General features: G+C 61.4%; 51 protein-coding genes (1 of these 51 running past the window's edge). 44 read left to right on the forward strand and 7 right to left on the reverse strand.

All coding sequences use genetic code 11. The annotated features are described in order from the left end of the window. Window positions 1–1638, forward strand: a 1638-nt coding sequence (locus VF285_RS02560; protein WP_346951050.1) for a YhdP family protein, incomplete at its 5' end; no start/stop codon positions are given. Between the two features lie 94 nt (window positions 1639–1732). Here the strand turns inward: VF285_RS02560 and gdhA are convergent. From gdhA to trxA, 3 genes are all read right to left on the reverse strand, one after another. Next, window positions 1733–3073 (reverse strand): NADP-specific glutamate dehydrogenase, encoded by a 1341-nt coding sequence (gdhA, locus tag VF285_RS02565; protein WP_346951051.1) that lies wholly within the window; start codon window positions 3071–3073, stop codon window positions 1733–1735. Between the two features lie 13 nt (window positions 3074–3086). Next, window positions 3087–4343 carry a transcription termination factor Rho gene (rho, locus tag VF285_RS02570; RefSeq protein ID WP_346951052.1) on the reverse strand — a complete coding sequence of 419 codons (1257 nt, stop codon included), beginning with the start codon at window positions 4341–4343 and terminating at the stop codon, window positions 3087–3089. 90 nt (window positions 4344–4433) lie between these two features. Further along, window positions 4434–4760, reverse strand: a complete 327-nt coding sequence (gene trxA, locus VF285_RS02575) for a thioredoxin TrxA (protein ID WP_346951053.1) — start codon at window positions 4758–4760, stop codon at window positions 4434–4436. Between the two features lie 217 nt (window positions 4761–4977). Between trxA and VF285_RS02580 the strand changes: the two genes are divergently transcribed. From VF285_RS02580 to VF285_RS02640, 13 genes are all read left to right on the forward strand, one after another. Further along, window positions 4978–6864 (forward strand): DNA topoisomerase IV subunit B, encoded by a 1887-nt coding sequence (locus VF285_RS02580; protein WP_414648056.1) that lies wholly within the window; start codon window positions 4978–4980, stop codon window positions 6862–6864. A 9-nt stretch (window positions 6865–6873) separates the two neighbouring features. Next, a complete protein-coding gene (parC, locus tag VF285_RS02585) occupies window positions 6874–9198 on the forward strand; it encodes a DNA topoisomerase IV subunit A (protein WP_346951055.1) in 2325 nt (774 codons plus the stop codon). Window positions 9199–9229: 31 nt separating this feature from the next. Next, window positions 9230–10270: a CDP-6-deoxy-delta-3,4-glucoseen reductase gene (locus tag VF285_RS02590; RefSeq protein ID WP_346951056.1), complete on the forward strand. Its 1041-nt coding sequence runs from the start codon at window positions 9230–9232 to the stop codon at window positions 10268–10270. 2 nt (window positions 10271–10272) lie between these two features. Continuing rightward, a complete protein-coding gene (locus VF285_RS02595; RefSeq protein WP_346951057.1) occupies window positions 10273–11523 on the forward strand; it encodes a D-amino acid dehydrogenase in 1251 nt (416 codons plus the stop codon). A 6-nt stretch (window positions 11524–11529) separates the two neighbouring features. Further along, window positions 11530–12918: an extracellular solute-binding protein gene (locus VF285_RS02600; protein ID WP_346951058.1), complete on the forward strand. Its 1389-nt coding sequence runs from the start codon at window positions 11530–11532 to the stop codon at window positions 12916–12918. A 103-nt stretch (window positions 12919–13021) separates the two neighbouring features. Then, window positions 13022–13948, forward strand: coding sequence for a TcpQ domain-containing protein (locus VF285_RS02605; RefSeq protein WP_346951059.1), 927 nt, complete (start codon window positions 13022–13024; stop codon window positions 13946–13948). After that, the gene (locus tag VF285_RS02610) at window positions 13945–15594 is read left to right on the forward strand and encodes a hypothetical protein (RefSeq protein ID WP_346951060.1); all 1650 of its coding nucleotides are present in this window, start codon (window positions 13945–13947) and stop codon (window positions 15592–15594) included. Before VF285_RS02605 ends, VF285_RS02610 begins: the two co-directional genes overlap by 4 nt. A 3-nt stretch (window positions 15595–15597) precedes the next feature. Continuing rightward, window positions 15598–16869 (forward strand): hypothetical protein, encoded by a 1272-nt coding sequence (locus tag VF285_RS02615; protein WP_346951061.1) that lies wholly within the window; start codon window positions 15598–15600, stop codon window positions 16867–16869. Then, window positions 16856–17344 (forward strand): hypothetical protein, encoded by a 489-nt coding sequence (locus VF285_RS02620; protein WP_346951062.1) that lies wholly within the window; start codon window positions 16856–16858, stop codon window positions 17342–17344. The genes VF285_RS02615 and VF285_RS02620 overlap by 14 nt, the downstream gene beginning before the upstream one ends. Then, window positions 17341–19032 (forward strand): ATPase, T2SS/T4P/T4SS family, encoded by a 1692-nt coding sequence (locus tag VF285_RS02625; RefSeq protein ID WP_346951063.1) that lies wholly within the window; start codon window positions 17341–17343, stop codon window positions 19030–19032. Before VF285_RS02620 ends, VF285_RS02625 begins: the two co-directional genes overlap by 4 nt. Further along, entirely contained in the window at window positions 19029–20144 is a 1116-nt protein-coding gene (locus VF285_RS02630; RefSeq protein ID WP_346951064.1) for a hypothetical protein, read from the forward strand. Before VF285_RS02625 ends, VF285_RS02630 begins: the two co-directional genes overlap by 4 nt. Window positions 20145–20186: 42 nt before the next feature. Next, window positions 20187–20759 (forward strand): type 4 pilus major pilin, encoded by a 573-nt coding sequence (locus VF285_RS02635; protein ID WP_346951065.1) that lies wholly within the window; start codon window positions 20187–20189, stop codon window positions 20757–20759. Between the two features lie 49 nt (window positions 20760–20808). After that, window positions 20809–21828, forward strand: a complete 1020-nt coding sequence (locus VF285_RS02640; protein ID WP_346951066.1) for a hypothetical protein — start codon at window positions 20809–20811, stop codon at window positions 21826–21828. A 76-nt stretch (window positions 21829–21904) separates the two neighbouring features. Here the strand turns inward: VF285_RS02640 and VF285_RS02645 are convergent, their stop codons facing one another. Next, entirely contained in the window at window positions 21905–23152 is a 1248-nt protein-coding gene (locus tag VF285_RS02645; protein ID WP_346951067.1) for a urate hydroxylase PuuD, read from the reverse strand. An 88-nt stretch (window positions 23153–23240) separates the two neighbouring features. Next, window positions 23241–23594 carry a hydroxyisourate hydrolase gene (gene uraH / locus VF285_RS02650; protein ID WP_346951068.1) on the reverse strand — a complete coding sequence of 118 codons (354 nt, stop codon included), beginning with the start codon at window positions 23592–23594 and terminating at the stop codon, window positions 23241–23243. 204 nt (window positions 23595–23798) lie between these two features. Here uraH and VF285_RS02655 point away from each other — a divergent pair, with 204 nt between their 5' ends. The 7 genes from VF285_RS02655 to yghU all read left to right on the forward strand — a co-directional run bounded on the left by VF285_RS02655 (window position 23799) and on the right by yghU (window position 30361). Next, window positions 23799–24557 carry a GntR family transcriptional regulator gene (locus VF285_RS02655; RefSeq protein ID WP_346951069.1) on the forward strand — a complete coding sequence of 253 codons (759 nt, stop codon included), beginning with the start codon at window positions 23799–23801 and terminating at the stop codon, window positions 24555–24557. Window positions 24558–24579: 22 nt separating this feature from the next. Continuing rightward, window positions 24580–25509, forward strand: coding sequence for an allantoinase PuuE (gene puuE, locus VF285_RS02660; protein WP_346951070.1), 930 nt, complete (start codon window positions 24580–24582; stop codon window positions 25507–25509). Between the two features lie 68 nt (window positions 25510–25577). Continuing rightward, a complete protein-coding gene (alc, locus tag VF285_RS02665; protein WP_346951071.1) occupies window positions 25578–26618 on the forward strand; it encodes an allantoicase in 1041 nt (346 codons plus the stop codon). A gap of 86 nt (window positions 26619–26704) precedes the next feature. Next, window positions 26705–27961 carry a M20/M25/M40 family metallo-hydrolase gene (locus VF285_RS02670; protein ID WP_346951072.1) on the forward strand — a complete coding sequence of 419 codons (1257 nt, stop codon included), beginning with the start codon at window positions 26705–26707 and terminating at the stop codon, window positions 27959–27961. A gap of 95 nt (window positions 27962–28056) precedes the next feature. After that, window positions 28057–29181: an alkene reductase gene (locus VF285_RS02675; protein ID WP_346951073.1), complete on the forward strand. Its 1125-nt coding sequence runs from the start codon at window positions 28057–28059 to the stop codon at window positions 29179–29181. 34 nt (window positions 29182–29215) lie between these two features. After that, window positions 29216–29437, forward strand: a complete 222-nt coding sequence (locus tag VF285_RS02680) for a SlyX family protein (RefSeq protein ID WP_346951074.1) — start codon at window positions 29216–29218, stop codon at window positions 29435–29437. A 57-nt stretch (window positions 29438–29494) separates the two neighbouring features. Then, the gene (yghU, locus tag VF285_RS02685) at window positions 29495–30361 is read left to right on the forward strand and encodes a glutathione-dependent disulfide-bond oxidoreductase (RefSeq protein WP_346951075.1); all 867 of its coding nucleotides are present in this window, start codon (window positions 29495–29497) and stop codon (window positions 30359–30361) included. A gap of 53 nt (window positions 30362–30414) precedes the next feature. On the opposite strand, the gene VF285_RS02690 is transcribed toward yghU, so the two are convergent. Next, complete coding sequence (locus tag VF285_RS02690; protein ID WP_414648051.1) at window positions 30415–31638, reverse strand: MFS transporter; 1224 nt, start codon at window positions 31636–31638, stop codon at window positions 30415–30417. Window positions 31639–31714: 76 nt separating this feature from the next. Between VF285_RS02690 and VF285_RS02695 the strand changes: the two genes are divergently transcribed. The 4 genes from VF285_RS02695 to VF285_RS02710 all read left to right on the forward strand — a co-directional run bounded on the left by VF285_RS02695 (window position 31715) and on the right by VF285_RS02710 (window position 34995). Beyond that, window positions 31715–32617 carry a carbohydrate kinase family protein gene (locus VF285_RS02695; RefSeq protein WP_346951076.1) on the forward strand — a complete coding sequence of 301 codons (903 nt, stop codon included), beginning with the start codon at window positions 31715–31717 and terminating at the stop codon, window positions 32615–32617. Between the two features lie 116 nt (window positions 32618–32733). Continuing rightward, a complete protein-coding gene (locus tag VF285_RS02700; protein ID WP_346951077.1) occupies window positions 32734–33675 on the forward strand; it encodes a sulfurtransferase in 942 nt (313 codons plus the stop codon). A gap of 1 nt (window position 33676) precedes the next feature. Further along, the gene (locus VF285_RS02705) at window positions 33677–34819 is read left to right on the forward strand and encodes a YeeE/YedE family protein (RefSeq protein WP_346951078.1); all 1143 of its coding nucleotides are present in this window, start codon (window positions 33677–33679) and stop codon (window positions 34817–34819) included. 11 nt (window positions 34820–34830) lie between these two features. Continuing rightward, window positions 34831–34995, forward strand: a complete 165-nt coding sequence (locus tag VF285_RS02710; protein WP_346951079.1) for a hypothetical protein — start codon at window positions 34831–34833, stop codon at window positions 34993–34995. Window positions 34996–35065: 70 nt separating this feature from the next. Here VF285_RS02710 and VF285_RS02715 read toward each other — a convergent pair whose 3' ends face one another. Continuing rightward, window positions 35066–37897 (reverse strand): valine--tRNA ligase, encoded by a 2832-nt coding sequence (locus VF285_RS02715; protein WP_346951080.1) that lies wholly within the window; start codon window positions 37895–37897, stop codon window positions 35066–35068. A gap of 215 nt (window positions 37898–38112) precedes the next feature. Between VF285_RS02715 and ndk the strand changes: the two genes are divergently transcribed. The 19 genes from ndk to rpoD all read left to right on the forward strand — a co-directional run. Next, window positions 38113–38538 carry a nucleoside-diphosphate kinase gene (gene ndk, locus VF285_RS02720; RefSeq protein ID WP_346951162.1) on the forward strand — a complete coding sequence of 142 codons (426 nt, stop codon included), beginning with the start codon at window positions 38113–38115 and terminating at the stop codon, window positions 38536–38538. A gap of 62 nt (window positions 38539–38600) precedes the next feature. After that, entirely contained in the window at window positions 38601–39809 is a 1209-nt protein-coding gene (gene rlmN / locus VF285_RS02725; RefSeq protein ID WP_346951081.1) for a 23S rRNA (adenine(2503)-C(2))-methyltransferase RlmN, read from the forward strand. Next, the gene (locus VF285_RS02730; RefSeq protein WP_346951082.1) at window positions 39806–40306 is read left to right on the forward strand and encodes a helix-turn-helix transcriptional regulator; all 501 of its coding nucleotides are present in this window, start codon (window positions 39806–39808) and stop codon (window positions 40304–40306) included. The genes rlmN and VF285_RS02730 overlap by 4 nt, the downstream gene beginning before the upstream one ends. Further along, window positions 40303–41628, forward strand: a complete 1326-nt coding sequence (gene ispG / locus VF285_RS02735; protein WP_346951083.1) for a flavodoxin-dependent (E)-4-hydroxy-3-methylbut-2-enyl-diphosphate synthase — start codon at window positions 40303–40305, stop codon at window positions 41626–41628. Before VF285_RS02730 ends, ispG begins: the two co-directional genes overlap by 4 nt. A 5-nt stretch (window positions 41629–41633) precedes the next feature. Continuing rightward, window positions 41634–42917 (forward strand): histidine--tRNA ligase, encoded by a 1284-nt coding sequence (gene hisS, locus VF285_RS02740; protein ID WP_346951084.1) that lies wholly within the window; start codon window positions 41634–41636, stop codon window positions 42915–42917. Between the two features lie 7 nt (window positions 42918–42924). Beyond that, window positions 42925–43560 (forward strand): tetratricopeptide repeat protein, encoded by a 636-nt coding sequence (locus tag VF285_RS02745; RefSeq protein WP_346951085.1) that lies wholly within the window; start codon window positions 42925–42927, stop codon window positions 43558–43560. A 6-nt stretch (window positions 43561–43566) separates the two neighbouring features. Next, window positions 43567–44721 carry an outer membrane protein assembly factor BamB gene (gene bamB / locus VF285_RS02750; RefSeq protein ID WP_346951086.1) on the forward strand — a complete coding sequence of 385 codons (1155 nt, stop codon included), beginning with the start codon at window positions 43567–43569 and terminating at the stop codon, window positions 44719–44721. Continuing rightward, window positions 44714–46087 (forward strand): ribosome biogenesis GTPase Der, encoded by a 1374-nt coding sequence (gene der, locus VF285_RS02755; protein WP_346951087.1) that lies wholly within the window; start codon window positions 44714–44716, stop codon window positions 46085–46087. Before bamB ends, der begins: the two co-directional genes overlap by 8 nt. Beyond that, entirely contained in the window at window positions 46084–47160 is a 1077-nt protein-coding gene (gene hisC, locus VF285_RS02760; protein WP_346951088.1) for a histidinol-phosphate transaminase, read from the forward strand. Before der ends, hisC begins: the two co-directional genes overlap by 4 nt. 84 nt (window positions 47161–47244) lie before the next feature. Next, complete coding sequence (gene hfq / locus VF285_RS02765) at window positions 47245–47484, forward strand: RNA chaperone Hfq (RefSeq protein WP_346951089.1); 240 nt, start codon at window positions 47245–47247, stop codon at window positions 47482–47484. A gap of 160 nt (window positions 47485–47644) precedes the next feature. Beyond that, complete coding sequence (gene hflX, locus VF285_RS02770; protein WP_346951090.1) at window positions 47645–48748, forward strand: GTPase HflX; 1104 nt, start codon at window positions 47645–47647, stop codon at window positions 48746–48748. Then, a complete protein-coding gene (hflK, locus tag VF285_RS02775; protein WP_346951091.1) occupies window positions 48717–50033 on the forward strand; it encodes an FtsH protease activity modulator HflK in 1317 nt (438 codons plus the stop codon). Before hflX ends, hflK begins: the two co-directional genes overlap by 32 nt. 10 nt (window positions 50034–50043) lie before the next feature. Continuing rightward, window positions 50044–50943 carry a protease modulator HflC gene (gene hflC / locus VF285_RS02780; RefSeq protein ID WP_346951092.1) on the forward strand — a complete coding sequence of 300 codons (900 nt, stop codon included), beginning with the start codon at window positions 50044–50046 and terminating at the stop codon, window positions 50941–50943. A 63-nt stretch (window positions 50944–51006) separates the two neighbouring features. Then, entirely contained in the window at window positions 51007–52176 is a 1170-nt protein-coding gene (locus VF285_RS02785) for an ATP phosphoribosyltransferase regulatory subunit (protein ID WP_346951093.1), read from the forward strand. 84 nt (window positions 52177–52260) lie between these two features. Continuing rightward, entirely contained in the window at window positions 52261–53556 is a 1296-nt protein-coding gene (locus tag VF285_RS02790) for an adenylosuccinate synthase (RefSeq protein ID WP_346951094.1), read from the forward strand. 71 nt (window positions 53557–53627) lie between these two features. After that, window positions 53628–54191, forward strand: a complete 564-nt coding sequence (locus tag VF285_RS02795; RefSeq protein WP_346951095.1) for a phosphoribosyltransferase — start codon at window positions 53628–53630, stop codon at window positions 54189–54191. 179 nt (window positions 54192–54370) lie between these two features. After that, window positions 54371–54583 carry a 30S ribosomal protein S21 gene (gene rpsU, locus VF285_RS02800; protein WP_298015764.1) on the forward strand — a complete coding sequence of 71 codons (213 nt, stop codon included), beginning with the start codon at window positions 54371–54373 and terminating at the stop codon, window positions 54581–54583. Then, window positions 54584–56479, forward strand: a complete 1896-nt coding sequence (gene dnaG, locus VF285_RS02805; protein ID WP_346951096.1) for a DNA primase — start codon at window positions 54584–54586, stop codon at window positions 56477–56479. 101 nt (window positions 56480–56580) lie between these two features. Continuing rightward, window positions 56581–57671: the 5' end (the start) of an RNA polymerase sigma factor RpoD gene (gene rpoD, locus VF285_RS02810; RefSeq protein WP_346951097.1), read on the forward strand. The gene runs 1168 nt beyond the window's last position; the window shows 1091 of its 2259 coding nt (coding positions 1–1091); it begins with the start codon at window positions 56581–56583; its stop codon lies off the right edge, out of view.

Raw genomic sequence — 57671 nt, forward strand, 5'->3', positions numbered from 1 at the left:
GGCCTGGTGCTCAAGGGCAAGGCGACGGCCGTGGCGCTGGGGCGCCTGGTCGATGTGCCCGGCATGAAGCGCGTCACTGGAAGCCTTGCGTATCAGGCGCAGTTGACCCGTCAGAAGCAGGGTTATCTCTTTGCGTTGGAGTCGGACACGCGTGGGTTGGCACTGGATTTTCCGGCGCCGCTATCCAAGCCTGCTGACCAGGAGCGTACCTTGAAGATTCAGTGGACGGATGCCGATCCCAAGGACGATGCCCTGCAGATTCTCTACGGCGGCGACATGCGAGTCGAGCTGCGCCACACCCGCGCACAGCTCAATGGGCCATATTTTCAGCAGGCTGCCATAGGGATCGGCCAGGCGGCTTCTGTGGCGCCAGGTCTGCAGGTGGACATCGTCTACCCGCTGTTTGATCTTGATGTCTGGAACCGTCTGGTCGATGAGTTTTCGATTGTGCGTCGCACCAAGGAATACAAGGCGGGGAAGATCCGACGCACGCTGTGGCCCGATTTGCGTTCGTTTTCGGTACAGGCTGATCAACTGAGGTTGCTGGGCACTCGCCTGGATCAGGCCGTGTTGCGCGTCGTGCGCTCGTCCGACGATGCCTGGTCCATGAATGTCCGCTCGCGTCAGACGACTGGCACCGTGAAGTGGCAGGAACTCGACGGCCGGGTACAAGGGAAGATGTCGGCCCGCTTTGCGCATTTGAGCCTGGGTGACGACCCTCGCGACAACAACGCACTCCTGCCGGATGCCCAGGTCGACGAAGAGGCTTCGTTTGATGATGATCTCGAAATTCCTGCCATCGTGCTGCAAGCCGACCGCTTCGACCTGTATGGTCACTCCATGGGTGCGCTGTCACTTGAAGGCGAGCGTGACGGCATACGGCACATCTGGACTCTGAAGCGCCTGAGTATTGCGCACGGCAAGACGCAGCTGCAAGGCACGGGGACCTGGCGGCTGCGAGGCCTGGATCGCGGATTGAGCCTGAACGCTCACGTGCAGACGGACGATCTGGGTGCCTGGATGGACCAGGCGGGCTGGAAGAACATGCTGGTCGGTGGTGCCGGTAGTCTGAAGGGTGATTTCACTTGGCGCAATTTGCCGTGGACCCACAATAAAGAAGACTTGCAAGGGGCCTTGCAGATTTCTCTGGATAAGGGGCGGTTCCCCAGATTGGGCACTCATACGGCAAAACTGCTGGAATTCCTGTCGCTGCAGTCGATTGCACGCCTGACCAAGCTGGATTCGGGTCTCTCCGGCCTGTTGCATGAAGGGGTGCCTTTCGATCAGTTGCGAGGGTCGATCACGCTGAATCATGGTGAGGCACAAGTGCGTGATTACAAGCTCATTGGCTCTATTGGCACCATCTTGCTCGATGGGAGTACCAACATACTCAATGAAACACTGAACCTGCAGGCCGTCGTCGTGCCGAATCTGGATGTGAGCGGCGCTGCCATTGCGGCAGGCATTGCCATCAATCCCCTGGTGGGGCTGGGGGCGTTCGTCACGCAATGGCTGCTCAAGACACCGCTGGCAAAGGCCATGACTGCGCACTATGACATCACAGGCACTTGGGATGATCCTAAGGTGAAGGACATCCCGCTGGTGACGTCCACCGTGCCTTCGACGGTCGAACACTGAGCCCACCGGCGGGGGGGGCTGTCGGGTGCGCCGGAATGACAAGAGGCTCCCCAGCAGGGGAGCCTCTTGTGAACGCTGGCGAGGGTCGTCAGGTTTAATAGACGCCTTGCGCAAGCATGGCGTCAGCCACCTTGGCGAAGCCAGCGATGTTGGCCCCGTTAAGGTAGTTGACCTGGCTGTTTTCTGTGCCGTGCGTTACGCAGCTTTCGTGGATGTCGCGCATGATGTCGTGCAGCTTGGCATCGACTTGTTCACGCGTCCAGAAGACGCGTTGCGAACCCTGGGCCATTTCGAGACCAGAGACCGCCACGCCGCCCGCGTTGCTGGCTTTGCCAGGCGCGTAGAGCACACCCGCGTCAATGAAGGCACTGGCGGCCTCGATGGTGCTGGGCATGTTGGCGCCTTCGGCTACACAACGCACGCCGTTGGCAATCAACGCCTTGGCATCGTCGATTTCGAGTTCGTTTTGTGTGGCGCAAGGAAGCGCAACGTCCACGGGGACGTGCCAGGGACGCTTGCCGTCCTCGTAGGTCAGTTTGAGCTGTTGGGCGTAGTCTTGCACGGTACCGCGCTGCTCGTTTTTGATGCGCATGAGCGTCGCCAGCTTTTCGGGTGTGAAGCCTTCAGGATCGACAGCGCAGCCGTGTGAGTCGGACACCGTGATGACCTTGGCGCCCAGCTGTATGCATTTTTCGATGGTGTACTGTGCGACGTTGCCTGATCCGGAAACCGACACGGTGTAGCCTTCCAACGACTGATTCGCGTGACGCAACATCTCTTGGGCAAAATACACCAGCCCGTAGCCAGTGGCCTCGGGGCGGATCAGGCTGCCGCCAAAGGACGGGCCTTTGCCCGTAAAACCACAAGCGCTTTGGTTCGAGAGCTTCTTGAGCATGCCGGCCATGAAGCCGACTTCGCGTCCGCCCACGCCGATGTCGCCTGCCGGAACGTCGGTGTCCGGGCCCAGGTGGCGGTAGAGTTCGATCATCAGCGCCTGGCAAAAGCGCATGATTTCAGCGTCGGACTTGCCTTTGGGGTCGAAGTCCGATCCCCCCTTGGCGCCGCCCATGGGCAGCGTGGTGAGTGCATTCTTGAAGGTCTGTTCGAAACCCAGGAATTTCAGAATCGACAGGTTCACCGATGGGTGAAAGCGCATGCCGCCCTTGTAGGGGCCGATCGCGGAGTTGTACTGCACGCGAAAGCCGCGATTGACACGGATCTGGCCGGCATCGTCCAGCCACGCGATGCGAAACTGCAACGCGCGCTCGGGTTCGACCAGGCGTTCAAGCAATGCCTGGCTCGCGTAGCGCGGATTTTTCTGAATGAAGGGCCACAGGCTGTGCATGACCTCGCTCACCGCCTGCATGAATTCAGGCTGGTGCGGGTCTCGGGCCTTCACCTGGGAGAGGAACTGATCAACAGAAGTTAGACTCATCAAAGGTGCTCGCTTATTTTTTCATCATGTCAAAAAATTCGGCGTTGTTTTTGGTGGCCCGGATTTTGTCCAGGATGAATTCCATGGCTTCGACTTCATCCATATCGTGGATGAATTTGCGCAACACCCAGACCTTCTGTAGAAGTTCTGGCTTGATCAGGAGCTCCTCGCGACGCGTGCCGGATTTGTTCAGATTGATGGCCGGGTAAATACGTTTCTCGGCCAACCGCCGTTCCAGGTGCACTTCAGAATTGCCCGTGCCCTTGAATTCTTCGTAAATGACTTCGTCCATGCGACTGCCGGTTTCGATCAGGGCAGTGCCGATGATGGTGAGCGAGCCGCCTTCTTCGAGGTTGCGTGCCGCACCAAAGAATCGCTTGGGGCGTTGCAGCGCGTTGGCGTCCACCCCGCCTGTAAGCACCTTGCCGGAAGCTGGCACGACCGTGTTGTAGGCGCGCGCCAGGCGAGTGATCGAGTCCAGCAAGATCACCACGTCCTTTTTGAGTTCGACCAGGCGTTTGGCTTTTTCGATCACCATTTCGGCGACCTGGACGTGGCGGGTGGCTGGTTCGTCGAACGTGGAGGCCACCACTTCGCCACGCACTGTGCGTTGCATTTCCGTTACTTCTTCGGGGCGTTCGTCCACGAGCATCACGATCATGACCGCTTCGGGATAATTGGTCGTGATGGCGTGGGCGATGTGCTGCAGGATCACCGTTTTGCCGGATTTTGGGCTGGCCACGATGAGGGCTCGCTGGCCTTTGCCAATGGGCGCAAAGATGTCCATGATGCGCCCGGTGATGTTCTCTTTGCCCTTCAGGTCGCGCTCCAGCACCATGGGCTCGTCGGGATGCAGCGGCGTCAGGTTCTCGAACATGATGCGGTGCTTCATCGCCTCGGGCTGCACGCCGTTGACGGTGTCGACCTTCACGAGTGCAAAGTAGCGCTCGCCGTCTTTGGGTGTGCGGACTTCGCCTTCGATCGAATCGCCCGTATGCAGGTTGAATCGCCGAATCTGCGAGGGCGAGATGTAGATGTCGTCGGTGCTGGCCAGATAGGACGTTTCGGGCGAGCGCAAGAAGCCGAAGCCGTCGGGCAGGACCTCCAACACCCCGTCGCCGAAGATCTGTTCACCTTGCTTGGCGCGCCGCTTCATGATGGCAAACATCAGTTCTTGCTTGCGCAGTCGATTGGCGTTTTCGATTTCGAGTTCGCCAGCCATGTCCAGCAGCTGCGATACGTGCAGTGCTTTGAGTTCGTTCAGGTGCATGGGAGAGGGTATGAGAAGATCGTAGGATCGTTGGCGAGCCCGGAATCGGGCCCGCGCGTGTGGAGTCGGAAGGAAATGAAAGAAAGAAGGTCAGACGGCTTCGTCGAGGAAAGCCTGCAGCTGCGTGCGCGACAAGGCACCCACCTTGGTGGTGTCGATCTTGCCGTTTTTGAACAGCATCAGCGTAGGAATGCCGCGAATGCCGTACTTGGCGGCTGTTTCTGGGTTTTCGTCAACATTGAGCTTGGCCACGGTGACACGGCCCTGAAATTTGCCGGCGGCTTCTTCGAGAAGCGGGGCGATCATCTTGCATGGGCCGCACCATTCGGCCCAGTAGTCAACCAGCACAGGCAGGTTGGATTGGAGCACGTCGGTCTCAAAGGACGCATCGCTCACGTGCTTGATGGAGTCACTCATAGTGGGTAGGCACAAGTGCAAAGAAAGGGAAGGCTTGGGCCGATGTGATTACCGCTGCTGGGCAAATCTGGCCGGATGTCGGTAAGCATACCATTAACTTCGTAAAATAGTCGTCTTTTTGAACCTCGAAATGGATGGAACTGTGGCTAGTGCTTCCTATGACGAATCGTCGATCCGCGTCCTGAAGGGGCTGGAGCCGGTGCGCCAACGCCCGGGCATGTACACCCGTACGGACAATCCGCTGCACATCGTCCAGGAAGTCATCGACAATGCTGCTGACGAGGCGCTGGCGGGCTTTGGAACCCGCATTGCCGTCGTTCTGCATGCCGATGGCAGCGTGTCGGTTGAGGACGACGGCCGCGGCATTCCCGTGGGGGATCATCCTGAAGAACATGCGCCCGTCGTCGAGCTGGTGTTCACCCGCTTGCACGCGGGCGGCAAGTTCAACAAGGGCGATGGCGGGGCCTATGCATTTTCCGGCGGGTTGCATGGCGTGGGCGTGTCCGTCACCAACGCACTGTCTACTCGCCTGGAAGTCACCGTGTGGCGCGATGGCGGCGAGTATCGCGTGGTCTTTGCCAATGGCGGTGTGATCGAACCCCTGGCACGCGTGGGCAGCGTGGGGAAACGCCGCACCGGAACCCGGGTGCGGGTCTGGCCCGACGCGCATTATTTTGATCACGCCGCCATCCCCCTGGCCGATCTGGAACACGCGTTGCGCAGCAAAGCGGTGCTGCTGCCCGGTACCCGAGTCACGCTGGAGCTGGAAAAGACTGCGCAGACGCGTGAATGGCACTATGCAGCCGGGTTGCGCGGCTACCTGGCAGAAGAACTGGGCGATACGCCCCTTCTGGTTCCGATCTTCGAAGGGCAGCAATATGCGACCGCCGATGATGAGCATTTTGCGGCGGGTGAGGGCGCGCAGTGGGTGCTGGCCTGGACGACCGAAGGGCCCACGGTGCGCGAATCCTACGTCAATCTCATCGCCACGACAGCCGGTGGGACACACGAATCGGGCCTGCGCGAAGGCATGTTCAATGCCGTCAAATCGTTTGCAGAGCTGCACAACCTGTTGCCCAAAGGCATACGCCTCTTGCCGGACGACGTGTTCGCGCGGGCGAGCTTCGTGCTCTCGGCCAAGGTGTTGGATCCTCAGTTCCAGGGGCAGATCAAAGAGCGGCTCAATAGCCGTGACGCTGTGCGTCTGGTCGGCGGGTTCTTGCGTAATGCGCTTGAATTGTGGCTGCACGCCAATGTGGAATATGGCAAGCTGCTGGCCGAACTGGCCATTGGCCAGGCCCAGGCGCGTAGCCGCGCTGCCCGCAAGGTCGAAAAGCGCAAGGGTTCCGGGGTCGCGGTGCTACCGGGCAAGCTCACCGACTGCGAATCGTCCGACGCAACGCGCACGGAAGTCTTTCTGGTCGAAGGCGATTCGGCTGGAGGCTCCGCCAAGATGGGGCGCGACAAGGAATTCCAGGCGATTCTCCCTTTGCGAGGCAAGATCCTGAATGCCTGGGAGGTTGAGCGTGACCGGCTGTTTGCCAATCAGGAGATTCACGATATTTCCGTGGCCATTGGCGTAGACCCGCACGCCCCTGGAGAGTCCGCGGATCTCAGCGGCCTGCGCTATGGGCGGATCTGCATTCTGTCGGATGCCGACGTGGATGGCGCCCATATCCAGGTGTTGTTGCTGACCCTGTTTCTGCGCCATTTTCCCCGGCTGATCGAAGAAGGCCATGTCTACATTGCACGCCCGCCTCTTTTTCGCGTGGACGTCCCGGCTGCTGGCAAGCGCCCGGCGCGCAAACTCTATTGCCTCGATCAGGCCGAGCTCGATGCGGTGCAGGAAAAGCTGCGAGGCGAAGGGCTGCGTGAAGGTGTCTGGCGCATCAGCCGCTTCAAGGGCCTGGGCGAAATGAATGCGGAACAGTTGTGGGATACGACCCTGAACCCTGATACGCGTCGCCTGGCGCAGGTGCGCCATGGTGGAGAGGGCAAGCAGGCGTCAGCCACCATGTTCGACCTGCTCATGGCGCGGGGCGAAGCCGCCCAGCGCCGTACCTGGCTCGAAGAGAAAGGCAATCTGGCCGATCTGGATGTCTGAGGAACAAGCATGGATGATTTGATTTCTGCCGCACCGCCGGCGAGTGACGATGAGGGGCTGGTGCTGGCGCATTATGCGGAGCAGGCCTATCTGGACTACGCCGTCTCGGTGGTGCGAGGGCGTGCGTTGCCCGAAGTGTCGGACGGCCAGAAGCCGGTGCAGCGCCGTATTTTGTATGCCATGGATGCCATGGGCCTGGGGCCGACTTCGCGTCCGGTGAAGTCGGCGCGAGTGGTGGGGGATGTGCTGGGCAAATACCACCCTCACGGCGATCAGGCGGCGTATGACGCCATGGTCCGCATGGCGCAAGACTTTGCGCTGCGCTATCCCTTGGTCGATGGCCAGGGTAACTTCGGTTCTCGGGACGGCGACAATGCGGCCGCCATGCGCTATACCGAGGCGCGGCTGACGCCGTTTTCGCGCCTGTTGCTCGATGAGCTGGACGAGGGTACGGTAGATTTCATCGCCAACTACGATGGCAGCCAGCAAGAGCCCGTGTGCCTGCCCGCGCGGCTCCCCATCATGCTGCTCAACGGTGCCTCTGGCATCGCCGTGGGGATGGCCACCGAAATTCCCTCGCACAATTTGCGCGAGATTGCGGGGGCGTGCGTCGCTTTGTTGCGCAAACCCGCGCTGACCGATGAAGAGCTGTACGCACAAGTCCCTGGGCCGGATTTCCCGGGCGGGGGCCAGATCATTTCTTCGGTCGAAGACATCGCCCAGATTTATTCCACAGGGCGCGGCACGCTCAAGGCGCGCGCACGCTGGCATTTCGAGGATCTTGCCCGGGGTCAGTGGCAGTGGGTCGTAACAGAGCTGCCGCCTGGCGCTTCGTCGCAAAAGATCCTGGAAGCCATCGAGGAGCTGACCAACCCCAAGCCGCGTGCGGGCAAGAAGTCCCTGACGGCCGAGCAGCAGCAGACCCGTGCGCTGGTGCTGAACATGCTGGATTCGGTGCGGGATGAATCGGGCAAGCAGGCCGCCGTGCGGCTGGTCTTCGAGCCCAAGACCAGCCGCGTGGACCGTGATGAATTCGTCAATCTGCTGCTGGTACGTACCGGTTTGGAAGGCAACGTACCCGTGAACCTGGTGTGCATCGATACCGATGGCCGCCCAGGACAGCGCAGCCTGAGGCAAGTGCTGGAATCGTGGCTTGCGTTTCGCTCACAGACCATCCTGCGGCGCACGCGCCATCGCCTGGACAAGGTCTCGGATCGCATCCATATCCTGGAAGGACGCAGCATCGTCTACTTGAACGTCGACGAGGTGATTCGTACGATTCGCGAGGCGGAGGAGCCGCGCGCCGCGCTCATGGAACACTTTCATCTCAGTGAGCGCCAGGCCGATGACATCCTCGAAATGCGTTTGCGGCAATTGGCACGGCTCGAGGGTATCCGGATTGAGCAAGAGCTCGAACAGAAGCGCGGCGAGCAGGCCGAACTGCAGAATCTGCTCGACAATCCCAGCGCCTTCCGGCGTCTGATGATTCGCGAAATCGAGGCTGACGCCAAGCAGTATGGCGATGATCGTCGCACCCTGATCCAGAGTGCCGACCGCGCCGTGATGGAAGTGCAGGTGGTCGATGAGCCGGTGACGATCGTGGTCTCGCAAAAAGGCTGGTTGCGGGCGCGCCAGGGACATGGGCACGATCCCGCACAGTTCAGTTTCAAGGCGGGTGACAGCCTGTACGGCACGCTGGAGTGCCGTACGACCCAGGACGTCACGGCAATTTCCAGCACGGGCCGTACCTACTGTGTGCCCGTGGCCAATATCCCCTCGGCGCGGGGTGACGGGCAACCGCTCTCGGCCATGGTGGATCTCGAGCCGGGCAGTCGGGTGGCGCATGTGCTGGCGGGGGATGCAGATGATCGGTTGCTGCTGGGCGCCGCTTCCGGGTATGGCTTCGTGGCGCAATTGGGCGACCTTGCCACACGACAGCGGGCCGGCAAACAGTTCATCACCTTGAGCAAGGGGGATACTTTGCTCAGGCCGCTCGTGCTGCGACCCGATGACGTGGGGGTGGCATTGCTGACTCAGCATGGCAAGTTCCTGGTGGTGGGGCTTGCCGAGCTCAAGACCTTGTCCAGTGGGGGGCGCGGCACCATTTTGATAGGGCTGGATGCCGCCGATCGTCTGGCGCAGTGGGCCGCGGTCGGCCCCACCGGGGTGGTATTGCGCGGGGTTTACCGTGCGCGTGATACTGAACTGACCCTCGATCCTCAAGAATTGGCGGAGTACTGCGGTCACCGGGCGCGCAAGGGCAAGCTGCTCAACACGCGCATCAAGCAGCCCAGCCTCTGGTCAGGTCCCGAATCTGGCGGTGATCAGGCCTAAAATGCAGCCATAAGCAATCATGGGACGGGATATGAGTTTCAAGGTGTCGGTGCAGCCGGGGGGGCAGGAGTTCCCGGTTGCGCAAGGCCAGACGGTGCTGGATGCCGCGCTGGCGGCCGGGTTGGTGTTGCCCTACAGCTGCCGCAACGGCACCTGCTCCACCTGCCGTGGGCGTGTGGTGTCGGGAGATTACGACGCCGGCCCGGCGCCTGCCCGCATTCTGGATGGTGCCGACCTGGCACAGGGCTACACCTTGCTGTGTCAGGCGCGCCCGTCGTCCGATCTGGTGATCGAGGCGAACGAGGTTCGTCTGGCCAGTGACGTCGTCGTGCGCAAGATGCCGGTGCGGGTTCAGGGACTGGATCTGCTCGCGCCTGACGTCATGCGCGTCACATTGCAGCTGCCGTCGGCCGAGGCCTTTCATTTTTCACCCGGGCAGTATCTTGAGTTTCTGCTCAAGGATGGCCGGCGGCGCAGCTATTCCCTGGCGTGTGCGACGGCCGTCGATCATCGGGTCGAGATTCACGTCCGTCATATGGTGGGCGGGGCTTTCACGGGCCGCATTTTTGGCGAGGGTGAAACACCGCTCAAGGTACGCGACATCCTGCGTATCGAAGGGCCGCTGGGTTCCTTCTTTTTGCGCGAAGAAGATCCGCGTCCCATCGTGCTGCTGGCAAGCGGTACGGGCTTTGCGCCCATCAAGGCCATAGTCGAGGGCATGCTGGCGCGCGGTGACAGCCGGCCTGCCGTACTGTATTGGGGTGGGCGCAGGCCTTCCGATTTGTACCAGTCCGCGCTGGCGGAGAGCTGGTGCCAGACGCTGCCTGGCTTCCGCTTCGTTCCGGTGGTGTCCGATGCAGCGCCTGAAGATCATTGGGCCGGGCGCACCGGATGGGTGCACCACGCCGTAATCCAGGATCTGCCTGACCTGTCCGGGCATCAGGTATACGCTTGCGGCGCGCCTGCAATGGTCGAGGCGGCACGCCGTGACTTCGTGCAACGCTGCGGCCTGGCGAGGGATGCTTTTTTTGCCGATGCGTTTACTTCAGAGGCCGACAAAGTCGGGGGCTGATCATGAAGGTTGCGGTTCTGGGTGCTGGTGTCGTGGGGGTCTCCAGTGCATGGTGGCTGGCCCAGGCGGGGCATGAAGTCGTGGTGGTGGAGCGACGCGCCCAGCCCGCGCTGGAGACCAGTCGGGCCAACGGGGGGCACATCTCGGTCTGCCATTCTGAACCTTGGGCGAGCCCGCAGACGCTGCATACGCTGCTGCACTGGCTGGGTCGCGCCGACGCGCCCTTGCAGCTGTCGCTGCGGCTGAGCCCGCATCAATGGGTGTGGTGCCTGCGCTTCCTGGCGCAGTGCCGCTCTGCACGCTTTTCGACCAATCTCAGAGCCATGGTCAATCTGTCGCGCTACAGTCGCGAGACCCTGCAGGCCATGCGGACGCAACTGGGGCTTTCCTACGACCAGTCCACCCGCGGCATTCTGGTGTTCTATCGCACGGCCAAGGCCCTGGAACAGGCGCGTGTCAGCGCAGCCCTCATGCGCGAGCTGGGGGTCGATCGGCGTCTCGTCGACAGAGACGAGGTCGTGCGGCTGGAACCGGCCCTGGCCTCGGCGCAAGGAATTCTGGGGGGCGATTACTCGGAAGCCGATGAAACGGGTGACGTGCACCTGTACACCCAGGCCCTGGCCGAGCGTGCCCAGGCTGCAGGTGTCACTTTTTGTTTCAACACCCGGGTCAACCGCCTGGTACCGGTCAATGGCCGCGTGTCCGTGGCCGAGCTGGTAGAGCCCGACGGGTTTTTCCGGCCCTTGCATGCCGACGCCTATGTGCTGGCATTGGGCAGCTTCACTCCCATGCTGACCCGGCCCCTGGGAGTTTCGTGCCCGGTCTATCCGGCAAAGGGCTATTCGGCCACCTTCGAGCTGCACGATCCTGCCGCAGCGCCGAACGTCGGCCTGGTGGACCACGAGGCCCGAATCGTGGCGGCGCGGATGGGCAATCGCTTGCGCGTGGCGGGCACCGTTGAGATCGGCAGCTATGCGCGCGCCCTGAATACAGCCCGTTGCAATCAGCTGGTGGAGCACGCGCGCAATTTGTTTCCAAGTGCCCTGGATTTTGCTAATGTTCAGTTTTGGTCCGGCCTGCGGCCTGCCACGCCTTCAAGCGTGCCGCTCATTGGCCGCACACGGCTTCGCAACCTGTATCTGAATACAGGTCATGGGGGCTTGGGTTGGACCATGGGGGCTGGTTCGGGGCGGGCGTTGGCCGACCTCGTATCTGGCCAAACGCCTGAAGTCGATTTTCCTTTTTTGGATTGATTGAAGATGAAGCATCCATTCGGCCCCGGAGCCTTGCGCCCGGGGTTTCGTGCTATCTGGACATTGGCTGCGGTTGCCGTGTCCGTACCGGCGCTGGCCGCGACTGAAGTACCCGTGTGGTATTCCATGTCGGGCCATAATGCCGAGGCGTTCCAGGCATTGGTCAAAAGCTACAACCAGAGCCAGTCGGGTGTTCAGGTCACCCTGAAGGCCTTTGCCACGCCGCAGGCGCTGGACCAGGCCTTGACGGCCGCCGCCGCCACGAAGACGCTTCCCGCGCTGGCACAGATGGGCGACAACCACAGCCTGGATGACATCGCCGGGCGCCCCTACGTGCAGCCGTTCTACACGCTGGAAAAGCTGCCCGCCCTGAAGAACGTGCGCTGGTTCCTGTCGTCCGACAACGCCTTCGTGCGGGACCCCAAGGGCCAGCTCATGGCGTTTCCGTCCATGCTGCGCATTCCGGTGATGTACTACAACGAAGATGCCTTCAAGAAGGCCAAGCTGAACCCGCCGGTCCCGCAGCGCACCTGGATGGAGCTGCAAGCCCAACTGGTCACGCTGGCCAACAATGGCTCACGCAGCTGCCCGCTGACTTCCAATCTGCCGGTGTCCATCAACCTTGAAAACCTGGCAGCCGTCAACAACCAGCTCTACGCCAGCGCCGACAACGGTCTGAAGGCCAAGGGGCTGCCCAGCTTTTCATTTGACTCTACCTACGTGCGGCACCTGTCGCTGATGGTGACCTGGGTGCGTTCGGAAATCATGGTGCGCCCGGATGCGGGTGTGCGTTCCATCCAACGCTTTGGCCAAGGCGAATGTGCCGTGCTGATGTCCAGCTCGGACCACATTGGCGAGTTCAGCGGGCAACGCAACTTGCATTACGCCGTCACCGGTCTGCCGTACTACCCCGACGTGACCCGGTCGCCCGGTAACCCATTCGTCAGCGGCTCGGCTCTGTGGGTCATGAAGAGCAGCAAACCAGTCACTGACGCTGCCGCGTCTTTCCTGGGTTGGATGGCGCAACCCAAGCAGGCAGCCAGCTGGTACCAGCAAACGGGCTATCTGCCGCTCACGCAGGCTGCTTTCGAGCAGACGCCTGCCAGCTACTACAACAACCTGGGGCAGTGGCGCAACCTGGTGGCCGTATATGCCATGCGCGGCGCGGTCACTTCGCAGGGCTTCCGTATCCGCAATTACCCGGCGATCCATGCCCGCTTCGAGCAGATCATTGACAACGCGCTCGACGGCAAGCAGTCTGCCGTGACGGCCTTGAACACGGCGGCCTTCGAGGGCAATCAGCTGGCGCATCAAGGTGCTCCTGAGGCTGCTTCACACAAGAGCACCCGACCGGTGCACCACAGGGCCAAGGCCAGCACTTCGCACAGAAAGTAGACACTTTTCTCCGTTCGTAGTTTCCGATCTGGCGCGCCCGCCGCGGGCCCGTCACCATAGGCACCTGTCCGATTCGGTCAGGTGCTTTTTTTTCGGGGGCGGCATGGTGAAGATTCTGGGTGGAGCACTGCTGGTGGCGATGCTCGCAGGGTGTGCAACACCGGCCGATCAGGCTTGGCGGCGCCTGCTCGCAGGCCTGTCTTCATCAGATTCACCTGCGCAATTTCATTTTGATTGGCAGATCTCGGGGGACCCTTCGCTCGCCCCGCTGCAGGTCTTCGACGATGGTCGTCAGACGTGGCTGCAGTATCCGTCGGATCAGCCGGTTCCCGCGGTATTTGGGCGTACGGCGTCGGGTGACCGCCTTCTGCAGCCACGTCGCGAAGGGGATTTTCTGGTGGTCCCGGAAGTGCCTGAGCGCCTGATTCTGAGAGGCGGGCACTTGCAGGCCGAAGTCTGGCACAAACGTAAAGATCTGCTGGCGTCGGACTCGATGGATTCACCCGGGGGCGCAGTGGAGCCGTCGGTGGTTGTGTCGCCGGAATCACCTGCGGGGGTGTTTGCAATTGACAAGCCCACTGTGAGGCCAACTGCCACTGGACCTGCTCCGCTTCCCCTGCAGGCCGCCGCCCCTGTCGTACCGCCGGCTCCCGTGCCCATTCCACCACCGTCCCCCGTGCCTTCTGTTGTTCCTGCGACTCCGGCTGGAAAGCCCATGTTGGTCCCTGCGGCTACGGCGCCTTATGAGGCGACGCCCGCGGACGGCAACATCCGCCGCACCTTGGGGCGGTGGGCCAAGCGTTCAGGGTGGACGTTTGAAGCCCAGCACTGGGCGGTGGATGTGGACATCCCCTTGGCCGGGTCGGCAGAGTTTGGTCCTGAGTTCATCCCCGCCGTGCGGGATCTTTTGGCAGCCACCGAGCTCGGTGATCGGCCGCTGCAGCCGTGCTTTTATGCCAATCGTGTCTTGCGCGTCGTCCCGTTTGCGCAGCGTTGCGATCGTACGCAGATGGCGGGGGCGGCGTCATGAGGCCTCAGCCCCGCAACTGTCCTGCTGCGTGGCCCGCGCAGGGCTGCCTTTCTGCGCCACGGTGTGCTGCGGGTGTGCTGGGCCTGGCGCTCGTGTTGTCCGGATGTGCGCTGTCTGATCGCTTGCGTGAGGCGACACAGCGGTTTCAGGCCGCCGATCAATCGGTGAGCCGTGAGCATGACACGTTCTCCCAGAGTCTTACCGACATCGAACAGCGCCGCGCCGCGCAGCGGGTCGACAAGCCCTGGATTGCTGGCAGGCCGCAGCCTTTGGCACGCGAATTGACGCTGCCTGCGGCATTGCGGGCCGACGTACAGACAACACTGCTGTTTGTCGACGGGACCGACGATTTGCGGCAAATTGCCCGGCGCCTGACGGCAGTCACGGGGATCCCCGTGCGCGTGCGTCCTGACGCGCTGCTTCCAGAATCCCATTTTCTGCCGCGTCTGACAGGACAATCGACTCAAGGGCTTGCGCCGACACAGGCACCCGCGCAGGCGTTTGCATTGGCTTCCGGGCCAGCCCCCCTGGCTCAGATTCTCGACCGCCTCTCCGCTCATTTGGGCGTGCGCTGGCGTTATGGCACTGATGGAATCGAGTTTTTCCGCACGGATACCCGCGTCTTCAATGTCCACGCGCTTACGTTGGACGCTCGTGCGCAAGCGTCCTTGGGCTTGGGGCGCAATCAGGCTGAAGGAGGATTCGTCAGCGCGTCCAGCACACGCTTGACGGGCAGTGACCAGGATGTGATGAAGACCATCCGGGCGCGCATCGAGCCCTTTCTATCGCGATCGGGGGTCCTGGTTGCCGAATCCGGAGCCAGTTCCTCGGTTGTGGTCACGGACACGCCCGAGGTCCTGTCACGCATTGCGCGCTACCTGGAGCAGGAGAACCGGGCACTGACACGGCGTGTTCGTCTGCTCTTTGAAGAATTGACGGTCGCCCTCAGTGAACAGGCGCAGGCAAGTCTGGACTGGAATCTAGTGTTTTCGGGGGCACGCCTGGCCGCCGGCTTCGCCTTGCCGGGGGTGACGTCCGGCCCGGTCGGTCAACTGGCAGTCGGTATCACGAAGGGGCCAATGAGCGGCAGCGAGGCCGTCGTTCGTGCGCTGGGCGAATCCGTGCAACTCGTGCGCCGCAGCAGCGTACCCATGCTCAGTCTCAACAGGCGTCCGGTCACCCATGCAGTGCGCACCACGTTTTCGTACATTGATCGGGTAGAGACGACTCCCCTCACTGGGGCTAACGGCTTGGCTGTTCCCGCCGTGTCGGTCAATCAGAAAGAGGAGACGGTGGGCTCCTTGTTGACCCTGGTGCCCGATGCCCAGGAAGATGGCCAGATTCTGCTGTCGCTGGCTTATGACAATACCGTTGCCCAGCCTTTGAAGACGGTGACCTTTGGCGACAAATCCAACCCCTTGCAGCTGCAGCAGCTGACCGTCGAGGGAAATGGCACCGTGCAGCAATTGGCGTTGCAGCCTGGTCAACCACTGGTCGTGTCCGGGTTTGAGCGTCGTCAGGCTGAATCCTCCGAGCGTAGGCTGGGGCCCGGGCTCCCCGCCATTCTGGGCGGTGGCAACCGGCTCAACGACCAGCGCCTGGCCACTGTGCTGATCATCACCGCACAGGTTGAAGAGGGTCCTTGAATCATGCAGCCGTCGCGTGTCGTTCAGGTGGATCAGGTCGCTCTCGTCTTTGGGATGGAGTGGGTGCCGTTGCTGGGTGAGACCACTCGCGTGTCATCGCTCGCCCGGCGAAGCGGTGCAAGTCATCGCACTGTGTCGGGTGAACCCCCCGCCGCCTTGGGCATGGCACAAGGTATTTCGCGTCGCAAAGCGTGCTGGTCTGCCGCTGCTCTGATGGCGCATGGTCACCCGACAGGGACCTTGGCATGGCTATTCGTGCTGGATGCCGATTCATGGCATGTGCTTGCGTGTCACGAGGGAGTTGCGCTGGTCCGAGCAGATCGCAGTTATCCGGATCGGGAGCTTGCGTATCGTGCAGTCGAGGCTTTGCGGGTGAGCTACCCCCATCTCGAATTTCTTGATGCAACCCTGCGGGACGGTGCCACTGAAGATCGTGACGTTTTGCGGATGTTGGCTCGCGAGTCCAAGTCTGTGCCCGCGTTGCATCCGGTGCGCAGGTTGTTCGGCATGGGGGTCTGGGTGCTGGTGCTGACGCTGGTGATCATGTTCGCAGCAGGGCGTTTCTGGTGGGTGCGCCCCGTGGCTCAGGATGCGGAGCAGGTGGCTCGGGTGTCTTGGGAACGCGCGCTGGCCGATGCCGTCGTACGCCGTCCTATCCATGGCACTGAAGGGACGCGTGATCTGTTGGCCGTTCTTTATCGTCAGCCGTTCCAACTCGCGGGCTGGCGTTTGCAGACATTGCGGTGTGAGCCCAAGGGTGTCGAGCGTCCTTGGCAGTGTCATGGCGAGTATCGGAGGGTACTTCCCCACGCGGACAACCGAGGCCTCATGCAGGCTGCGCCCGCCGATTGGCGTTTGGATTTTCCCTCGCTGGATCGTGCGTTGGTGCGTTGGTCTTTGAGCCTGGCTTCGTCGCTGCCGGACCTGGGCGCCTTACCCTCCAGCCAGGTTCTGGAACGAGATTGGGCGAGCGCGTTGCAGGACATTCTTCCCGCGTTCTCGAAGTTGCAGCTTGAACCCGCACGAGCACTCAGCGTTACGGTTCCGCGTGATGCTCAAGGCAGGGACCTCCCCCGGCCGGAGAGTTTGCAGGTGCCTGTCACGAGGGTGTTGCGTGTTCAGGCGCCTCTGCAGTCCATTTCGTTGCTGGTGCCGTTGGCCCGGCCGGTGTCCTGGCAGAAAGCTGTGTTGACAGTGGCCCCTGCAGCCCGCGCGGGTCTGCGAACGGGGCGTTTGATTCTGCATCTGGAAGGGGTCGTCTATGAGAATGCGTAGAAGACAGGTTGGCCATCTGCAGGTTTCGGTGCGCCTGGGGCGGTTCTGGAGCGGTGTAGGCGCATGGGTTTTCTGCGCAGCTGCGGTGGCTGCTGATCCGGTTGTGGGGGACTGGGAGTCTCTGTCCGTCCGGGAACTGATGCAGCAGGATTTGAACAGAGCCCTGAGCGATGCCCGCTCGGGTGGCGCCGCCCTTGCGCGAGGGGGGCCTCCAGTGTCCGGTGCGGCTTCCCACGCAGTGCTTGCACCGCGATTGGTGGCGCTTTACGGTGTTGGGCGTGCCTTGATGGCCGAGGTTCAGGTGGGTCGCGAGTCTTACCTGTACGTCAAAGGCCAGGTTCATCCTGCAGGGTATGCGGGTGATTCCGGTGTCTACCAGCTGCGGGGGATGAACGGCGCCTGCGTCCAGCTCGAGCGAGGTGAGGACAGGCATTCGTTGTGCTTGCGCATGCTGTTGGGGGAAGCCCGTCCATGAAGCCGACTGTATCCTGGACGCTGGCGGAACCCTCGGCGCCTTTCAATGTCGCGCGAGTAGGCGCCCTCGATGATGCCGCACAGATTGCGGCGTTGCGCCCAGCCGTGACGCGCGTGTTGGTTCAGACCTTCGGAGTTCGGAGTCTCGCAGACAGAATCTGTCCGGTGGAACGCGAGGACGGGACAGTGACCTTGTTTGCACGCGCAGAGTACGTCGCCGGTGACCAGGCCGACGCGCTGTTGCGCCGGGTCCGCGCTTTGGGTCGGATCCCTTCGGAACCCGACCGCTACGTGTTGCCGCCTGCCTTGTTGCTCGCGCTTTCCCGGAGCGTTGACGGGAGTCTGTCTCTTGGTCCGGCGGCACCTGCAGCGGTCAGGACTCCGACTGCACTGGCAGGTGTTTTTCAAGACTTGGTCGAATGGGGCTTTCGGCATGGTGCGACCGACCTGCACCTGAACGTGGACCGGGCCGCGGCACAGTCTGACGTCCGATATTCCGTGGCGGGGCGCTACGTGGCACCAGAGCGTTTTCGTCACATGCCGACCGATCTGATGATGGAAGTTCTGGCGGTGGCCTGGATGGATATTCAGGGTGGAAACGGAGCAGTCTTCGATCCTCTCATTGAGCAGCAAGGGAGCCTCGTGCGCCGGGTCGACGGCCGCGATCTGGTCTTGCGGTGGGCGTCGTTGGCGTCCGATTGCGGCCCGAGTGTGTGCTTGCGGTTGCTCGAGCGTCATGCGCCGTTCAGGGCGGTGTCCCTTCAGGAACTCGGCTATCGCCCGGCGCAGATTGCACAGTTTGATCGCGTCATGTGCGCCGAGGGAGGCGCCGTGGTTCTAGCGGGGACGGTCGGCTCGGGGAAGTCCACCACGCTGGCCGCCTTGATCCGGCGCCTGCCTGATTACCGCAAGGTCATTACGCTGGAAGAGCCGGTTGAATATCGAATCTCGGGTGCCATTCAGAACACGATAGAGCGAGACCTGGGACGAGGCGCTCATGATCGCTATGCCACCAAATTGCGGACCGTCAAAAGGTCGGCGATGTCAGATGTCCTGCTGGGCGAAATCCGCGATGCGGAAAGCGGGTTGGCGTTCATGGATCTGGTGGGGTCTGGAGTCAACGTCTACACCACGGTACATGCCCCATCTGCGCGTGCCATCGCTGATCGTCTCGCTTCCAAGTTCATTGGAGTACCTCGTGACTTTCTGGATACGGTCGGGGTACTCAAGCTGCTGGTGTATCAGGTCCTTCTGCCGCGCCTCTGCCCAGAATGTGCTCTCCCCGCGACGGTAGAGGAACTCGCTCGTCAAGGCGGGGGCGAACTTACGTACTGGCAGTCCTGGCGCACATGGATGAGAGATTATTGGTCGGGGGATGTGTCGACCGTGTGTGTGCGTAATCCTGAAGGCTGTCGAAGTTGCGTTCAGCCGCAATTGCCCGAGCTTGCAGGCTACCGTGGCCGTGTGGTGGCGGCTGAATTGCTCGAGCCTGGACTGTCTTGGGGCGATGGTCCCCATGACCCTTATTTGCCGATACACCGCGAAAGCGCCATGGCACATGCCATGGAACAGGTTTTTCAGGGGCGCGTCGATCCGCGCGACGTGGAGCAGCGGTTCGTCGCCTTTGAAACGCTGGCCTTGCGTGCCGGACGGATGCGCTGTCAGAACTCCCAGGTGGGAGGCGCATGAACGGGCTGCCGGCGGTGTGGGATCGGCTTGTGCTGCGGGTGGACGCCTGGCGATTTGCATCGCGCAGGGCTGACTACCTCGAGTATTTGCATGCTGTCTTGCAGCAGGTTCAGGGCGGGCTGACGATACGAGAACTTTTCGAACGCGATGCGCTTCGTCATGGCGCGGGGACGGTGCGTGGCCGGCTTTCGAGGCGGTGGGCTCGTGTGTGCGAGAGTGCAGGGGGAGATCTCTATTTGACGTGGCGGGGCTGCCTGCCAGCGGATGAGCTGGCGTTGATTCGTGCGGCTCAAAGTTTTGGAAACACACGGTTATTGGGTTGTTTTCGCGCCTTGGCCAATCACTTGTCCCTTCTTTTGCAGGCACAGCGTCTTCTGTGGAGCACTCTGGGGGTTGCCGCCGTGGCGCTCCTCGTGGTCAGCCTCTTGTGGATGGCGCTGCCGTTGTGGACGGTGCCCGCATTGGAGCAAGCATTCCAAGGTCTGCCTGAAGCCTATCAAGGGGATTGGACGCATGCCTTGTTTTCGGTTGCCCGGTTTTTGCGGGATTGGGGGTTCGTTGGTCCTCTGGCCGCTTGTGCTGCGCTGTCGGCAACCTGGTACGCCTTGCCCCGTGCTCAGGGGCCGTTCCGCCGCGTCCTCGATCGATACGGCCCCTGGAGGTTGTATCGGCAGGTGCAGGCGCTCCGTGCGGTTGCCTTGATCGGCATCTTGCTGCAAGTGGAATCGGGGCGATCCATTCAATTGCGTTCAGTCGTGGTTCTGTTCGTACAGCAGGCCAGCCCTTGGCTGGCAAGTTATCTGGATCGTATGCGGCAGCGTATCGACCAGGGATTTGCGGACGTTGCGGCATTTGATGTCGGGCTTCTGGACCACGATCTGTATTGGTATTTGCAGGACATGTCACTGGCATGTGGGCTGTCGCAGGCTCTACGCATGACTCATGAACGTATGGCTGTTTCATGGCTGCCTCGGGTGCGCCTTCAGGCTCAGTTTCTGCGCTGGACAGTATTGTTGACAGGGGTTTCGATGGTGCTGGGAGTTGGCCTGTGGCACTACGTGGCCATCGACGAACTGCGGCGCGGCTGGATGATGTTTCACGCTAGCCAATAGAGGTGAGCGGTGGTCGCCGGGGGACTGGCAAAGGAGAAAAGCATGAAGAGGCAATCCGTCCAAAACGTATCTCGTTTGCAGCAACAGCGTGGGTTTTCCCTCGTCGAGGTGTCCATTGTTACTGCGATTGTCCTGCTGATTGCAGTGATTGGTATTCCAACGATAGGCAGCTACGTGCTGGAAAACAAGGTTCCCAAGGTAGGCCAGGAATTGGCGCGTTTCATCATGTATACCCGCGTCAATGCAGGAACTTCCGGTGAGTCGCCCTATGAGGGGCTTACCACTCGAAATCTGGCTTCCATGGTGACTGATTCGGCGGTGCTTAGTCGGCTTTCTGACGGCACGATCCTGCATGGCCTGGGTGGACGCGGGACCATCGAAGTCGAGCCGGTGGATTCCGGGGCCGGGTTTTTGCTGCGGCTCAGGGATGTGAGTCACGTCGCGTGTCCGTCCATTGCGTCCGTGATGCAGCGGGTTGCCGATCGCATCCAGGTCAGTTCAGATGCGGGCTCCCTGCAGACCGTGAAAGACGTGGATGTTCCCTATAGTGCGCTGGCGACGGAGTCGGCCTGTGGTCGGGGTGATGTGAACCACTTTGTTTTTTATGTCCTGTAGGCGACAGGCGCGACCTCACCGCGATTTGCAGACTGCACAGAAGGGCTCGATGCTGATCGAACTCATGGTGGTGGCTGCAGTTGCGATGGTCCTGGCAGTCTGGACGGGCCGCGAATGGGCTGACCGGGTCCGCGTGCTTCAGGCTCGCAGTCTGGCGACCTGGATGGAGGCTGCTCGCGATGCCGTGCAGGGCTATCTGGATCAGGAGGGTTCCCGTTCGCTTCGAGAAGGGACGGGAGGCCCTGGAACACAACTTGTCGACGTGCCAGGCTGGGATGCGCTGAAATCCCTTGGCGTGCTGCATGCGGGGTGGCAGATGCGTGGCCCCATGGGCCAGTCCTTGGGCGTCGTGGCTTGGCGCGATGGCGGCTGTGCTGAAGCGGCGTGCCCCTTGCGGGCACTGGTTCACACACTGTCGCCGCTGGAGAATGGTCGACAGGTGCCGGATGAAGGGCTCGTTGCAGAGTGGCTGATGGCGGCTCAAGGCCGCGGCTTGGTGCTTTGGCCGCACCGTCCGGATGCCTTCAGTGGTGCGGGTCAGCACGTCCTGTTTCCATCTGGCTCGGGCCCCTGGGTTCCCGGCATGGTGGCCTTGTTGGTGGCACACAATGGATCGCCTGGGCCAGGCGGCACCTCGAGCTCGGGCGATACTGGCGATTTCCTCCGTGTACGAGATGCTCGAGATCCGGATTTCCAAGGGAATCTTTCGGTGCAAGGCCCTATCCGCAGTGACAGGCAGTTGATCGCGCGTGAGAGCGTGGTGCTCGAAGAAGGATGGGATGCAGGCGCTGTTTGTGAGGCTGAAGGCGCACTGGGCCGTGATCGCAGCTTCCCGGGGGTGGTGCTGTGTCGCCAGGGTAAATGGGAACTGATCGCCCGCGCATCGGGCGGCGGCTATCTCATCAACAGCCGGCGCGGCTGCAGAAATTCGTTGGGTACTACGACCGCGAACCCCTATACCGGGGGCTGCTTTTGTCCTTTCGGCTTCAATACCCTGCAGGTATCCGAGAGTGGCGCCTCGGCCTCGGCAGATGGCCTGACAAGCGGCTATTTGTGCGTTCCCAATTGATAAAAAAGAAGGTGACCGGCGCGAATGCCGTTCACCTTCTTTGGGGCCTGACGGCGCCAGCCTGGGCTATGCCTGATTACTTTCCGTTCCAGGCCGCGATCACGGCGCGTTCGTCGTCCGTCATCTTGGTCAGGTTGGCCAGAGGCATGTATTTGCTGCCCACCACTTGTTTGATCTGGGTGGCGTGCTGCAGGGCCTCTTCGGGCGTATCCAGCATGATGCCGGCAGGGGCCGAGGCAAAGCCTGCTTGCGTAGGCTTGGCCGAGTGGCACTCGATGCAACGGGCTTGCAGGATGCTGTGCACTTGGGCAAGCGTCGTACCGGTCTGGGTGGCAGCGCCTGCGGCACCGGCTTGGCTGACAGCCCCTGCCGCAACAGGCGCTGGGGCGGGCGCCGGGGTCGGCATGGCCAGCCAGCCGATGATGGCCAGCAGGATGATGCCGACTGCCGGGAAGCGCAAATCATTCTTGCCCGTGTGGCGCAGCACGAAGTACTGGCGGATAGCCGCGCCGGCAAAGATGAACAGGCTCATGATGATCCAGGCGTGCTCGTTCGTGTAGGTGAACGAGTAGTGGTTGCTGAGCATCAGGAAGATCACGGGCAGCGTGAAGTAGGTGTTGTGCACCGAGCGTTGCTTGCCCCAGGCGCCATCCAGCGCGTTGGGTGTTTCACCGGCCTTCAGTGCTTTCACCATGCGGCGCTGGCCGGGGATGATCCAGAAGAACACGCCCCAGGCCATGCAGGTGGCCATAAGCCCGCCCACCAGCAGGAAGGCGGCGCGCCCCGGGAATATCTGGGTCGAAAGCCACGATGCAAACACCATCATCACGCCCACGGCGACGCTGAGCCAGCCATCGTGATTCACGGTGGGGCTGATGATGCGGCACAGGCGTGAATACACGTTGTAGCCCACGATCAGGAAGGCGATGGCGACCAGGCCGGCCTCGGGGCCGTTCATGCCGCGCACCCAGGCCCACGGGCTGTTGGGGTTGACCAGGTAGATGTTGGCGTTCAGGCAGTACAGCAGCAGGAACAGGCCAAAGCCTGATAACCAGGTGGTGTAGGCCTTCCAGAACGACCAGTGCAGATCGTCCGGCAGTTCAGCCGGGTTGGTCATGTATTTTTCGTTGTGGTAGAAGCCACCACCGTGCACGGCCCACAGTTCACCAAAGACGCCCAGTTGCTTAGCGCGTTCAGTGTGGGGTTTGTGCAGGCTCAGGTCCAGCATCACGAAGTAAAACGATTCGCCAATCCAGGCGATGGCGGCGATGACGTGCAACCAGCGCAGCAGCAGGTTGCCGTAGTCCAGAAAATATCCTTCCATGAGGAGTCTCCACGAATGCGTTCAAGTGGCGTTCTGCGCAGGGGCAAGCAAGGCTTGCCGTGAAAGCCGTGCGCAGTGGAGCAGGCGATCAGCTGCCGCGATACGTGGACCAGGTCCACGGTGTGACGACCAGCGGGACGTGGTAGTTCTGGGTGGGGTCCGCAATGCCAAAGCGTAGCACCACCTGGTCCACGAAGCGGGGTTCGGGGAGGGTGACGCCTTGGCGCGCAAAGTAGTCACCCGCGTGGAACACCAGTTCGTAGACCCCTTGTGCGAAGTCGGTACCGCTCAGAAGCGGCGCATCGCAGCGGCCGTCGGCGTTGGTGGTGGTTTGGGTGAGCAGGGTACGGGTGTCACCCTGCAGGCGATACAGTTCCAGAGCGACGCCCTGGGCCGGAACACCGTGCACGGTGTCCAGTACATGGGTGGAAAGTTTTCCCATGGGATTTGTCTCCGGTCAGAGTTCTGCCAAATGGCCCCCGGTATGGCCGGCCCGCTGCAGGACAGCGGTTCTCAAGTCTTGGGCGTGAGCCTGAAATGACTTGGGGGCAGAACGGTTTGAATTATTGTCAACAATTTGTGTTGACGATTTTCGTCTGGTCCACAATAATTGTCAACAATTTTGGTGAACCGAATTCTACTGCATATGCTGGAGCTCAAACCTGATCGTGCTGGCGTACCGGACCTGCAGGCGCCTCGGGCCTCTGCCTTGCGAGACCCGCGCCCGGTGCAGGAGCGCTCCGAGGTGGACCGCGTGTATGGCGAAGTCTTTGATGCCGCCATGGATCGCCGCCTGCTGCCTGGCGCCAAGCTGACGGAAGCGACGCTGTGTTCGGCGTTTCAGTGTTCGCGCAGCACGGTGCGCGCCGCCCTGGCTCGCCTGGCGCATGACAAGATCGTGGTCATTGAACCCAATCGCGGCGCACGGGTCTGGCAGGCTACCCCCAAGGAAATTCGCGACGTTTTTGCCACGCGCCGGGCGCTGGAAGACATCGTGCTCGACATGCTTGCAGCCGTGGACGACATCGAGACGCGCCTTGTGCCGCTGCGCCAGATGGTGGATCGTGAGCAACAGGCCTTCGAGCGCGGCGATCGCATCAGCTGGATTCGCCTGTCCAATGCGTTTCATGTCGAGCTTGCGCAGCTGCTCGACAACGAGGTGCTCACCGACCTGTTGACTGGTCTGTGCGCGCGCACCACGCTCATCATCGCGCTGGGCGATACGACCGGGGGAAGCACCTGCTCGTATGTCGAACATCGCGAGATTCTGGATTATTTGGCTCGCCGCGACGCGCACAGCGCGCGCGCCGCCATGGATCACCACTTGCAGGATTGCGAGTTGCGGATGGAGGAACCGGGTGCGGTGACTTCAGATCCGTGGGCCGCGTTTCCCGCGCAACTCTGAGTCTATTTTCAGGAGGCTGTTCATGTCAGACAACAAGTATCCTCGTGACCTGATTGGGTATGGCCGCACGCCGCCCCAGGCCAATTGGCCCGGCAAAGCTCGCGTCGCCGTGCAGTTCGTGATGAACTACGAAGAGGGCGGCGAAAACTGCGTGCTGAACGGGGACCCGGGCTCAGAGCAGTTCTTGTCCGAAATCATTGGTGCCGAGTCGTACCCCGATCGCCATCTTTCGATGGAATCCATCTACGAATACGGCTCGCGGGCCGGTGTGTGGCGCATTTTGCGTGAATTCGAACGCCGCAAGTTGCCGCTGACCGTCTTTGGCGTGGGCATGGCGCTGGAGCGCAACCCCGACGTGGCGCGCGCCATTGTCGAAGCCGGGCACGAGATCGCCTGTCATGGCTACCGCTGGATTCACTATCAGAATGTGTCCGAGACCGTCGAGCGAGAGCATTTTCAGCGTTGCCTGGATATCGTGACGCGGGTGCTGGGACGCCACCCCGACGGCTGGTATACCGGCCGCGACAGCCCCAATACGCTGCGCATCGTGGCCGAAGAAGGCAAATTCCTGTACGACGCCGATTACTATGGCGACGACCTGCCGTTCTGGACGGAAGTGGACCTGGGCAATGGCAAGAAGCATCCGCAGCTGATGGTGCCCTATACCCTGGATACCAACGACATGCGTTTTGCCTCGCCACAAGGGTTCAACACGGCGGACCATTTCTTCCACTATTTGCGTGATGCCTTTGATGTGCTGTATGCCGAAGGCGACACCGTTCCCAAGATGATGTCGGTCGGGATTCACTGCCGCCTGTCCGGGCGTCCGGGCCGGCTGGCAGGCTTGCAGCGCTTCCTGGATCACGTGCAGAAGCACGATCGCGTCTGGATCGCTACGCGCGCCGACATCGCACACCATTGGGCCAAAGAACACCCGTTCAAGGCAGCCTGAGGGCGCATTCAGTTCATCGGGTGCGCTGGCCGCACCCTCCTTCAATCTCAATCTCAGGAGCTTCTGTCATGGCAACTCCCAATCTGCCCGTAGGGACTATCGTCGACGCACCCGTCGTCGAGCTGCCCGCCTTTGCTACCCGCCACCCGAACCTGGCCAGCGAAAGCCTGGGCACGACCATCGTGTCCTGCACGGACCAGTTTTTCGCGTCAGCGACGCGCATGTTGCAGGATTCCGAGCCGGTCTTCGTCGTGGGCAAGTTCGACGAGCATGGCAAGTGGATGGATGGCTGGGAAACCCGTCGCCGTCGCAACGGTGGTAATGACCATGCCGTCATCAAGCTGGGTCTGCCCGGCACTATCAAAGGCCTGGATATCAATACCAGCCACTTTACCGGCAATTTCCCGCCAGCCGCTTCGGTGCACGTGGCCCATTGCGAAGGCGAACCGAACGAACAGACTCAGTGGGTAGAACTCGTGCCGGCCCGTTCGTTGCAGGGTAATGCTCACCATTTCGTCGAAATCACCGATGACCGGGTCTGGACGCACGTCCGCCTGAGCATCTTCCCCGACGGCGGGGTGGCGCGTCTGCGTGTCTATGGCCAGCCGGCTTGCAACTGGGAAAAGCAGGACCCGAAGGCGCTCTACGAGGTATCGGCCCTGGCCCAGGGTGGCCGTGTCGTTGCCTACAGCGATGCCCACTACGGCACCCCCACTGTCATCCTCAAGGCGGGTCGCGGCGCCAACATGGGCGACGGCTGGGAAACCCGCCGGCGCCGCGAGCCGGGCAACGACTGGATCATCATCGAGCTGGGCCATGCGGTGACTGTCGAAAAAATCGAGATCGACACGGCACACTTCAAGGGTAACTACCCTGATCGCGTGTCGGTGATGGGCGCCAAGGTAGACGAAAGCACCGATCAATCCCTGGTGACGCAAGCCATGTTCTGGCCGGCCGTTCTGGGTGAGCACAAGACCGATATGGATAAACAACATTTCTTCGAAGGAGCCGATATCCTGTTCAAGGGGCCGGTGTCGCACGTGCGCGTCAACATGTTCCCGGATGGCGGTATCAGTCGCGTTCGGATCTGGGGCCGGCTCGCAAAGTAAGTTTTTGCGGTGCACACCACAGGCGCTCCCGGGCGCCTGTTTTCTTATTCGGCTGCGACGTGCCAGCCCTGTTGAGCGAAGATTTCATGGAAGCGAATACGCACACCGGCAAGGTTGGTCTGAATGAGGCCCTGCAGCAGTGGGTGGATGCGCATTTTGATGAGCAGGTCGCGCTGCTGCAGCGGCTGGTGGCCATTCCGACGGATACCCCGCCGGGCGATACGGCACCTCATGCCGAAGCCGTGGCTCGATTGCTGGAAGGGTGGGGGTGGACGGTCGAGCGTCACGTCGTTCCTGATGCCGAGGTGCAGACTTATGGCATGCGAAGCATCACCAATCTGGTCGCGCGTCGCCGCTACGGGGCGGGCGGCCCCGTGATTGCGCTCAATGCACATGGCGACGTGGTCCCTCCCGGTGAGGGTTGGGCGCATGACCCCTATGGTGGCGAGGTGGTGGATGGCCGCCTGTACGGGCGAGCGTCTGCGGTGTCCAAGTCGGACTTCACCACCTATCTGCACGCGGTCCGTGCCCTGGAGGCCAGCGGTGCGCCCTTGAAGGGCACTGTGGAGCTGCATTTCACGTACGACGAGGAATTCGGCGGCCTCAAAGGACCGGGCTGGCTGCTGCAGCGGGGTCTGACGCACCCCGATTATGTGGTCTGCGCGAGCTTCAGCCATGCTGTCGTGACGGCACATAATGGCTGCTTGCAGTTCGAGGTGACTGTCGATGGCAAGGCGACCCATGGCTCGGCACCCAAGACGGGTCATGATGCGCTTCGTGCGGCGTCCTGCATTCTGGCCGAAATCTACCGCCAGGCGGATAGTCTCGATGACATCCATTCAAACATTTCCGGCATCGACAGCCCGACGATGATCGTGGGTTGCATCAATGGCGGGACGAACACGAATGTCGTCCCTGGCCGAGTGGTGCTGAAGATGGACCGGCGCCTGATTCCTGAAGAAGATCCCACGCAGGTCGAAGCCGAAGTCCGTGCTTTCATTCTCGGTGCCGTCGCGGGGCTGCCGGGCATTACGGTGAATATCCGCCGCTTGCTGCTGGCCCGTGCCTTGCGGCCGTTGCCAGGGCATGAGCGCTTGGTCGCCAGCCTGCAGGCGCATGCCCGCCAGGTCTTTGGCGAGGATATTGCGGCTGTGGGCACGCCCTTGTACGCCGACGCCCGCCTGTATGCCGAGCAGGGGATTCCGACCGTCATGTATGGGGCGGGGCCGCGAACGGTGCAAGAATCTTGCGCCAAGCAGGCCGACGAGCACGTGGTGCTGTCCGACTTGCTCGGGGCGACCAAAGTGGTGGCTGGCCTGCTTGGAGACTTCTTCGCCGCGTGAGGGGCAGGTGCGGTCGCCGGGTGGCGCTGGCGTTCGCAGTACGATGATGCTCTATTGATCGGGCGGTATGCCGCTTGTTGCAGGAGTCATTCATCGTGCTGTTCACGCCTTATCGATTGGGAGCCTTGACGCTTCCCAATCGCATTCTCATGCCCCCCATGACCCGCTCGCGCTCGGGGCCGGGCAACGTGCCCACGGCGCTTATGGCTGAATACTATGCGCAGCGCGCGTCGGCTGGGCTCATCATCACCGAGGGGACGCAGGTGAGCCAACAGGGGCAGGGCTACGCATGGACGCCTGGCATTCACAGCGCCGAGCAAGTGGCAGGCTGGAAGCAGGTCACGGCCAAGGTGCATGCGGAGGGAGGTCGTATCTTCCTGCAGCTCTGGCACGTAGGACGCATTTCTCATGTGTCTTTGCAACCCGGAGGCCGGCCGCCCGTATCCTCGTCCGAAAAAATTGCGGAAGGCGTCAAGGTCTTCATCGACCCTGATCATCGCGGACCTGAAGGCGGTGTGGGAGGCATGGTGCAGCACTCGAAGCCCCACGCGCTCACCGAGCGCGAGATCGCTCTGGTTGTGCAAGATTTTGCCCAGGGCGCACGCAACGCGCTGGCGGCGGGCTTTGATGGGGTGGAGATCCACGCTGCCAACGGCTATCTGGTGAATCAGTTCATTGATTCGGGGGTCAATGATCGTGCCGATGCCTATGGTGGAACCTTGCAGAAACGGCTGCGATTCCTGCATGAAGTTACTCAGGCCGTGATTGCTGTGGCAGGGCGTGAACGAGTGGGTGTGCGACTGTCACCCCTGACGACTTTGGCGGGCTCCATCGACGAGACCCCGCAGGCAACGTATCTGGCGGCTGCCAAGTTGCTGGACGGTCTGGGGGTGGCGTATGTCCACATCGCCGAAGCAGATTGGGAAGATGCACCGTTCATGCCGCCTGCGTTCAAGGAAGCGCTGCGCATGATCTATTCCGGCACTCTGATCTATGCAGGAAAGTACACGCAGGCACGGGCTGAAGACGCCATTGCGCGCGGCTGGGCCGACTTGATCGGCTTTGGCCGCCCCTTTGTGGCCAACCCTGACTTGCCCGAACGCTTTCGTCAGGGATGGCCGCTCAATCCTCTGGATACCGATCACCTGTTTGGCGGCGGCGCCCAGGGGTTCACGAATTATCCAACGTGGGCTGCGTCTGAGAGTGGAGTAGGGGCATGACGGTGACTTTCGAACGATGCAGTATGCTTGTCCCATGACGATTGATACGACTCTGGATTCGCGGCTGGTCACGCTGGAATCCAAGCTGGCGCTGGCCGAAGACCTGCTTGATGAGCTGAACCGTACGGTGTTCCGTCAGCGCGAGCTCATGGAAGCGCTGGCGCGCGAACTCGCCGAGGTTCGCCGTCAGCAGCAGCTCTCGGGTGGCGGTTCGCTGGCCGGACTGCAGGCCAACGAACGTCCCCCACATTACTGACACACGGAGCCTCGGCAGCGGGTGGTGCCGCTGCGCGTCTTTCTTGAAGGATTCGAGATGAGTACGGTTTATGACTATGTTCCACCCAAGGTCTGGGCGTGGGAACAACCCAGCGGTGGGCGTTTTGCGAATATCAATCGGCCCGTGGCGGGGGCAACGCACGAAAAAGAGTTGCCCGTGGGAAAGCACCCACTGCAGCTGTATTCCCTGGCAACGCCAAATGGACAGAAGGTTTCCATCATGCTCGAAGAGCTGCTGGCGGCCGGGCATGCAGGCGCAGAATACGACGCCTGGCTCATTCGCATTGGCGAAGGCGATCAGTTCGGAAGCGGTTTCGTGGCCGTCAATCCCAATTCCAAGATTCCGGCGATGGTCGACCGTAGCGGCCCCGAGCCCATTCGCATCTTTGAATCGGGTTCCATCTTGCTGTATCTGGCTGAAAAATTTGGCGCCTTTTTGCCGCGCGATCTGGCGGGGCGTACGGAATGTCTGTCGTGGCTCTTCTGGCAGGTGGGGGTGGCGCCTTTCCTGGGCGGTGGCTTCGGGCACTTCTACAACTATGCGCCGGTCAAGATCGAGTACGCCATCAACCGCTACGCCATGGAGGTCAAGCGCGAGCTCGACGTGCTGGATCAACGCCTTGCCCAGCATCCGTTCGTGGCGGGGGACGAATACACCATTGCGGATATCGCCATCTGGCCCTGGTACGGGGGCCTCGTGCTCAACGAGGCCTATGGTGCAGCGGAGTTCCTGTCAGCCCAGGACTACACCCATGTGATGCGGTGGGCCAAGACCATTGCGCAGCGTCCCGCGGTCCAACGGGGGCGGATGGTGAACCGTACCTCGGGCGATCCTGCCCATCAACTGCGGGAGCGTCACGCTGCGTCCGATTTTCAGGACCGCACGCAGGATAAGATCGGCTGAGTGCTCTCGTTTTTCGTTTGACCGGTGAGTGGGCAGATGAGGCAAACTGGGCACTAAGCCTGGGCCACCGTTCGTGCCCGGCGTGATCGATCCACATAGACGGATATCATCAGGATCGCAAATCCTCCCAGCGCCAGGGCCGTGCCCACCCATCCAGGCGATGTCCACCCGTAGCCGCCAGCGATCGCCAGGCCGCCCAGGAGCGGGCCGAGCGCGTTTGCGAAGTTGAAGGCTGAGTGGTTCAGCGCAGCGGCCAGTCCTTGTGCGTGTTGTGCCACGTCCATGAGCCGCGTTTGCAGAATGGTCCCCAGCGACCCGGCGAACGCGATGAAGAACACGTCGATACTCAGCGCCCAGAGGTGCCCCGCCACAAAGGGAAACAACGCGGTGGCGGCGGCACTCCAGAGCAGCAATCCTGCTGCCGTCGGCATCAGGGCTCGGTCCGCCAGCCAGGGCATGATGATGTTGCTCAGCGTCAGCCCTATGCCAAAGAGCGCCAGCACAAATGGGATGGTGTCTGGCGAGACGTGCGTGACCTGCAGGAGGACGTCGGCCAGGTACGTGTAGACTGCAAAGAGGCCGCCGAATCCAATGGCGCCTGTCGCGAGCGTCAGCCAGACCTGCAGGTGCTTGAGCGCACCCAGCTCCTGCCAGGGGCTGGCTCCTGGTTCGGGTGGGCTGGGGGGTGCCAGCCGGGCGACCAGGGCCATGGTGACGAGGCCCGAGACGCTGACCAGGCCGAATCCCCAGCGCCAGCTCAGCGCGTGTCCCAGCCAGTTGGCGAATGGGACGCCTACGATGGTGGCGACGGTGAGCCCTAGAAACATGCGGCCCACCGCCTGGTTGCGCTTCGAATGCGGGACCAGTGAGACGGCCACCAGCGAGCCGATACCGAAGTAGGCGCCGTGCGGCAGACCGCTCAGAAACCGTAGTACCAGCAGGGCATGGTAGCTGGGCGCCAACGCGCACAGGCCATTGAAGAGCGCGAAGGTACCCATGAGTGCGATGAGCAGCGTACGACGGGCGACACGCGCCGCCAGTACAGTCAGAAGCGGTGCTCCCACCACGACGCCCAGCGCGTACGCACTGATGACGTGGCCGGCCGTGGGTGCATCGATGCCCAAATCCTGTGCAAAGTACGGCAGCAGGCTCATGGTGGCGAATTCGGTGGTGCCAATGGCGAAGGCGCCGATGGCCAAGGCGAAGAGCACCAGACCCGCACTGGCCGGTGCGCGTGACGGTTGGCCCGGCATGGCGGTGGGAAGGGGGCGGGTCATGAGTCAGACGTGAGAAAATAAGCCGCCAGTGTAACCCTGACCAGGGTAAACCCCAGCTTTATAGTGTGGAGACAACATGCGGTTTACGACCATAGGCGCAGCCATTGTGGACATCGTGGTGGCGCGCGTGCGGCCTGTGCTGGGTGCCAAGCAGGACGTGGATCATATCGGCCTGTACGCGGGGGGCGGGGCAGTGAACGCCGCACTGAACATGGCGGCCCTCGGCGGTGAGGTGAGCATTCACGCCTGTGTGGGCCGCGATCTGGAAGGCGGGCTGATTCGCGACCTCTTGCAAAGACACCATGTGCGTGCCGACATTCCCGATCACACGCTTCCCACGGGCAAATCGGTGGTCATGGTCGACGAGTCGGGTGCCGCGCGTGCCTACGCGCAGCGCGGGGCCAGCGCTTGGGTGGGTGAGCAGGGGTTTCAGGGGCTCGACCAGGCTGATGTCGTGTACGTCACTGGCTTGTCCTTGAAGTCCCAGGCCTGGCTGGAGCAGGCGCTGTCCTCGATGGAAACACCCACGTTTCGGCTGGTGGTCACGCCTGGTGCGCGCCAGTTGTCGCATCCGCAAGCCTTGGAGGGCCTGTGGAAGCGCGCAGATCTCCTGTGTGTCAACGCGAGCGAGGCCGCCCGGTTGTGCGACGAGAGTGTGCCCGATGCAGATGCCGTATCCGTCGAGGCTGCCGAGTCTCTGGCGCGGAAATTGGTGCGTCGACCTGGCCAGCACGTGCTGGTCACTCTGGGTGCGGCAGGGGCCGTGTTCTTCGATGGCGCCCAGGAGTGTTTCCATGCGGCAAGGCCCGTCACTGCGGTGTCCACCATTGGTGCGGGCGATGCGTTTGCCTCGACCTTCGTGCATGCCTGGGCGCTGGGAGACAGTGCTCAGAATGCGCTTGCGCGTGCGACCGACAGCGCCGCAGGCATCGTGCAGGTGATTCCGGCCAATCGGGCTGGGTTACTGCGGAAACTCTGACCTGGGCCGCTGTGTGCAGCGTGTGGTCTTTTAATTACTTAAAGTTATATAAAAATGGTTTGAGAAGTGCAGAGGATTTGCGAGAATGTTCACCTCTTCTCCTTCGAGTCTGAATCATGAAATCCCTGTTGGCCGTATTGGGCGGATTCGTCCTGACGCTGGGCGCATCGTCCGCCTCCTGGGCTGGGCAGCCCCTACTGACGCCCGCACAGCTGGATGCCACCCGTCAGGCACCCGAAGTCCGCGTCATCGACATTCGGCCGGCGGATCAATACGCGGCAGGTCATATTCCAGGGGCCGTTTCTGCCCCTTACGCACAATGGCGCGGCCCGGCCAATAACCCGGGCAAGCTGCCGCCGGTGGCTCAACTCACCGATCTGGTGCGCAACCTGGGCGTGGATGCACAGTCGCATGCCGTCGTGGTGTCTTCGGGGTCGGACAGCACAGACTTTGGCGCGTCTGCTCGGGTGTACTGGACTTTGAAGTATCTTGGGCTCACGAATCTGTCCGTGCTCAATGGCGGCTACAAGGCCTGGACCGATGCGGGGCTCTCGCACGATCAGACTGTCCCCACCGTGAAGCCCACCGCCTACGTGGCGCACCTGGACGAAGACATCATCGCCGAAACCCCGCAGGTGGCCGCTCAGGTGGGGAACCCCCAGACACAGCTCATCGATGCTCGCCCGCTGGATTTTTACCTGGGCAAGGTCAAGGCGCCCACCGCGAAAGTGCCGGGGACGATCAAGGGGGCCGTCAACGTCGAGAACAGCCGTTGGTTCGAACCGGGTACGTCGATTTTCCTTCCTGTGGATCAGGCGCGTGCGGTAGCGGCCAAGCTGTTGCCCAACGGGCCTGCCAAAGAAACCATCTCTTTCTGCAATACGGGTCATTGGGCCGCTACCGACTGGTTCGCGCTCTCTGAGGTGCTCGGAGAGAAGAATGTACGCCTCTACCCCGAGTCACTGGCCGAGTGGTCGCAAAGCGCTTCGCTTCCCATGGAAAACGTCCCTGGCCGGGGGACGCAGATTCTGAACAAGCTCAAGGGCGTACTGGGCTGACATGAAGCGTATTCCTCTGGCGGCGGCTATTGTCGCCTTCACGGTTTTTCTGGCCTGGTCAGTGGCACTGCGTCAGGCCTTGCTGTTTTTGGTGGGGCTGGGGTTGGGGCTGGTGCTTGCGGGTGCCCGCTTTGGCTTCACCACGGGTTGGCGCAAGCTGATTGAACAGCGCGATCCTTCGGGCGTGATTGCTCAATTGGTGCTCCTGGGGCTGGCCGCAGCCGCTTCCATGCCGCTATTGGCTGCGTATCCCACTGATTTGGGGGCGGCTCTGGGGCCTCCAAGCATTAGCCTCATTGTGGGTGCCTTTGTGTTCGGTGCCTGCATGCAGGTGGCCGATGGCTGTGGTTCAGGCACTTTGTACAAGGCGGGCATGGGCTTCACCTTGAATATGGCCATCCTGCCTGTCTTTGCAGTAGGCAGCTTTCTGGGGTCGGCCACGCTCGAAAACTGGCTGTCATTGGGTGCCTTGCCTCCGTACGGCCTGGTGGCACACTTTGGTGCCCCCGAGGCGCTTGCCATCACTCTGGCGGGGCTGTTCATCGTGGGCGTGGGAGTGACGCATTGGACACGGCGTGGCACTCGAAGCGGCACAGCGGCGTCGGCCCGCGGGGTGCGCCCTTCCGCAGACGTGCGCGTTGCGGCGCGCCTTTGGGATAAAAAGTTGCTGGTGGGTGCGGTTCTGTTGGCGATCCTGGCGGTTTTGAACTTCGTGATCGCTGGGCAACCCTGGGGGATCGTCTACGGTTTCGGGCTATGGGCGGCCAAGATCGCAGCGGCAGGTCATTTGTTCAACCCGGCCGCCAATGCCTTCTGGAGCGAGCCTACGAACGCCATGACGCTCTCGCAATCCATCTTCCTGGACGTGACCTCCATCACCAACATCGGGATTTTGGCGGGTGCGTTGTGGATCGGTCTGGGCAAACCTGTGAAGGCGGCCAAGCAGCTCAATGCGACGCAATGGATTGTAGGCCTGGTGGCAGGGCTGTTGTTGGGCTATAGCTCGCGGCTTGCCTTTGGCTGCAACATTGGTGCCATGGTCAGTGGAATCTCTACGGGCAGCCTGCATGGCTGGATTTGGGTGCCTATGGCATTCCTGGGCTCGCTGATTGGCGTGCGGGTTCGCCGCCGCGTGTTTGCCTGAGGGATAGCGCCATGAACTCCAAATTTTGGGCGACGATCTTCTGGCTGGTGTTCCTGGGCTTTTTCGCCTGGGATTGGGCGCACAGCGCCCCTGTCAATGTACGGGCCGAGCCGCCGCTGATTGCCGTGGGCTCGGGTGTGGCGCCCAGCGGCGGGCATTGTGCTTCCACGTTCTGATGCGTGATGGCCCCTTGGTTCCGCCTCCAGGCAAGTAGTCTGGGTTGCAGAACCAAGGTGAGCAAGCCGATTACAGCTTCTGGCGTTGGGCCTTGACGCGTTCCAGTGTCTCGTTGAACTGCACCAGCCGCAGCCGCTCTTGGTCCACGACGGCGGCAGGTGCCCGCGCCACGAAGCTTTCGTTATCGAGCTTGGCGATGGCCTTGCCGATTTCCTTTTGCAGCCGATCGATTTCCTTGTCCAGGCGGATACGCTCGGCAGCGACGTCGACTTCTACGCGCAGCATGAGCTGCGTGGTGCCCACGACTTGAACCGGTGCGCCCAAGTCTGGCAAGTGTTCCACCGCCTGGACCTCGCTAAGTCGCGCCAGCGCCATCAGGTACGGTGCAAAGTCGTTCAGGTTGAGCGAGCTTCCTTGGACCAGCAGCGGAACCTTGAGGGCTGGCGCAAGGTTCATTTCTCCTCGCAGTGCCCGGATGGCATCCGTGAGTGACTTGAGCTCGGCCATGTGGGCTGCCGCTTCTGTATCGTGCAGCGTGCTGCGCGCATCGGGGTAAGGCTGAGTGCTGATGCTGGCGGGTGTTTGCTCGGCGCGTACCCCCGCCGCCACAGACACCTTTTGCCAAAGCTCTTCCGTGATGAAGGGCATGATCGGGTGAATCAGGCGCAGCAGCGTTTCCAGCACGTGGATGAGCGTGCGACGCGTGGCCGCCTGCTGTGCCTCGGTACCTGCCTGGAGCTGCACCTTGGCAAGTTCCACGTACCAGTCGCAGTATTCATCCCAGATGAAGTGGTAGAGCCGATCGGCCACTTGATCAAAGCGGTATTGCTCGAACCCCGCATGCACGTCGGCAATGAGGTGCTGCAAACCGTCGATGATCCAGCGGTCCACGAACGAGAGATCGCCGGGCTGTGGGGTACCCAGTGCCTGGCCTTCCACGTTCATGAGTACGAAGCGTGTCGCGTTCCAGAGCTTGTTGCAGAAATTCCGGTAGCCCTCGCAGCGCTTGAGGTCAAAGTTGATGTTGCGGCCCAGTGTCGCGTAGGCCGCCATGGTAAAGCGCAGCGCATCCGCACCGTAGGCTGGAATGCCCTCAGGGTAGTCTTTGCGGGTGCGCTTGCGGATCTTGTCAGCCTGGCGAGGGTTCATGAGCCCCACCGTCCGTTTGGCGATCAGCGGGTCCAGCTCGATACCGTCGATCAGGTCCACCGGATCTATGGTGTTGCCCTTGGACTTGGACATCTTCTTGCCTTCCATGTCGCACACGAGCCCGTGCACGTAGACCGTCCGGAAAGGCACCTGACCCGTGTGGTGCATGCTCATCATGATCATGCGAGCCACCCAGAAGAAGATGATGTCGAAGCCGGTGACCAGCACGCCAGAAGGAAGATAGCGGGCGAGGTCTGGTGTCTCGCGCGGCCAGCCAAGGTCCGTAAAGGGGACCAGTGCCGAGGAAAACCAGGTGTCCAGCACGTCTGGGTCGCGGGTCAGTGTCCCCATGACACCTTCCGCGCGCGCCTTGGCCTGCGCCTCTTCGGCTGATCGCGCCACGAAAATGCGGCCGTCTTCCGCGTGCCATGCCGGGATCTGGTGGCCCCACCACAGTTGCCGTGAGATGCACCAGTCCTGAATTTTTTCGAGCCACTGGTTATAGGTGGTAGTCCAGTTTTCGGGGACGAATTTCACGCGGCCATCGGCCACGACCTCGAGCGCCACCTGTGTAATGCTCTTGCCCGGATGCAGGCTGTTGGCGGGAGCGGGCTTGCTCATGGCCACGAACCATTGGTCCGTCAGCATGGGTTCGATCACGCTGTTGGTGCGATCACCGCGCGGCACCATGAGTTTGTGGTCGCGCACCTGCTGCAGCAGCCCGCGGGCATCGAGATCGGCCACGATACGCGTCCGCGCTTCGTAGCGGTCCAGCCCTCGGTAGGGTTCGGGTGCGTCGTCCACGATCCTGGCGTCCAGCGTGAGGACGCTGATCATGGGCAGGGCGTGGCGTTGGCCCACGGCGTAGTCGTTGAAGTCGTGGGCGGGAGTGACCTTGACCACTCCAGTGCCGAATTCCCGGTCCACATAGTCGTCGGCAATGATGGGAATCTCGCGCCCTACCAGCGGCAGGGTCACGGTATGGCCCACCAGGTGCGCGTAGCGCTCGTCGTCTGGGTGCACCATCACGGCGACGTCGCCCAGCATGGTTTCGGGGCGCGTAGTGGCCACCACCAGATGGGTCGTACCGCCGACCGGTGTCGTGAGTGGGTAGCGGATTTCCCACATGTGGCCTTCTTCTTCGGTACTCACGACCTCGAGATCGGAAACTGCCGTACCTAGCACCGGGTCCCAATTCACGAGGCGCTTGCCGCGGTAGATGAGGCCTTGTTCGTAGAGCTTGACGAACACTTCGACCACGCCGTGCGAGAGGTTCTCGTCCATGGTGAAGTATTCACGCGACCAGTCGCAAGACGACCCCAGGCGGCGAAACTGGCCAGTGATCGTGCTGCCTGATTTTTCCTTCCAGGCCCAGACGCGTTCCAGGAATTTTTCGCGGCCCAGGTCGTGACGCGAAATGCCCTCGGCATCGAGCTGGCGTTCCACCACGATCTGCGTCGCGATGCCTGCATGGTCGGTTCCAGGGATGAACACCGTGTCGTCACCGCGCATCCGGTGATAGCGGATCAAGCCATCCATGATGGTCTGATTGAAGGCGTGACCCATGTGCAGGGTGCCTGTCACGTTGGGGGGAGGGAACTGGATCGCAAACGCCTCAGCGGCGTGCCCAGACGCTGCCGCAACGTGCTGTCCCCCTGCAAAAAGGCCACGGCGGTTCCATTCGTCATACCAGCGGGACTCGATGTCCTGGGGTTCAAAGCTCTTGGGCAAGGAGGAAGAGGAATCGCTCATGGGGTCTTAATGGTGGGCGCCCGCGCCGTGATCGGGGTGGGCTTGTGAAAAAGTCTCATTTTAGGCGCTTGGTGCAAAAGCCGTGCATGTTAAAATGCCGGGTTATCGTCAGTTTGAATAAAGTCTTTGTTTTCATTGAGAAAACGATTTTCAGGGCTGCAATTTGCATCCTTGGATCGCTTTTTTTGTCCTTTGTCTATCTTGTGGAATCTTTCATGGCTATTGAACGCACTCTTTCCATCATCAAGCCCGATGCCGTCGCCAAGAACGTGATCGGCCAAGTTGTTGCTCGTTTCGAAAAAGCCGGCCTCAAGGTGGTTGCGGCTCGTTTGCAGCAACTCTCGCGCGAAGAGGCGCAGCGTTTTTATGCCGTGCACAAAGAACGTCCGTTCTACAAGGATCTGGTTGATTTCATGGTGTCAGGCCCGGTGTTCGTGCAAGTGCTCGAAGGTGACAACGCCATTGCCAAGAACCGTGACCTGATGGGTGCGACGGATCCCAAGAAGGCCGCCGCCGGTACGATTCGCGCCGATTTTGCGGACAGCATCGATGCCAACGCAGTGCACGGCTCTGACGCTCCCGAAACGGCTGCTGTAGAAATTGCGTTCTTCTTCCCGGAAAGCCAGATCCATAGCCGTTGATGTCTGTAGGCCGGCGTGCGCATGCCGGCCTTTTTCGGCTTCTTATTGAATGAGTTCGTTTCATGTCTGCTCTTGATACCGCTATTGCCGACGTGCTCAAGCCCGTCTTGCCTGCCCCCACGGTGCGGGGGGCGGCGGCCAACGTGTTGGGGCTGGACCCTGCTGCACTGGTCTCGCTGGTGGCGCAGTGGGGGGGCAAGCCTTTCCGTGCCCGCCAGCTGTCCCAGTGGGTGCACCAGCGCGGGGTGGATCATTTTTCTGACATGAGCGACCTTGCCAAAGAATTTCGTGCCCAGCTCGAAGCGCATTGCGTGGTCCAGGCTCCCCCCCTCAATATCGAAAAACGTTCGGCCGATGGCACGCGCAAGTGGCTGTTCGACATGGGGATGGGCAATGCAGTCGAAACGGTCTATATCCCCGAAGACGATCGAGGGACCTTGTGCGTCTCGAGTCAGGCTGGTTGTGCGGTGGGGTGTCCGTTCTGCTCGACGGGGTACCAGGGCTTCAGCCGCAACCTGAACACCGCAGAAATCGTCGGCCAGCTCTGGTACGCCAATCGCGCCTTGCGGGCCGATCCTGCTGGCGCGCGTCTCAATGGCGCAGCGGTGGAATCGCCGCAGCCAGTCAGTAACGTGGTCATGATGGGGATGGGCGAACCGCTCCTGAACTACGACCAGGTGTTGGGCGCCTTGCGGCTCATGGTCGACGACCATGCTTATGGGCTTTCGCGCCGCCGCGTGACGGTCAGCACGTCGGGCGTGGTTCCGATGATGGATCGCCTCGCGCAGGATTGTCCTGTGGCCCTGGCGGTTTCGTTGCATGCCCCCACTGACGAATTACGCGATGAGCTGGTGCCGCTCAATCGCAAGTATCCACTGGCTGAATTGCTGGCTGCCTGCAATCGCTACCTGGAAGTCGCGCCGCGCGATTTCATCACCTTCGAGTACATTATGCTCGACGGGGTCAATGATGGTGACGAACAGGTCAAGGGGCTCATCGAAGTCGCTCGGCAGGTGCGTTGCAAGTTCAACCTGATTCCCTTCAATCCCTTCCCTCAGTCTGGTCTGAAGCGCTCACCGATTGCTCGTATCCGGCTGTTTGCGCAGCAGCTGACTGACGCTGGTCTCACGGTGACTGTGCGCAAGACGCGTGGCGACGACATCGACGCCGCCTGTGGCCAGCTGGCGGGCGAGGTTCAGGATCGTACTCGCATCAACGAACGCAAGCCTGATCGGGCGCGCATTGTCATACGAAACAAGGAACACGGATGAGTGACCTTCCCAATGATGGCTTGAATCGTCCCGATGCAGGTGGTGCGCCGCAAGGTTCGCTGGGCGATGCGCTCAAGGCGCTTCGGGAGGCGCGCGGCCTGACGTTGGCCGAGGCATCTGCCCGCACCAAGTATTCGGCGTTGCAGTTGGGTTATCTCGAGGCCTGTTCCTGGGATCGCTTGCCGCACGGTGTGCCGTTGCGTGGCCTGGTGCGCAACTACGTGCGCTACCTGCAAGGCGATGTCGAGGCCTCTCTGAAGCAACTGGACGATACCGTGGGCCCCACGGGGCCGCAGCCGACCGTGACGGCGCTGAGCGCCCGCCGGGCGTTGCAGCAGGCTGACATCACGCCGGCCGGTGAACCGGCGCATCGCACCTGGGCCTGGTTGCTGCTCATCCTGATTCTTTTTTGCGTCGTCGGGTTCTACGCCATCGACCGTGGTTGGGTTCCCGATCAGTGGCTGATATTCGATTGGCTGAAGGCTTTGCGTCCATGACTGTGGTATCTGAAGAATTCGAACCCTCGGTTGCTGCGCGCCGGCAGACTCGAGCGGTGTCCGTCCGTTGGGGCGGGCATGTGGTTCAAGTCGGTGGCGGGGCACCTGTCGTGGTGCAATCCATGACGAATACCGACACGGCAGACCCGGTTGCTACCGCGCAGCAGGTCCGCGAGCTCTGGGAGGCCGGCTCCGAGCTGGTTCGCGTCACGGTGAACACGCCAGAGGCCGCCGCCCAGGTGGCGTCGTTGCGCGAACATCTTGATCGCATGAATGTCCCGGTTCCGCTGGTAGGTGATTTTCACTACAACGGCCACAAGCTCCTGACGCAGTTTCCCGAGTGTGCGCAGGCCTTGTCCAAATACCGGATCAATCCGGGGAACATGGGCGCTGGCAAACATCGTGACGATAATTTTGCGCAGATGATCGACGTCGCCTGTCGCAACGACAAGCCCATCCGGATTGGTGTGAACTGGGGCAGCCTGGACCAGGTGCTGCTGGCGCAGATGATGGACGAGAACGCCAAAAGTACCCAGCCGCGTGCTGCCAACGCCGTCATGCGCGAGGCGCTGGTGGTGTCGGCCATCAGCAATGCGCAGCGGGCAGAAGAACTGGGCTTGCCAGGCAACGCCATCGTGCTGTCGTGCAAGGTGAGCCATGTTCAGGACCTCATTGCGGTGTACCAGGATCTTTCCGCGCGTTGCGATTACCCGCTGCATCTGGGCTTGACCGAAGCCGGCATGGGCTCCAAGGGCATCGTGGCATCCACGGCCGCCTTGGCGGTGTTGCTGCAGCAGGGCATAGGCGATACGATCCGCATTTCGCTCACACCCGATCCGGGCGGCGATCGTGCGCGCGAAGTCATCGTGGCGCAAGAAATCCTGCAGACCATGGGTTTGCGCGCATTTACCCCCATGGTGGTGTCGTGTCCGGGATGCGGACGCACCAGCAGTACGGTGTTCCAGGAACTTGCCGCTGACATTCAGGGGTATCTGCGCACTCAAATGCCCGCCTGGAAGGCGCGCTATCCAGGGGTCGAAACCATGAACGTTGCCGTCATGGGCTGCGTGGTCAACGGTCCTGGAGAAAGTCGGCATGCGGATATTGGCATCAGCCTGCCCGGGACGGGCGAGGTACCTGCTGCGCCGGTGTATGTCGATGGCAAGCGCACGGTGACGCTCAAGGGCGATCATATCGCCGAAGAATTCCAGGCCATTATTGAAAACTACGTAGCCCGTCGCTACGGGCACGAACCGATCCCCGAGCTGGCCCCGGCGCCGGTTTCTCATCGTCCGGGCGTCGTAGCCCGTCATCCGGGTTGAACTTTATGTCCGCATTTCAGAAAGTCACCGGTTTGACCGGCATGAAAGACGCGTTGCCGCCCGAAACTACCCGCTGGGAGCAGCTCGAGACAATCGTCCGAGACTGGCTTGCAATCTATGGCTATCAGAATCTGCGCACCCCCGTGCTCGAGCAGACTCGACTCTTCACCCGCGGCATTGGCGAAGTCACCGACATCGTCGAAAAAGAGATGTATTCGTTCGTCGACCCATTGAACGAAGACAAACTTACGCTGCGTCCAGAGTTCACAGCGGGGGTTGTCCGCTCGGCCATCGAACACAATTTTCTGTATGATCGGCCCCGACGCGTGTATGCGATGGGCCCGGTATTCAGGCACGAGCGTCCCCAGCGTGGCCGGTATCGCCAATTTCACCAGATTGACGTGGAAGCCCTGGGGTTTCCGGGGCCTGATGTCGATGCCGAGCTGATTCTCATGCTGGCGCGGCTGTGGCGGCTGATGGGCTTGGCGGACATTCGTCTGGAAATCAATTCGCTGGGGCAGGCCGACGAGCGTGCCGCCCACCGCGAGGCACTGATTGCCTACCTTGAGCAGCACAAGGACGTGCTCGACGAGGAAGCGCGCCGGCGCATGTATGCCAATCCGCTGCGTGTTCTCGACACCAAGAATCCTGCCATGCAGGACATGGCCAACGGGGCTCCTCGCCTGTTCGATTTTCTGGGAGATGCCTCGCTTGCTCACTATCATGGTCTGTGCGCGCGCCTTGACGATGCGGGCGTTGCCCATACGCTCAACCCACGCCTGGTTCGGGGACTGGATTATTACAACCTGACCGTCTTCGAATGGGTGACGGATCGCCTTGGCGCTCAAGGGACAGTCTGCGGGGGCGGACGCTACGACGGTCTCGTCGAACTGCTGGGGGGCAAGCCCGCCCCCGCTGTGGGGTTTGCCATTGGCATGGAGCGTCTGCTCGACTTGTGGCAACAGGGCGCCACTGACCGGTCACCAGCTGAATGTCAGGTCTACATGGTGCATCAGGGCGACGAGGGTCAGCGTCAGGCGGCGCGTCTGGCTGAAGGCTTGCGCGACGCAGGCCTGAAGGTACTTGTCCATGCAGGGTCTACTGGGTTTAAATCACAATTTCGTCGTGCAGACGCAAGCGGCGCCGTGGCGGCCGTGATCGTAGGTGATGACGAGCGCGCGAGTGGCATGGCCACCGTAAAATGGCTGCGTTCGAATGCGGCTGGCGAGGGTCAGCAGGAATCCATCGCGTTCGATCAGTTGGCTGCACAACTGCAACAAAGGATCTGATTCAGGCATGGCATACGATCTCGAAGAACAGGAAAAAATCGACGCACTCAAGGCCTGGTGGGAACGCTATGGCACGGCCAGCATGGTTTTGGTGCTGGCAATCGTGGTGGCCTTTGCGGGCTGGCGCGGCTGGCAGTGGTACGAGGCGCATCAGGCCGAACAGGCCATGGGCTACTATGAAGCGCTCGAGGCCGCCGCCGGTCAGCAAGGCGATGACGCCGTCACCCGCATCAAGGCGGCCAGCGCAGCATTGCGCACCGACTATGCGGGTTCTGGCTACACGGCACGCGGCGTGCTGGTGGCCGCGTGGGCCCTGCAGCAACGCAAGGATCTGGATGGGGCTCGCGACCAACTGCAATGGCTGGTAGGCGATAAGTCTTCCCCCGCGTTCCAGGCAGTAGCTCGCCTGCGCCTGGCGGGCGTGCTCCTTGCCCAGAAGCAGTACCAGCCTGCGCTCGATCAGCTCAAAGGGAAGGCCCCTGACGGCTTTGCCGCGCTGTATGCAGACCGCCGTGGCGACGTTCTGGCTGCCCAAGGACAGAAGCAGCAGGCACGTGAGGCCTGGGAAGAGGCGCTGAAATCTTTGGGTACAGATCCCGCTGCCCAGATCGTGCAGCTTAAACTTGACGCTCTCGGAGCCTGATTCCCCATGCGATCTTTCACGCGCTTGTACCGTTTGGCAGTGCTGGGCGTCGCCACAGCCAGTCTGGCCAGTTGTGGCCTGTTCACCCAAAAAGACGCGCGTTACGATCCCGCGCCTCTGACGCAATACGCGCCCACTTTGGCGGTAGCGCCCGTCTGGACAGCCACGCTTGGAAGTGGCGGTGGGTACGGCTTCATTCCTCATGTCGTGGGCGATACGGTTTATGCAGCGGCCCCATCGGGCTCGTTGGTAGCGCTAGACCTTGCCACGGGCGCAGTGCGCTTGCAGATTGCAACTCCTCCGCTCTCGGCAGGAGTCGGTAGTGACGGGCGCACCATCGCCGTCGCAACGCAAAAAGGCGTTGTGCTGGCGTATGACGCACAGGGCAAGGAACTCTGGCACGCTCAGGCCGATAGTGCGGTCAATGTGCCGCCCTTGGTGAGCGACGGCATTGTGGTGGTGCGCACGACCGATTACCGTGTGCAGGCCTTTGATGCCGCGACCGGCAAGCTTAAGTGGAACGTGCAGCGACCAGGCCCGGCGCTAGCGTTGCGCACCAGCATCCAGATGATCGCGGAACCCCAACTGGTCATCGTAGGGATGCCCAATGGCCGCCTGATGGCGATTGATGCAGCCAGCGGCGCGGTTCGTTGGGACAGCACGGTTTCGTCTGCGACCCGTGGCGCTTCCGATCTCGAGCGCATCAGCGATATCGTGGGTGCGCCCCAGTTGATCGGTTCCACGCTGTGCGCTGTCAGCTATCAGGGTCATACCACCTGCTTTGACGCCGCACAGGGCGGGCGTGCCCTCTGGTCTCAAAGCATCTCGTCCTCCACGGGTATGACGACGGACGGTCAGACGCTGTACCTGGCCGACGACCATAGTGTGGTGCACGCACTGGGCGTGAAGGATGGCCATTCGTTGTGGCAGCAGTCGGCACTGCTCAATCGCCAGCTCTCCACGCCTGCCGTGGTGGGGCCTGCTGTGGCCTTGGGCGATTATCAAGGCTATGTGCATTTTCTCTCGCGTGCTGATGGTCACCTTATGGCACGCCTGCAACTGAGCAGTGACCCCATTCGATCGTCGCTGGTAGCCACCCCCCGTGGGGTGCTGGTCCAGACCGACGGGGGCAAGCTGATCCTGGTGGGTGTCCGTGGCTGAACTCCGCTTCAAGCCCGTGGTGGCCCTGGTAGGGCGTACCAATGTCGGCAAATCCACACTCTTCAACCGCCTGACGCGCTCCAGAGCGGCGTTGGTGGCGAACATCTCGGGGCTGACCCGCGACCGTCACTACGGTGAGGGCCGTATGGGCGACCATCCTTTCATCGTGGTAGATACCGGCGGCTTCGAGCCGGTGGCCACAAGGGGCATTCTGGTCGAGATGGCACGCCAGACCGAGCAGGCGATTGCAGAATCTGACGTCGTGGTGTTTCTGGTCGATGGGCGCGACGGTATCAATGCGCACGATCACGAGATTGCTCGCTTGCTGCGCAAGTCGGGGCAGCGGGTGATGCTTGCGGTCAACAAGACGGAAGGCATGCGAGACCACGCGGAGCTCGCGCAGTTTCACGAACTGGGGCTGGGCGAGCCGCATGCGGTGTCGGCTGCGCATGGCGATGGCGTGGCCGACCTCATCGAAGAGGCCCTGGCATCGCTGGTCCCTGGCGAGATCCGGGAGGCTGAAGGCGAAAATGCAGCAGACGAGCCCCTCGTACACCGCATCAAACTGGCTATTGCGGGGCGTCCCAACGTCGGGAAGTCCACGCTCATCAATACCTTGGTGGGTGAAGAACGCGTCATTGCGTACGATCTGCCGGGTACCACGCGCGATGCCATCGAAATCGAATTCGAGCGTAATGGAAAGCGCTACACCCTGATCGACACTGCAGGCTTGCGTCGCCGGGGAAAGGTCTTCGAGACGGTCGAAAAATTTTCAGTCATCAAGACCTTGCAAGCCATTGAGGCGGCCAATGTGGTGCTGCTTCTCATCGATGCAGAAGCCGGTATTTCTGACCAGGATGCCCACATCGCGGGATTTGCCCTCGAAGCGGGGCGGGCTCTGGTGGTCGGGCTGAACAAATGGGATGCGGTCAACCACGAGCAACGCGAATGGGCGCAACGTGAGTACGACCGCAAGTTGCGTTTTCTGTCGTTTGCACGGGTGCTTCATCTTTCGGCCTTGAACGGGCAGGGGGTGGGGGCCGTCCTCCAGGCGGTCGACGCGGCGCACGCGGCCGCATTTGCCAAGCTGTCCACGCCAAAGCTCACGCGTACGCTGCAAGCGGCCGTGGAACAACAGCAGCCTCCCCGCAAGGGTATTTTCCGGCCCAAGATGCGATATGCGCACCAGGGCGGCCAGAATCCGCCGCGCATCATCATCCACGGCAATGCCCTTGATGCGATCCCGGATTCCTATCGACGATATCTCGAAGGCCAATTTCGCGAGGCCTTCAAACTGGCGGGGACCCCGCTGAGCGTCGAGTTCAAGTCTTCGCACAACCCCTACCTGAAGGAAGAAGCGTCGTGAGCACGTTGTGGAGTGACCATATTGCGGGTCTGGAGCCCTATGTGCCAGGCGAGCAGGTTCAGATGCCGGATCTGCTCAAGCTGAACACCAACGAAAACCCGTACGGGCCGTCACCGCGTGCGGTCGAGGCCATGCAGGCGGCCTTGGGTGACGACCTGCGGCTGTATCCGGATTTTCAAGGGTTGGGCTTGCGGCAGGCGGCAGCGAAGTGCCATCGTGTGACACCCGATCAGGTGTTCCTTGGCAATGGCTCGGACGAAATTCTGGCTCATGTATTCAATGCGTTCTTTTTGCGGGGAGGGCGGCAGCTCTGGCTGCCGGACGTCACCTATAGCTTTTACCGGACATGGTGCCGCTTCCATGAAGTGCCCCATCGTCTGATTCCCTTGGCGGACGATTTGTCGCTGAAAGCATCGGACTACACCGGCGAGACGGATCAGGAGCCCAGTGGCATCATTTTTGCCAATCCCAATGCTCCGACTGGCTGTGCGTTGCCACTGGATGACATCGCCACCATTGCCCGCGCACGGCCCGATAGCGTGGTCGTGGTCGACGAGGCCTACGTGGATTTCGGTGCCGAGAGCGCTACCTCGCTCGTGGATCAGTTTCAGAACCTGCTCGTGGTTCATACCTTGTCGAAGTCCCGTTCACTCGCCGGCTTGCGGGTGGGGTATGCGATCGGGCCTGTTGAGTTGATTCAGGCCCTGACGCGCGTCAAGGACAGTTTCAATTCCTATCCGCTGGATCGTGTCGCACTGGCGGGTGCACAGGCTGCCCTGGAAGACACTGCGTGGTTTGATCGCACCTGCCGTGCCGTGATCGAAGCCCGTACGCAGCTCACCAGTGGTCTGCAGCAATTGGGCTTCGAGGTCCTGCCATCGCAGACCAATTTTGTGTTCACACGTCACCCACGTGAAGAGGCTGCCATCATCGCACGTGGTTTGCGTGATCGGGCGATTCTGGTGCGCCACTTTCAGGCGCCGCGCATTGGACAGTACCTGCGCATCACGGTAGGAACGCCCGAGCAATGCACGCGTCTGTGCGATACTTTAAAAGATATTCTTTCTGCCTGAGCAGCGGCTGTACGCCACCGTTACAGGGTTGATTCGCATTAAAATGAACAATTCAGCGTCACTTCAATAACCGGAGCCTCGTCCATGAGCAATAAAGGGCAAATTCTTCAAGACCCCTTCCTGAACGCCTTGCGCAAGGATCATGTGCCTGTCTCGATCTACTTGGTCAACGGGATCAAGCTTCAAGGGCAGGTCGAATCCTTTGATCAATACGTAGTGCTGTTGCGCAATACCGTGACGCAAATGGTCTATAAACACGCCATTTCCACAGTTGTTCCTGCTCGCCCCGTCACTTTTCAGGTGGATGACTCTGCTGCAGAATAATTTGGCATTCAGGCTTCTGCCTGTCCCGCCCGCCGCGCGGCTCGCGTCGGCGGGCGTTTCTTTTTTGAGAAACCCCCCGCATGTTCTCCTGGTGTGGTCCAAATGACAGGGTACGGTGCATGACTTTCTGGTGCCCTGAGACGTTTTTCAAAGGTCGCACATGAAGGCGCTGATCATCAGCGTGGATCTTGGCGACCCGGACTTCACTGCACATGCAGAAGAATTCGTGATGCTCGCGGAGGGCGCCGGGGCAGAGATCACCGAAGTGCTCACCGTGCGTCGCTCTCGGCCAGACGCGGCTGGGTTCATCGGCTCCGGCAAGATCACGGAGGCCGCAGCACTGGTGCAAGCCACGGGCTCCGAAGTGGTCTTGTTCGACCGCCCGCTTTCCCCTGCGCAACAGCGCAACCTCGAACAGCACTTCCAGGTTCGGGTCGTCGATCGCGTCGCGCTCATTCTCGACATCTTTGCTCTTCGCGCCAAAAGCCACGAAGGCAAGCTTCAGGTCGAGCTTGCCCAGTTGCAGCATTTGTCGACCCGGCTTACCCGCATGTGGACTCACCTCGAGCGCCAGAAGGGCGGCATAGGCCTGCGGGGGCCTGGAGAGTCCCAGCTCGAGACTGATCGTCGTCTCATTGGGGCACGGGTCAAGGCGCTACGCGATCGTCTTACCCGCGTGCAGCGTCAGCGCACGACCCAGCGGCGGGCCAGGGCGCGGGGCCAGACTTTGTCCGTGTCGCTGGTGGGATATACCAATGCAGGAAAGTCCACCTTGTTCAATGCGCTCACGCGCGCGGATGCGTATGCCGCTCATCAGCTGTTTGCCACACTGGACACGACCACGCGCCGGGTATGGCTCGAAGGAGCAGGGCAGGTGGTGGTCTCCGATACGGTGGGTTTCATCCGAGCGCTCCCGCCGACGCTGATTGCGGCCTTCAGAGCTACCTTGGAAGAAACCGTACAGGCCGATCTTCTGCTGCACGTGGTGGATGCCGCCAATCCACAGCGTGACGAACAAGTCCAGGCGGTCCAGCAGGTCTTGGCGGACATTCAGGCTGACGAAATTCCACAGATCCAGGTCTTCAACAAAATCGACCTCGCAGGTTATGAACCCCGGGTCGAGCGAAACGAACATGGTACGATTGCGCGAGTCTTTGTCAGTGCGCTGGCTCGCAGCGGGCTGAGCAGTTTGCGGCAAGCTATCGTCGAATTTGGGGGGCACACGGGAAGCAATGCGATTCATGAATCTGTTCAACCTGAATGATCCGGGTTGGGGCCGCAATGGCCAGAACTCGGACGACGATTCACGCAACAAGCCTGGGTCCGCTGGTGGTCCTCCTGATCTGGATCAGGTCTGGCGTGATTTCAACAAACGCATCATGGGCCTGTTAGGCCGTGGCGGCGGGGGGCGCGGCCCCCGGCCTCCGGTGGGTGGTCTGCCGCATTTGCCGGGTCCGTCTCCTCGCTTTGTGCTGGTTCTGGTCCTCGTGGCCATCTTGTTGTGGCTGGCCAGCGGCTTCCTGATCGTGCAGGAAGGGCAGGTTGCCGTCGTAACGCGGTTTGGCCGTTACACGCATACCTTGGGCCCCGGCCTTCAGTGGCGCTTGCCGTACCCCATCGACAATTCACAGACCGTGAACATTTCCAGGCTGCGAACCTTCGAGGTGGGTTTCAGAGGGTCGGCACGCAACAAGGTGCTGTCTGAGTCTCTCATGCTCACGAATGACGAAAACATCGTCGACGTGCAGTTCGTGGTCCAGTATCGCTTGCGCCCAGATGGCGCGCCTGCGTATCTGTTCAACACCAGCCAGCCGGATGAGTCCGTGCGTCAGGTCGCCGAAACCGCCATGCGCGAAATCGTGGGCCGCAAGCCTATGGATTTCGTCCTCTATTCAGGGCGTACTGAAGTGGCCACCGAGGTGCAGAATCTTGCGCAGAGCATTCTCGACCGCTATAAGACCGGCATTCAGATCTCGACGGTTGCCATTCAGAACGTACAGCCGCCCGAACAGGTGCAGGCGGCTTTTGACGACGCCGTCAAAGCAGGCCAGGACCGTGAACGGCAGATCAACGAAGGCAATGCTTACGCCAGCAAGGTCCTTCCTGAAGCCGAAGGGCAGGCGGCACGCATGATTCAAGAATCGGAAGGCTATAGCGCCAAGGTCATCGGTCAGGCTCAAGGGGATACGTCGCGTTTCGACAGCATCGTCACCGAGTATGCCAAGGCACCGGCCATTACGCGCGAACGGATGTATCTGCAGACGATGCAGGACATTCTCAGCGAGACCTCCAAAGTTATGGTGGATGCGTCCATTGGCAACAACATGCTGTATCTGCCACTCGACAAAATCATGAGCCAGGCGGCCAAGGACCGGACAACACCCGCGGCCTCGACCAGTGGCTCTGCGTCGGGTACGCCAGCCGCGGCAGCGGCTGGTGCGGCTCAGGTGGCGAAGTCCACGACGTCCTCTTCGCCGCGCAGCAGCCCTGCGCGACGCGGCGTGCCTACGGGCCTGGATTCGCTGATGACCAACCCGTATTCGAACTAGGAGCACTCTGATGCAACGCTTTTTCCCTGCCCTGGTCGGTCTGGTTGTGATCGTGGCGGTCCTGTCTTCGTGCATGTTCGTGGTGCGTGAACGCGACATGGCTCTGTTGTTTGCGCTGGGTGAAGTCAAAGAGACCATCACCAAACCAGGGCTGTATTTCAAGTATCCGCCACCCTTCGAAAATGTGGTTTACCTCGACAAACGCCTGCAGACCATCGAAACGCGCGATCCTGAACGCATCCAGACGGCCGAAAAGAAAAACCTCCTCATCGATTCTTTCGTGAAGTGGCGTATTTCTGACCCCAAGCAGTTCTATGTCACGTTTGGGGCCAACAGCGGCGCAGCAGTCGAACGTTTGCAAGCGCAGATCCGTGATGCCCTGAACGCGGCGGTCAACGTGCGTACGGTCAAGCAGGTCATTTCGACCGACCGGGACACCATCATGAAAGAGATCCAGTCGTCTGTGGCGGCTCGGGCCAAGCCGCTAGGTGTCGACGTCGTGGATGTCCGCCTGCGCCGCATCGATTTCACACCCGAAATCTCCGAGTCCGTCTATCGGCGGATGGAGGCCGAGCGCAAGCAAGAGGCCAACCGCTTGAGAGCCAGCGGCGCAGCCGACAGCGAGCGTATCCGAGCTGAAGCCGATCGCAAGCGTCAGGAGGTTCTGGCCAAGGCCTATGCCGAGGCCCAGGCCAAGCGAGGCGAGGGTGATGCGACGGCCACGGCCATCTATGCGAAGTCGTACGGACGCGACCCCGAGTTCTACAGCTTCTTCAAGAGCCTGGAGGCCTATCGCGAGTCTTTCGACAAGAGCGGCAACGTGCTGGTTCTGAGCCCGAAGTCGGACTTCTTCCGCTATTGGAATCACCCCAAGGGTGACAAGCCTACGGCGGCAGCAGCAGCCAAGTAATGCGCTCCAGCAGGCCTGGCGCGGGTTGCGTCAGGCCTGTTTCTTTTCTGGATTGAGTTGAACATGACGTCGAACTGGCTGTTGCCGGAAAATCTGTCGGACATCTTGCCAGCCGAAGCTCGTCGCATCGAGGAGCTTCGGCGCGAGTTGCTGGACCTCTATCGCACCTATGGTTTCGAGCTGGTGGCTCCGCCCATGGTGGAATACTTGAACTCGCTGATGCTGGTCGACGACGAGGCGCTGCGCTTGCGCACCTGCAAGCTGGTCGACCAGCTTTCGGGGCTCACGATGGGGATACGGGCCGACATGACGGTGCAGGTTTCCCGCATCGACGCACATCTGCTCAATCGGGCGGGCGTGACGCGCCTGTGTTATTGCGGGCCGGTGGTCCACACTCGCCCAGCCGGTTTGTTCTCTGACCGCGAGCTCCTGCAGATCGGGGCTGAAATTTTCGGGCATGCAGGGGTCGAAGCCGATATCGAGGCGATCCGCCTGGCGCTCGATTCCGTGCGTAGGGCAGGGGTCATGCATTCGCGCCTTGACCTCAATCACCCCGGTGTCGGACGTGCGCTGGTCGATGCAGACCCCACGCTGGCCGAAATGGCCGAAGCGGTCTACGATTTGCTGAGCGCCAAAGACGTTCCGGGGCTTGAGGCCTTGTGCAAAGAAGTAGGCGCACGAGCCGAAACACGGCAGGCCTTGCGGGCGTTGACCAGTCTGTATGGTGACCTTTCGGTCGTCGATCGGGCGCGGAAGCAGCTTCCTGCGCTGCCCGCCGTCCAGGCGGCGCTCGATTCCCTGCGGGCCTTGTGTGCGGCTTTGCCCGATGCGCCTATCGCGATCGATCTTGCCGATATGGGTGGTAGCTATGGTTATCACTCGGGCGTGGTGTTTTCCATTTACGCCGAGGGCTGGCATGATGCCCTGGTGCGTGGAGGGCGCTACGATGGCATAGGCCGCAGGTTTGGCCGAGCAAGGCCTGCCACTGGTTTCAGTCTCGATCTGCGCAAGCTGTCTGCAGGCCTGCCTGAGGCGCAGCCCGTCAGGGCTGTCCGCGCGCCATGGTCAGACGATCTCACTCTGGTCGAAGCCGTGCAGGCGTTGCGTGCACGCGGCGAGATCGTCATTCAGGTGTTGCCGGGCGAGCCGCATAGCCCGGATGAGTTCACGGTCGATCGTGAACTGGTGTCCACCCCCGAGGGCTGGGCTTTACGGGCGCTGGCCGATTCGTGAGCGCCTTTGTGGGGCCCACAAAACCAGATGGTATAAACTAACACGTTTCTCAGGCGGCAAATCGTTGCTGCATGCGCTAGGCTTATGAGCAAGAATATCGTTGTGATCGGCACCCAGTGGGGTGATGAAGGCAAGGGCAAGATCGTCGACTGGCTGGCTGAATCGGCCCAGGGCGTCGTGCGCTTTCAAGGTGGCCACAATGCGGGCCATACCCTGTGGATCAACGGACGCAAGACCATCTTGCGGCTCATCCCCTCGGGCATCATGCACGACACGGTTACCTGCTATATCGGCAACGGGGTTGTCGTTTCGCCGCAGGCGCTGCTGGGCGAAATCGCCGAACTCGAGGCCGCCGGGCTCGACGTGCGTTCGCGTTTGCAGATCTCCATGGCATGCCCGCTGATTCTGCCTTATCACGTAGCGCTGGACCAGGCCCGCGAGGCTCGCAAGGGTGCCGGCAAGATTGGTACCACGGGACGAGGTGTGGGTCCCGCCTACGAAGACAAGGTGGCTCGCCGCGCATTGCGGGTACAAGACCTCTACGATCCTTCCATTTTTGAAGAAAAGCTGGCCGAGGTTCTGGATTACCACAACTTCGTGCTGACCCAATATCTGGGCGCCAAGGCGATCGACCCATCCGAAGTGCGTGATCAGGTCATGGCGCTTGCACCGCAGATCGAGCCCATGGTCGCTGATGTCTCGAGCAATCTGCACGTCGCGCGCCGCGCGGGTCATAGCCTGTTGTTCGAAGGGGCACAAGGCACCTTGCTCGACATTGATCACGGCACTTATCCGTTCGTCACCAGCAGCAATTGCGTTGCCGGTGCGGCTGCGGCGGGGGCCGGTTTGGGCCCCCAGGCGCTGGATTACGTGCTGGGCATTGCCAAGGCCTATACCACTCGTGTGGGTTCCGGACCATTCCCCACCGAGCTGCTCGACGACACGGGTTCGCGTTTGGCAACCGTCGGTAAAGAGTTTGGCTCCGTGACGGGGCGGCCGCGCCGTTGTGGCTGGTTTGATGGTGCCGCCATGAAGCGTTCGGTCATGATCAATGGCCTCACCGGTCTGTGCATCACCAAGCTGGACGTGCTCGATGGGGTTGAACAGATCAAGATCGGCGTGGGGTATCGCTACAAGGGCAAGTTCCTTGACGTCCTGCCGTACGGTGCGCATGCTGCAGCCGAAGCCGAACCCGTGCTTGAAGAAATGGCAGGCTGGTCGGAGTCCACGGTCGGCGTCACCGAATACGACAAGCTGCCGGTCAATGCGCGTCGTTATCTCGAGCGCATTGCAGACGTCTGCGACGTGCCCATCGACATGGTCTCGACCGGACCGGATCGGCTGGAAACCATTGTGTTGCGCCACCCGTTCCAGAGTTGATGCCCGATTAACCCAGAAACCGCAAGCCTGCTTGCGGTTTTTTGATTGATGAACCCAGAAAGGAGATCTCCATGAACCTGCCGCCGAGTACTGATCGTGATCTGTGGGTCAGCTGGGAGCAATACCACGCGCTGATCGAGCGGCTGGCCCTGCAGGTGCACGAGTCTGGCTGGGCCTTCGACAAGATCCTGTGTCTTGCGCGCGGGGGTGTTCGGGTGGGCGATGTGCTGTCCCGGATCTTCGACTTGCCGCTGGGTATTCTGGCCACCAGCAGTTATCGCGAGGCGGCGGGCACCGTACAGGGGCAGCTGGACATCGCTCAATTCATCACCATCACGCGGGGCACGCTGGATGGGCGCGTGCTCTTGGTCGATGACATGGTCGACACGGGCCTGACGTTCAGCCGGGTACGGGATCATTTGCTGCGTCAGTTCCCTGGTATCAGCGAGCTGCGTACTGCGGTGCTGTGGTGGAAGGGACACGCCAAGGCGCAACCCGACTATTTTGTGGAACAGTTGCCGACCAATCCCTGGATTCATCAGCCTTTCGAAGACTATGACAGCTTGCGACCCCATCAACTGGAGTCGTGGATTCGAAAAGGGGTTCGCACTGCGTATCCGCACGATGATGCCTGACGTGGCCGGTGGCCGCGTGAGATCTCGAATCTCGATGCTTCCTCTGTAGAAGGCAAGCATCTAAGGAAAGATTCATGTTAGAATCTTCCGTTACCTCAAACACCCTACTTTAACCTTGGGTTGACCGGTTGCTGTCGAAGCGGCCGAGACCCATGAACCATAGGCTTTAAGGATTCTGAATGCCGATTGTCCGCCTCAAAGAAAACGAGCCTTTCGAGGCTGCCCTGCGGCGCTTTAAGCGCACCATCGAAAAGACGGGTCTGCTGACCGAACTGCGTTCGCGCGAGTTCTACGAGAAGCCCACGGCTGAGCGCAAACGCAAGCTTGCTGCCGCCGTGAAGCGCCATTACAAGCGCATCCGCAGCCAACAACTGCCGCCGCGACTCTATTGATTGATTCCTGATTCCTTCATTCAGGAACTGCTCGCGCGCGTAGACATCGTCGATGTCGTAGGGCGTTATGTCCAGCTGCGCAAAGGGGGCGCAAACCTGCTTGGTTTGTGCCCTTTTCACACTGAAAAATCACCGTCGTTCACGGTCAGTCCAACCAAGCAGTTTTATCATTGCTTCGGTTGCGGTGCCCATGGCAGTGCCATTCGTTTCCTGACGGAGCATACGGGGGCCTCGTTTCCAGAGGCTGTACGCTCGCTTGCGGCGAGTGTGGGCATGACGGTTCCGGAAGAACCCCGAAGCCCTCGTCAGCGCGCTGCTGAACGACAGAAGCGCGAGGAGGGATCGCGCCAGCAGCAGATTTTGCAGCAAGCTCAGGCGCATTACCGCGGCGCCTTGAAGCGGGCGCCCGACGCCGTTGCGTACCTCAAGCGGCGCGGCCTTTCGGGCGAGGTCGCTGCCCACTTCGGATTGGGATGGGCCGGTGCCGATCGTCGCGGGCTGGCCTCCGTGTTCTCGCATTATGAGGATCCTGCGCTGCTCGAGTCGGGGCTGGTCATTGAAGCTGACGATGGCGGCAGGCATGATCGTTTCCGCTCCCGCGTCATGTTTCCCATCCACAATGCACGCGGTCAGCTCATTGGTTTTGGGGGGCGCCTGATCGAGGCCGGCGAGCCCAAGTATCTGAATTCGCCTGAGACTCCTCTGTTCTCCAAAGGGCACGAACTCTATGGTTTACACGAGGCACGTGCCGGCATCCACGCAGAAGGCTGTGTGCTGGTGGTCGAAGGGTATATGGACGTGGTGGCGCTTGCCCAGTTCGGTTTGAACAATGCCGTGGCCACGCTCGGAACCTCGACCACCGAGACGCATATCCAGAAGCTGCGCAGGGCGAGCGATCGTATCGTCTTCAGCTTTGACGGCGACGGGGCGGGGCGCAAGGCGGCCTGGAGGGCCCTGCAGGCTTGCCTGCCTTGGGTTGCGGAAGACGTGTCCATGCGTTTTCTGTTTCTGCCGGCCGATCACGATCCGGACTCTTACATACGGGCGTACGGCGTGCAGGCGCTGCGAGCCTGCCTGGACGAGGCGATTCCTTTATCGCGATTTTTGCTCGACGAACTTGCTTCGCGCCATGATTTGCAGGAGGCTGAAGGGCGGGCGGCTTGCGTGCATGAGGCCAGGCCGTTGCTGACGCAGATGCCTGAAGGCGGCTTTCGAGTGCAGGTCGAGCGCGAATTCGCGCAGAGGGTGCGCTTGACGCCCGATGAATTGACGCAGATGCTGGCGCAGGAGCCTCCTCGGGGGGCGTATGGGTCTGCAACGCCGCCTGTGAAGGCTGCGCGTGCGCCTTCTCCGGTGCCCGACGACCGAGCAGCGTTTTCAGCGAGCGAACCGCCGCCTTGGGTGCAGGAATTTGGTATGGCGTCGGCTGAAGGCGCTACAGCGCCCGCGCGCGGCCGAAGCAGCCGGCGCGGTGGCGGGGCGCGTCTGGTGACGCCCATGGCAAGGCGTTTGCTGCGGCTTCTACTGGCACATCCGGAACTCGTGGCGCAGCTGGGTGATCAGCAGCTTGAATTATTGGCGCATCAACCCCATCTTCGTCTGGTGCGAGACTTGGTAGGCCTTGCCAGCACCTGTGGTGCCACACATGCGGGTGCGCTGCTCGAGGCTGCTGAGCCGGATTCCGACCTTGCTCATGCGATCCAGGATTTGTCGACCGAGCTTTTGGGGCAGGATCTGCCTGACCCTCAGGCCGAATGGGATGGTGCCCTGTGTGCACTCGAGCGCCAGGCCGTCCAGGATCAATGTGATCAGCTGGTGCAGGCCGGGCTGGCCAACGCAGACGATCGCCTGCGCTACCAAGAGCTGCTGAAGCGCTTGGCACGGCTCAAGGCCTAGCGCACAGAGGCCGCGATGCGGGCTTGGCTGGATGAATCTTCTGGTCAAGTGAAGTAAAATACATGATTTTCAATAAGTTGTGCGTCAACGGGAAAAGACAGATGACCCAAGGAACTGGCAAGACCTCTCCGGCCACCTCAAAAGCGGTGTCCAGGAAAACCAAGGCTAAGAGTCCCGAGCTCGAGTCTGTGGGGGGGGCAGCCAGCGTGACGAAGGTGCTCGCTGCAAAAGCCTCTGGCACCTCTGCCAGCACGGCGGCCAAGGTTGCCGAAAAGAAGCCAACGGCGAAAAAGTCGCCCGCCAAGGCCGTCGCCAGCAAGAAATCCGCAGAATCTGCTGCAGCCAAGCCCAAGGCCCCCAAAATCGCTTCGGGCCGCAAACCGGGGCGCCCCGCCAAGAATGCCAATAACGACGGGGGCGACTTCGTCGATGACGATGCCGACGGCGGCGAAGTCATCCCCGATCTCAAGCCGTTGCCCAAACGGGGTGGGAAGCGGGCGAAGGGCGAAAAAGAAAGCCCTTCGCGCGTGAGCCAGATGACGCCCGAAGAGCAAGAGGCTCGGCGCAATCGCCTGAAAATCCTCATCAAGCTCGGCAAGGATCGCGGTTACCTGACCTACGGCGAGATCAACGACCATCTGCCCGATGACCTGGTCGACGCCGAAGCCATCGACGGTATCATCAGCACGTTCAACGACATGGGCATCAAGGTCTACGACCAGGCGCCCGATGCCGAAACGCTGCTCATGAGCGACAACGTGCCGTCCGCGTCCAGTGACGACGACGTTGAAGACGAGGCCGAGGCCGCGCTCACGACGGTAGATTCCGACTTTGGCCGGACCACCGACCCGGTGCGCATGTACATGCGCGAAATGGGCACGGTCGAACTTCTCACCCGCGAAGGCGAGATCGAAATCGCCAAGCGCATCGAAGACGGCCTCAAGCACATGGTCATGGCCATTGCGGCCTGCCCGACGACGGTCAACGAAATTCTCGATCACATTCGTCGCGTTCGCGATGGCTCTGCCCAGATCGACGAAGTCGTCGACGGGCTGGTCGATGAAGAGGGTGAAGACTACGCTGGTTCGGGGGTCACGTCCGACGAAGATGACGGTCCTGCCGGCGGCATGAGCAGCAAGCAGCTCGAATACCTGCGCACCAAGGCGCTGAAAAAATTCGACCTGGTCGAATC

The organism is Castellaniella sp. (genome assembly GCF_036379515.1).
GTDB lineage: Bacteria > Pseudomonadota > Gammaproteobacteria > Burkholderiales > Burkholderiaceae_B > Castellaniella.

Bases quoted from the DNA above. Each gene is read 5' to 3' on its own strand.
- VF285_RS02710 (WP_346951079.1), top strand. From the start codon at position 34,831: ATGAACTCCAAATTTTGGGCGACGATCTTCTGGCTGGTGTTCCTGGGC.
- hflK (WP_346951091.1), top strand. From the start codon at position 48,717: ATGCGATTCATGAATCTGTTCAACCTGAATGATCCGGGTTGGGGCCGC.
- alc (WP_346951071.1), top strand. From the start codon at position 25,578: ATGGCAACTCCCAATCTGCCCGTAGGGACTATCGTCGACGCACCCGTC.
- VF285_RS02610 (WP_346951060.1), top strand. From the start codon at position 13,945: ATGAGGCCTCAGCCCCGCAACTGTCCTGCTGCGTGGCCCGCGCAGGGC.
- VF285_RS02615 (WP_346951061.1), top strand. From the start codon at position 15,598: ATGCAGCCGTCGCGTGTCGTTCAGGTGGATCAGGTCGCTCTCGTCTTT.
- VF285_RS02605 (WP_346951059.1), top strand. From the start codon at position 13,022: ATGGTGAAGATTCTGGGTGGAGCACTGCTGGTGGCGATGCTCGCAGGG.
- yghU (WP_346951075.1), top strand. From the start codon at position 29,495: ATGAGTACGGTTTATGACTATGTTCCACCCAAGGTCTGGGCGTGGGAA.
- VF285_RS02590 (WP_346951056.1), top strand. From the start codon at position 9,230: ATGAGTTTCAAGGTGTCGGTGCAGCCGGGGGGGCAGGAGTTCCCGGTT.
- rpsU (WP_298015764.1), top strand. From the start codon at position 54,371: ATGCCGATTGTCCGCCTCAAAGAAAACGAGCCTTTCGAGGCTGCCCTG.
- VF285_RS02630 (WP_346951064.1), top strand. From the start codon at position 19,029: ATGAACGGGCTGCCGGCGGTGTGGGATCGGCTTGTGCTGCGGGTGGAC.
- rlmN (WP_346951081.1), top strand. From the start codon at position 38,601: ATGTCTGCTCTTGATACCGCTATTGCCGACGTGCTCAAGCCCGTCTTG.
- VF285_RS02730 (WP_346951082.1), top strand. From the start codon at position 39,806: ATGAGTGACCTTCCCAATGATGGCTTGAATCGTCCCGATGCAGGTGGT.
- VF285_RS02655 (WP_346951069.1), top strand. From the start codon at position 23,799: ATGCTGGAGCTCAAACCTGATCGTGCTGGCGTACCGGACCTGCAGGCG.
- hflC (WP_346951092.1), top strand. From the start codon at position 50,044: ATGCAACGCTTTTTCCCTGCCCTGGTCGGTCTGGTTGTGATCGTGGCG.
- ndk (WP_346951162.1), top strand. From the start codon at position 38,113: ATGGCTATTGAACGCACTCTTTCCATCATCAAGCCCGATGCCGTCGCC.
- hisS (WP_346951084.1), top strand. From the start codon at position 41,634: ATGTCCGCATTTCAGAAAGTCACCGGTTTGACCGGCATGAAAGACGCG.
- VF285_RS02595 (WP_346951057.1), top strand. From the start codon at position 10,273: ATGAAGGTTGCGGTTCTGGGTGCTGGTGTCGTGGGGGTCTCCAGTGCA.
- VF285_RS02715 (WP_346951080.1), bottom strand. From the start codon at position 37,897: ATGAGCGATTCCTCTTCCTCCTTGCCCAAGAGCTTTGAACCCCAGGAC.
- VF285_RS02620 (WP_346951062.1), top strand. From the start codon at position 16,856: ATGAGAATGCGTAGAAGACAGGTTGGCCATCTGCAGGTTTCGGTGCGC.
- VF285_RS02790 (WP_346951094.1), top strand. From the start codon at position 52,261: ATGAGCAAGAATATCGTTGTGATCGGCACCCAGTGGGGTGATGAAGGC.
- hflX (WP_346951090.1), top strand. From the start codon at position 47,645: ATGAAGGCGCTGATCATCAGCGTGGATCTTGGCGACCCGGACTTCACT.
- rho (WP_346951052.1), bottom strand. From the start codon at position 4,343: ATGCACCTGAACGAACTCAAAGCACTGCACGTATCGCAGCTGCTGGAC.
- VF285_RS02695 (WP_346951076.1), top strand. From the start codon at position 31,715: ATGCGGTTTACGACCATAGGCGCAGCCATTGTGGACATCGTGGTGGCG.
- VF285_RS02680 (WP_346951074.1), top strand. From the start codon at position 29,216: ATGACGATTGATACGACTCTGGATTCGCGGCTGGTCACGCTGGAATCC.
- VF285_RS02640 (WP_346951066.1), top strand. From the start codon at position 20,809: ATGCTGATCGAACTCATGGTGGTGGCTGCAGTTGCGATGGTCCTGGCA.
- puuE (WP_346951070.1), top strand. From the start codon at position 24,580: ATGTCAGACAACAAGTATCCTCGTGACCTGATTGGGTATGGCCGCACG.
- bamB (WP_346951086.1), top strand. From the start codon at position 43,567: ATGCGATCTTTCACGCGCTTGTACCGTTTGGCAGTGCTGGGCGTCGCC.
- hfq (WP_346951089.1), top strand. From the start codon at position 47,245: ATGAGCAATAAAGGGCAAATTCTTCAAGACCCCTTCCTGAACGCCTTG.
- VF285_RS02580 (WP_414648056.1), top strand. From the start codon at position 4,978: ATGTACACCCGTACGGACAATCCGCTGCACATCGTCCAGGAAGTCATC.
- VF285_RS02645 (WP_346951067.1), bottom strand. From the start codon at position 23,152: ATGGAAGGATATTTTCTGGACTACGGCAACCTGCTGCTGCGCTGGTTG.
- gdhA (WP_346951051.1), bottom strand. From the start codon at position 3,073: ATGAGTCTAACTTCTGTTGATCAGTTCCTCTCCCAGGTGAAGGCCCGA.
- VF285_RS02670 (WP_346951072.1), top strand. From the start codon at position 26,705: ATGGAAGCGAATACGCACACCGGCAAGGTTGGTCTGAATGAGGCCCTG.
- parC (WP_346951055.1), top strand. From the start codon at position 6,874: ATGGATGATTTGATTTCTGCCGCACCGCCGGCGAGTGACGATGAGGGG.
- VF285_RS02690 (WP_414648051.1), bottom strand. From the start codon at position 31,638: ATGACCCGCCCCCTTCCCACCGCCATGCCGGGCCAACCGTCACGCGCA.
- VF285_RS02795 (WP_346951095.1), top strand. From the start codon at position 53,628: ATGAACCTGCCGCCGAGTACTGATCGTGATCTGTGGGTCAGCTGGGAG.
- VF285_RS02625 (WP_346951063.1), top strand. From the start codon at position 17,341: ATGAAGCCGACTGTATCCTGGACGCTGGCGGAACCCTCGGCGCCTTTC.
- VF285_RS02700 (WP_346951077.1), top strand. From the start codon at position 32,734: ATGAAATCCCTGTTGGCCGTATTGGGCGGATTCGTCCTGACGCTGGGC.
- VF285_RS02600 (WP_346951058.1), top strand. From the start codon at position 11,530: ATGAAGCATCCATTCGGCCCCGGAGCCTTGCGCCCGGGGTTTCGTGCT.
- uraH (WP_346951068.1), bottom strand. From the start codon at position 23,594: ATGGGAAAACTTTCCACCCATGTACTGGACACCGTGCACGGTGTTCCG.
- VF285_RS02785 (WP_346951093.1), top strand. From the start codon at position 51,007: ATGACGTCGAACTGGCTGTTGCCGGAAAATCTGTCGGACATCTTGCCA.
- VF285_RS02705 (WP_346951078.1), top strand. From the start codon at position 33,677: ATGAAGCGTATTCCTCTGGCGGCGGCTATTGTCGCCTTCACGGTTTTT.
- VF285_RS02745 (WP_346951085.1), top strand. From the start codon at position 42,925: ATGGCATACGATCTCGAAGAACAGGAAAAAATCGACGCACTCAAGGCC.
- trxA (WP_346951053.1), bottom strand. From the start codon at position 4,760: ATGAGTGACTCCATCAAGCACGTGAGCGATGCGTCCTTTGAGACCGAC.
- ispG (WP_346951083.1), top strand. From the start codon at position 40,303: ATGACTGTGGTATCTGAAGAATTCGAACCCTCGGTTGCTGCGCGCCGG.
- VF285_RS02635 (WP_346951065.1), top strand. From the start codon at position 20,187: ATGAAGAGGCAATCCGTCCAAAACGTATCTCGTTTGCAGCAACAGCGT.